At 31.9% G+C, this 57,671-nt stretch carries 56 protein-coding genes, 2 tRNA genes, 3 rRNA genes and 2 pseudogenes (2 of these 63 cut by a window edge); 45 read left to right on the top strand and 18 right to left on the bottom strand.

The genetic code is table 11. The features are described 5' to 3' along the window. From cshA to rrf, 19 genes are all read left to right on the top strand, one after another. Positions 1-192 carry the final stretch of a degradosome RNA helicase CshA gene (gene cshA, locus NST64_RS04095; RefSeq protein ID WP_107632237.1) on the top strand. 1,320 nt of this gene lie to the left of the window's left edge, so 192 of the gene's 1,512 nt are visible here — the last part of the coding sequence; the start codon falls outside the window, past its left edge; its stop codon occupies positions 190-192. Between the two features lie 248 nt (positions 193-440). Then, the gene (locus NST64_RS04100; protein WP_107632236.1) at positions 441-920 is read left to right on the top strand and encodes a PH domain-containing protein; all 480 of its coding nucleotides are present in this window, start codon (positions 441-443) and stop codon (positions 918-920) included. Continuing rightward, complete coding sequence (locus NST64_RS04105) at positions 910-2,412, top strand: PH domain-containing protein (protein ID WP_002488149.1); 1,503 nt, start codon at positions 910-912, stop codon at positions 2,410-2,412. The genes NST64_RS04100 and NST64_RS04105 overlap by 11 nt, the downstream gene beginning before the upstream one ends. Before the next feature lie 94 nt (positions 2,413-2,506). Continuing rightward, the gene (locus NST64_RS04110; RefSeq protein ID WP_231098517.1) at positions 2,507-2,881 is read left to right on the top strand and encodes a PH domain-containing protein; all 375 of its coding nucleotides are present in this window, start codon (positions 2,507-2,509) and stop codon (positions 2,879-2,881) included. Positions 2,882-2,908: 27 nt separating this feature from the next. Further along, complete coding sequence (gene acpS, locus NST64_RS04115) at positions 2,909-3,262, top strand: holo-ACP synthase (protein WP_002448655.1); 354 nt, start codon at positions 2,909-2,911, stop codon at positions 3,260-3,262. A gap of 42 nt (positions 3,263-3,304) precedes the next feature. Next, on the top strand, positions 3,305-4,450 hold the full coding sequence (gene alr / locus NST64_RS04120; RefSeq protein WP_002448692.1) for an alanine racemase: 1,146 nt from the start codon (positions 3,305-3,307) through the stop codon (positions 4,448-4,450). Positions 4,451-4,535: 85 nt separating this feature from the next. Further along, on the top strand, positions 4,536-4,706 hold the full coding sequence (gene mazE / locus NST64_RS04125; protein ID WP_002448681.1) for a type II toxin-antitoxin system antitoxin MazE: 171 nt from the start codon (positions 4,536-4,538) through the stop codon (positions 4,704-4,706). Then, complete coding sequence (locus tag NST64_RS04130) at positions 4,703-5,065, top strand: type II toxin-antitoxin system PemK/MazF family toxin (RefSeq protein ID WP_002448688.1); 363 nt, start codon at positions 4,703-4,705, stop codon at positions 5,063-5,065. Before mazE ends, NST64_RS04130 begins: the two co-directional genes overlap by 4 nt. Before the next feature lie 371 nt (positions 5,066-5,436). Continuing rightward, positions 5,437-6,438, top strand: a complete 1,002-nt coding sequence (locus NST64_RS04135; protein WP_002448679.1) for a SpoIIE family protein phosphatase — start codon at positions 5,437-5,439, stop codon at positions 6,436-6,438. An 85-nt stretch (positions 6,439-6,523) separates the two neighbouring features. Then, positions 6,524-6,850, top strand: a complete 327-nt coding sequence (locus NST64_RS04140) for an anti-sigma factor antagonist (protein ID WP_002448686.1) — start codon at positions 6,524-6,526, stop codon at positions 6,848-6,850. 28 nt (positions 6,851-6,878) lie between these two features. Next, a complete protein-coding gene (rsbW, locus tag NST64_RS04145) occupies positions 6,879-7,331 on the top strand; it encodes an anti-sigma B factor RsbW (protein ID WP_241961019.1) in 453 nt (150 codons plus the stop codon). Next, complete coding sequence (gene sigB / locus NST64_RS04150) at positions 7,306-8,076, top strand: RNA polymerase sigma factor SigB (RefSeq protein ID WP_002455074.1); 771 nt, start codon at positions 7,306-7,308, stop codon at positions 8,074-8,076. The genes rsbW and sigB overlap by 26 nt, the downstream gene beginning before the upstream one ends. Before the next feature lie 126 nt (positions 8,077-8,202). After that, a complete protein-coding gene (locus NST64_RS04155) occupies positions 8,203-10,350 on the top strand; it encodes a Tex family protein (protein ID WP_107632476.1) in 2,148 nt (715 codons plus the stop codon). Further along, complete coding sequence (locus tag NST64_RS04160; RefSeq protein WP_019835624.1) at positions 10,343-10,795, top strand: SprT family protein; 453 nt, start codon at positions 10,343-10,345, stop codon at positions 10,793-10,795. Before NST64_RS04155 ends, NST64_RS04160 begins: the two co-directional genes overlap by 8 nt. Before the next feature lie 271 nt (positions 10,796-11,066). Beyond that, positions 11,067-11,152, top strand: a tRNA-Leu gene (locus NST64_RS04165). Between the two features lie 24 nt (positions 11,153-11,176). Beyond that, positions 11,177-11,250: transfer RNA gene (locus NST64_RS04170), tRNA-Gly, on the top strand. A gap of 120 nt (positions 11,251-11,370) precedes the next feature. Continuing rightward, positions 11,371-12,921, top strand: a 16S ribosomal RNA gene (locus NST64_RS04175). Between the two features lie 300 nt (positions 12,922-13,221). Beyond that, a 23S ribosomal RNA gene (locus NST64_RS04180) occupies positions 13,222-16,143 on the top strand. Between the two features lie 67 nt (positions 16,144-16,210). Then, positions 16,211-16,325 (top strand): 5S ribosomal RNA (gene rrf, locus NST64_RS04185). The 16S, 23S and 5S rRNA genes sit together here with 2 tRNA genes alongside, the layout of an rRNA operon. Before the next feature lie 170 nt (positions 16,326-16,495). Here the strand turns inward: rrf and ilvA are convergent. The 9 genes from ilvA to ilvD form a co-directional block, all read right to left on the bottom strand. After that, the gene (ilvA, locus tag NST64_RS04190) at positions 16,496-17,764 is read right to left on the bottom strand and encodes a threonine ammonia-lyase IlvA (protein ID WP_002448279.1); all 1,269 of its coding nucleotides are present in this window, start codon (positions 17,762-17,764) and stop codon (positions 16,496-16,498) included. A gap of 12 nt (positions 17,765-17,776) precedes the next feature. Next, entirely contained in the window at positions 17,777-18,346 is a 570-nt protein-coding gene (gene leuD / locus NST64_RS04195) for a 3-isopropylmalate dehydratase small subunit (protein ID WP_002448274.1), read from the bottom strand. Between the two features lie 3 nt (positions 18,347-18,349). Beyond that, positions 18,350-19,720: a 3-isopropylmalate dehydratase large subunit gene (gene leuC / locus NST64_RS04200; protein WP_002448264.1), complete on the bottom strand. Its 1,371-nt coding sequence runs from the start codon at positions 19,718-19,720 to the stop codon at positions 18,350-18,352. Between the two features lie 17 nt (positions 19,721-19,737). Then, entirely contained in the window at positions 19,738-20,781 is a 1,044-nt protein-coding gene (leuB, locus tag NST64_RS04205; protein WP_002448270.1) for a 3-isopropylmalate dehydrogenase, read from the bottom strand. Next, entirely contained in the window at positions 20,781-22,313 is a 1,533-nt protein-coding gene (locus NST64_RS04210) for a 2-isopropylmalate synthase (RefSeq protein WP_002455078.1), read from the bottom strand. The genes leuB and NST64_RS04210 overlap by 1 nt, the downstream gene beginning before the upstream one ends. Before the next feature lie 20 nt (positions 22,314-22,333). After that, positions 22,334-23,338 carry a ketol-acid reductoisomerase gene (ilvC, locus tag NST64_RS04215; RefSeq protein WP_002448272.1) on the bottom strand — a complete coding sequence of 335 codons (1,005 nt, stop codon included), beginning with the start codon at positions 23,336-23,338 and terminating at the stop codon, positions 22,334-22,336. A 116-nt stretch (positions 23,339-23,454) separates the two neighbouring features. Continuing rightward, positions 23,455-23,694: an ACT domain-containing protein gene (locus NST64_RS04220; protein WP_002448278.1), complete on the bottom strand. Its 240-nt coding sequence runs from the start codon at positions 23,692-23,694 to the stop codon at positions 23,455-23,457. Further along, positions 23,691-25,409: a biosynthetic-type acetolactate synthase large subunit gene (ilvB, locus tag NST64_RS04225; protein WP_049417677.1), complete on the bottom strand. Its 1,719-nt coding sequence runs from the start codon at positions 25,407-25,409 to the stop codon at positions 23,691-23,693. The genes NST64_RS04220 and ilvB overlap by 4 nt, the downstream gene beginning before the upstream one ends. 18 nt (positions 25,410-25,427) lie before the next feature. Beyond that, positions 25,428-27,116, bottom strand: coding sequence for a dihydroxy-acid dehydratase (gene ilvD, locus NST64_RS04230; protein ID WP_002448260.1), 1,689 nt, complete (start codon positions 27,114-27,116; stop codon positions 25,428-25,430). Between the two features lie 442 nt (positions 27,117-27,558). Here ilvD and tsaE point away from each other — a divergent pair, with 442 nt between their 5' ends. Genes tsaE through tsaD form a run of 4 tightly spaced genes read left to right on the top strand, consistent with a single transcriptional unit; the run spans position 27,559 to position 30,121 of the window. Continuing rightward, positions 27,559-28,020 carry a tRNA (adenosine(37)-N6)-threonylcarbamoyltransferase complex ATPase subunit type 1 TsaE gene (tsaE, locus tag NST64_RS04235; protein ID WP_002448263.1) on the top strand — a complete coding sequence of 154 codons (462 nt, stop codon included), beginning with the start codon at positions 27,559-27,561 and terminating at the stop codon, positions 28,018-28,020. Continuing rightward, positions 28,001-28,666 carry a tRNA (adenosine(37)-N6)-threonylcarbamoyltransferase complex dimerization subunit type 1 TsaB gene (gene tsaB, locus NST64_RS04240; RefSeq protein ID WP_002448261.1) on the top strand — a complete coding sequence of 222 codons (666 nt, stop codon included), beginning with the start codon at positions 28,001-28,003 and terminating at the stop codon, positions 28,664-28,666. Before tsaE ends, tsaB begins: the two co-directional genes overlap by 20 nt. Before the next feature lie 11 nt (positions 28,667-28,677). Then, complete coding sequence (rimI, locus tag NST64_RS04245) at positions 28,678-29,103, top strand: ribosomal protein S18-alanine N-acetyltransferase (protein ID WP_370597081.1); 426 nt, start codon at positions 28,678-28,680, stop codon at positions 29,101-29,103. Next, on the top strand, positions 29,096-30,121 hold the full coding sequence (tsaD, locus tag NST64_RS04250) for a tRNA (adenosine(37)-N6)-threonylcarbamoyltransferase complex transferase subunit TsaD (protein ID WP_107632473.1): 1,026 nt from the start codon (positions 29,096-29,098) through the stop codon (positions 30,119-30,121). Before rimI ends, tsaD begins: the two co-directional genes overlap by 8 nt. A 335-nt stretch (positions 30,122-30,456) precedes the next feature. Here tsaD and NST64_RS04255 read toward each other — a convergent pair whose 3' ends face one another. Continuing rightward, positions 30,457-32,394 carry an ABC-F family ATP-binding cassette domain-containing protein gene (locus NST64_RS04255; protein WP_002448285.1) on the bottom strand — a complete coding sequence of 646 codons (1,938 nt, stop codon included), beginning with the start codon at positions 32,392-32,394 and terminating at the stop codon, positions 30,457-30,459. Positions 32,395-32,640: 246 nt separating this feature from the next. Here NST64_RS04255 and NST64_RS04260 point away from each other — a divergent pair, with 246 nt between their 5' ends. From NST64_RS04260 to NST64_RS04285, 7 genes and pseudogenes are all read left to right on the top strand, one after another. Further along, positions 32,641-33,279, top strand: coding sequence for a redox-sensing transcriptional repressor Rex (locus tag NST64_RS04260; RefSeq protein ID WP_002455084.1), 639 nt, complete (start codon positions 32,641-32,643; stop codon positions 33,277-33,279). 143 nt (positions 33,280-33,422) lie between these two features. Next, the gene (locus NST64_RS04265) at positions 33,423-34,511 is read left to right on the top strand and encodes a YeeE/YedE family protein (RefSeq protein ID WP_172457926.1); all 1,089 of its coding nucleotides are present in this window, start codon (positions 33,423-33,425) and stop codon (positions 34,509-34,511) included. Between the two features lie 17 nt (positions 34,512-34,528). Beyond that, entirely contained in the window at positions 34,529-34,753 is a 225-nt protein-coding gene (locus NST64_RS04270) for a sulfurtransferase TusA family protein (protein ID WP_002448268.1), read from the top strand. Positions 34,754-34,863: 110 nt separating this feature from the next. Beyond that, positions 34,864-36,108: an ammonium transporter gene (locus tag NST64_RS04275; RefSeq protein WP_002448259.1), complete on the top strand. Its 1,245-nt coding sequence runs from the start codon at positions 34,864-34,866 to the stop codon at positions 36,106-36,108. 105 nt (positions 36,109-36,213) lie between these two features. Next, positions 36,214-36,281, top strand: a pseudogene (locus NST64_RS11605) (LacI family DNA-binding transcriptional regulator); the annotation flags it as partial. Between the two features lie 81 nt (positions 36,282-36,362). Further along, complete coding sequence (locus NST64_RS04280; RefSeq protein WP_340731094.1) at positions 36,363-37,850, top strand: sucrose-6-phosphate hydrolase; 1,488 nt, start codon at positions 36,363-36,365, stop codon at positions 37,848-37,850. Beyond that, positions 37,851-38,822 (top strand): carbohydrate kinase family protein, encoded by a 972-nt coding sequence (locus tag NST64_RS04285; RefSeq protein ID WP_077700785.1) that lies wholly within the window; start codon positions 37,851-37,853, stop codon positions 38,820-38,822. 38 nt (positions 38,823-38,860) lie between these two features. Here the strand turns inward: NST64_RS04285 and agrA are convergent, their stop codons facing one another. The 6 genes from agrA to NST64_RS04315 form a co-directional block, all read right to left on the bottom strand. Beyond that, positions 38,861-39,577, bottom strand: coding sequence for a quorum-sensing response regulator AgrA (gene agrA / locus NST64_RS04290; protein WP_002455088.1), 717 nt, complete (start codon positions 39,575-39,577; stop codon positions 38,861-38,863). Positions 39,578-39,589: 12 nt separating this feature from the next. After that, positions 39,590-40,879 (bottom strand): quorum-sensing sensor histidine kinase AgrC, encoded by a 1,290-nt coding sequence (agrC, locus tag NST64_RS04295; protein ID WP_049382327.1) that lies wholly within the window; start codon positions 40,877-40,879, stop codon positions 39,590-39,592. 21 nt (positions 40,880-40,900) lie between these two features. Further along, entirely contained in the window at positions 40,901-41,041 is a 141-nt protein-coding gene (gene agrD, locus NST64_RS04300) for a cyclic lactone autoinducer peptide AgrD (RefSeq protein WP_002488089.1), read from the bottom strand. Positions 41,042-41,043: 2 nt separating this feature from the next. Further along, positions 41,044-41,610 carry an accessory gene regulator AgrB gene (locus NST64_RS04305; RefSeq protein ID WP_002455090.1) on the bottom strand — a complete coding sequence of 189 codons (567 nt, stop codon included), beginning with the start codon at positions 41,608-41,610 and terminating at the stop codon, positions 41,044-41,046. A 701-nt stretch (positions 41,611-42,311) separates the two neighbouring features. Beyond that, the gene (locus NST64_RS04310) at positions 42,312-43,097 is read right to left on the bottom strand and encodes a carbon-nitrogen family hydrolase (protein ID WP_002455091.1); all 786 of its coding nucleotides are present in this window, start codon (positions 43,095-43,097) and stop codon (positions 42,312-42,314) included. A gap of 130 nt (positions 43,098-43,227) precedes the next feature. Continuing rightward, positions 43,228-43,851 (bottom strand): nitroreductase family protein, encoded by a 624-nt coding sequence (locus NST64_RS04315; protein ID WP_002455092.1) that lies wholly within the window; start codon positions 43,849-43,851, stop codon positions 43,228-43,230. A 177-nt stretch (positions 43,852-44,028) separates the two neighbouring features. Between NST64_RS04315 and NST64_RS04320 the strand changes: the two genes are divergently transcribed. Next, positions 44,029-45,696 (top strand): SdrH family protein, encoded by a 1,668-nt coding sequence (locus tag NST64_RS04320; RefSeq protein ID WP_340731095.1) that lies wholly within the window; start codon positions 44,029-44,031, stop codon positions 45,694-45,696. 55 nt (positions 45,697-45,751) lie between these two features. Here NST64_RS04320 and mroQ read toward each other — a convergent pair whose 3' ends face one another. Next, entirely contained in the window at positions 45,752-46,492 is a 741-nt protein-coding gene (gene mroQ / locus NST64_RS04325) for an intramembrane glutamic endopeptidase MroQ (RefSeq protein WP_002450067.1), read from the bottom strand. Between the two features lie 174 nt (positions 46,493-46,666). On the opposite strand from mroQ, the gene groES reads away from it, so the two are divergent. The 4 genes and pseudogenes from groES (at position 46,667) to NST64_RS04345 (ending at position 50,191) form a co-directional block, all read left to right on the top strand. Beyond that, on the top strand, positions 46,667-46,954 hold the full coding sequence (gene groES / locus NST64_RS04330; RefSeq protein WP_002450026.1) for a co-chaperone GroES: 288 nt from the start codon (positions 46,667-46,669) through the stop codon (positions 46,952-46,954). A gap of 56 nt (positions 46,955-47,010) precedes the next feature. Continuing rightward, entirely contained in the window at positions 47,011-48,630 is a 1,620-nt protein-coding gene (gene groL, locus NST64_RS04335) for a chaperonin GroEL (protein ID WP_002450059.1), read from the top strand. Between the two features lie 567 nt (positions 48,631-49,197). Then, positions 49,198-49,347, top strand: coding sequence for a hypothetical protein (locus NST64_RS04340; protein WP_002455097.1), 150 nt, complete (start codon positions 49,198-49,200; stop codon positions 49,345-49,347). Between the two features lie 182 nt (positions 49,348-49,529). Further along, a pseudogene (locus NST64_RS04345) lies at positions 49,530-50,191 on the top strand (type 1 glutamine amidotransferase). Between the two features lie 50 nt (positions 50,192-50,241). On the opposite strand, the gene NST64_RS04350 reads toward NST64_RS04345, so the two are convergent. Further along, a complete protein-coding gene (locus NST64_RS04350; RefSeq protein WP_002450049.1) occupies positions 50,242-51,528 on the bottom strand; it encodes an aminotransferase class I/II-fold pyridoxal phosphate-dependent enzyme in 1,287 nt (428 codons plus the stop codon). 193 nt (positions 51,529-51,721) lie between these two features. Between NST64_RS04350 and NST64_RS04355 the strand changes: the two genes are divergently transcribed. The 10 genes from NST64_RS04355 to NST64_RS04400 all read left to right on the top strand — a co-directional run. Beyond that, positions 51,722-51,817, top strand: a complete 96-nt coding sequence (locus NST64_RS04355) for a Trp-rich small protein (RefSeq protein ID WP_087437185.1) — start codon at positions 51,722-51,724, stop codon at positions 51,815-51,817. A 179-nt stretch (positions 51,818-51,996) separates the two neighbouring features. Continuing rightward, entirely contained in the window at positions 51,997-52,173 is a 177-nt protein-coding gene (locus tag NST64_RS04360) for an SE1626 family protein (RefSeq protein WP_002455099.1), read from the top strand. Positions 52,174-52,360: 187 nt separating this feature from the next. Next, a complete protein-coding gene (gene pmtR / locus NST64_RS04365) occupies positions 52,361-52,741 on the top strand; it encodes a PSM export ABC transporter transcriptional regulator PmtR (RefSeq protein WP_002450053.1) in 381 nt (126 codons plus the stop codon). Then, positions 52,738-53,637, top strand: a complete 900-nt coding sequence (gene pmtA, locus NST64_RS04370; protein WP_002455100.1) for a phenol-soluble modulin export ABC transporter ATP-binding protein PmtA — start codon at positions 52,738-52,740, stop codon at positions 53,635-53,637. The genes pmtR and pmtA overlap by 4 nt, the downstream gene beginning before the upstream one ends. Continuing rightward, positions 53,634-54,296, top strand: a complete 663-nt coding sequence (pmtB, locus tag NST64_RS04375; protein WP_002450044.1) for a phenol-soluble modulin export ABC transporter permease subunit PmtB — start codon at positions 53,634-53,636, stop codon at positions 54,294-54,296. The genes pmtA and pmtB overlap by 4 nt, the downstream gene beginning before the upstream one ends. Positions 54,297-54,313: 17 nt before the next feature. After that, positions 54,314-55,186: a phenol-soluble modulin export ABC transporter ATP-binding protein PmtC gene (gene pmtC / locus NST64_RS04380; RefSeq protein WP_002450019.1), complete on the top strand. Its 873-nt coding sequence runs from the start codon at positions 54,314-54,316 to the stop codon at positions 55,184-55,186. After that, positions 55,187-55,915 (top strand): phenol-soluble modulin export ABC transporter permease subunit PmtD, encoded by a 729-nt coding sequence (gene pmtD / locus NST64_RS04385; RefSeq protein ID WP_049417660.1) that lies wholly within the window; start codon positions 55,187-55,189, stop codon positions 55,913-55,915. Positions 55,916-56,060: 145 nt separating this feature from the next. Beyond that, positions 56,061-56,546 (top strand): hypothetical protein, encoded by a 486-nt coding sequence (locus NST64_RS04390; RefSeq protein ID WP_002450066.1) that lies wholly within the window; start codon positions 56,061-56,063, stop codon positions 56,544-56,546. Positions 56,547-56,593: 47 nt separating this feature from the next. Further along, positions 56,594-57,148 carry an HAAS signaling domain-containing protein gene (locus NST64_RS04395; protein ID WP_002455102.1) on the top strand — a complete coding sequence of 185 codons (555 nt, stop codon included), beginning with the start codon at positions 56,594-56,596 and terminating at the stop codon, positions 57,146-57,148. After that, positions 57,148-57,671, top strand: partial view of a DUF4097 family beta strand repeat-containing protein gene (locus NST64_RS04400; protein WP_002455103.1) — the 5' portion only. 319 nt of this gene lie beyond the right edge of the window; only the first 524 of its 843 coding nucleotides appear in the window; it begins with the start codon at positions 57,148-57,150; its stop codon lies off the right edge, out of view. The genes NST64_RS04395 and NST64_RS04400 overlap by 1 nt, the downstream gene beginning before the upstream one ends.

A 57,671-nucleotide genomic window follows, 5' to 3' on the forward strand; every position in this document is an offset into this window, starting at 1 on the left:
AGAAAGAGTCGTAATAATAAAGGTAATCAATCAAGACGTGGTGGTAAACGAAACAATAAATTTAACAACAAAAATAAACGATCAAAAGGTAACTTCAATAAGAAAAAAGGTAAAAAACAAGATCGTCGAGATAGACAAGATAAAAGAAAAACATCTATCAAAGGTCGTACGTTTGCTGATTTACAAAAATAGTTGTTATAGATAAGATTAAATTTGCTTGATTGAGCTTGAGACATATGTTTATGTCTCAAGCTCTTTTTGATTATAAGTTTTACCTATTAAATTTATAAATGATTGTACTAATAATGTTTTAAAGAAAAAGAGGATAGTTGATCGTAATTAAATAGATAGTATTCAGTTTTGTTTTTTCATTAACATCTATCATATTATTTTAAAAAAATAGTATGATATAATATAAAAAAATTGTTAAGGAGTTTATTGTGCAATTACATCACTCTTTTCATAAAAGTCCTAAATCCGCATTTTTATATCATTGGTTGGTAAGTGGAGTCACATTACTAATAGAGCTCATTATTTTAGGTGGTGGGTTGTATTGTTGGAAAGCATTTCACTGGCCCCATTTTATTTTTTATATTCTACTTGTATTAACTATTTGTTCTTTTATTCGTTTTATTCTACAACCCATCAATAGATACTCTTATAAATTTTATAATATAGAAAATAAGAACATAGAAATTTTAAATACTTTTATTTTTAAAAGCTATAAAACAACAAAAATTGAAAGGTTACAACTTTTAAAGGTTAAAACAAATCCGTTATTGAAAAAGTTTAATCTTAAGAGAGTCATTGTTGTGACTGCAGGTCATGAACTCACAACACCTTTTGTTTCTAATAAAGAAGCAGAACGATTAATATTACATATCTTATCAAAAATGCGAGGTAGTAATGATGATATTTAAACCTCAAAAATTACATCCGATTTCTTATTTCACAGGTCTAATAGATGTTATAAAGCAAAACATTTTTGTTATTATCGTGTTTATTGGATTTAATATATGGAATTTTGATTTTACAAATATTAGACATTATATTGGACCAGGTATCTTTTTATTGATTATTCTTTTTTCTATGATTAATCAATTTCAAAAAGTACGTCTAACGCGTTATTGGATAGAAAATGATCAATTTATAGTCACATCTGGATGGTTAAATAAAAAACGCAAAGAATTAAATTTGAATCGAATTCAATCCTTAGATACCACACAAGGACTGCTTAATCAATTAGTAGGTGGCGTACGATTACAAATTAAAACGCCGAGTGATGGTATTGAACTTGAAACGATTTCGAAACAACAAAGTGAATTGATTGAACGTACAATTAAAAAAAGACAACTTCAGTTAGACAGTCAAGAAATAGAGCCTGATAATAAGCCTAATAATAGCGAACAAGAATTAATATCTGAAGATAGTAGTAATAATGAAGTAATATTTAAAATGTCTAATAAACTGTTGATTTTCATGGCATTGACAAGTGGCGTGATAGGGGTAGCATTCGCCACTATTTCCCCCATTATAGGTGCGTTTGAAGATGTTATCCCGTGGGAAAAATGGACGTCTCGTCTTTTTCAATGGATACAGTCAGTTACGTTTTTAGTGACTATTATTATATTGACTGTACTTATATTTTGTTATGTTATAGGTACTCTAATTGTTGTTCTACGTTATTATAACTATACAATCACACAACGTGATAATGAGTTAAAAATTACTTATGGATTACTAAATGTAAAAAATATCACAGTGCCTATTGAACGATTACAAGCAGTTGTAGAAAAACAGTCATTTATTAGAAAGTTATTTGGATATACCTCTATATACTTTATTATTACAAGTGATTTAGAAGTTAAATCTAATGAAGATGTAAGTGAAAACGGAAAAATTATGATTCTTCCATTTATTAATAAAAAAGAGGCATATTCTATTATTAGAAAATTAATTCCTGAAATGCAATTTAACGCTATCACTGAAAATGTACCAAAACGAGGATATCATCGACATTTTTTTATACCTAGTATCATATTAATTCTTGGTGCAACTATAGGTGCTTACTATTGGAGTATATGGAGTTATATGATAGCCATAATTATTATTATCTTTATGGCAATTTATGCGTATGTGTATATATCTGCTTCTGGATTATGCAATAGAAAAAATGAAATTGCACTTCGTCAAGTAAGTATGATGCATATTAATTCTTATTATTTTAAAAAGGATAAAATTATTGGTATGAATGTTAATCAAAATCCATTGTTAGAAAAGAGCCATTTAGCACATTTACATTTTATTATAGCTAAGGGTGCGGTAAATGAAGATATTAAGCTGAAATATGCTTCTGAAAAACAGGTTCAATTAAATATTGAGACCTATTTAGGAGGGTCTAAGATTGAGTGAACATAGTTTTATGAATACAAGTGGTCTAAAGGTGATGAGAATCACATCATTGATAGGGCTTATAATTATTACTGTTTTTTTATTTCTACTCAATATGATAGATGTGTATTTTACTCATATATCAAAATTTTCAATTAATATCATTATTTCTGTAGTAATTATATTGCTTTATATCATACTATTTATTATTGTTATTCCGCTTCTGAGATATCATTATTTCAGTTATTACTATGATGAAAACGAGATTCATATTAAAAACGGTATCATAACTGTTGAAACAAATATTATACCGTTTTATAGAATACAAAATATAGAGGTCATAGAAGGATTCATAATGAGAAAATATAAGTTAGCACATCTTCATTTATCTACTGCAGGTGGAGAATGCAATATAGAACTAATTGCAAAAAAAGAAGCGATTTATTTAAAACAAATGATTCAAAATAGAAAACACGAACTATATGAATAATAAAGGATAATTAAGTGAGGTGTAGATATGATACATGGTATTGGTATTGATTTAATTGAAATTGACCGAATAAAAGACGTGTATATTAAACAAAGTGATAAATTAATACATAGAATACTAACAGATCAAGAACAGCAAAAATTTCACTCTTTTAAAAATGATAAAAGAAAATTAGAATTTTTAGCAGGACGATTTGCAACTAAAGAAGCGTTTAGTAAAGCATTAGGAACAGGGTTAGGAAAAACGGTAGCATTTAATGATATTGATTGTTATAACGATGAAAAGGGGAAACCTTGTATCGAATATCCTGGTTTTATTGTTCATGTCTCGATTACGCATACACAACATTACGCAATGAGTGAAGTAATATTAGAAAAATAAACCATATCAATTTTTTATAAGTTTAAATAAGGAGGACTTCATATGTCAGATGTTGCTTATAGACCGACATATTTAAATGTAGATCTTGATGCCATTCTATACAATTATAATATTTTTAAAACACTTCAAAGTGATAAGTTAGTGATTCCTGTAATTAAAGCGAATGGATATGGATTAGGAAGTGTAAAAATAGCAGAGATTTTAGAAAATAATGGGGCTCAATTTTTTGCAGTTGCTACTTTAGATGAAGCCATTGAATTACGCTTACATAATATAAATGCTAAATTATTAGTTTTAGGTGCGATATCACCGAAAGATATAAATAAAGCGATTCAATATGACATTACTTTAACTGTACCTTCACAGTTTTGGTTAGAACGAGCGATTCATTATATAGAAGATAACTCAGATCATGTATATCTTCATGTGAAATTAGATACAGGAATGGGAAGACTAGGGATTAAAACGCTTGAAGAGTATCAGTTAGTCATTAATCTTATTAAAGAACATCCAACTCTTATTTTTGACGGCGTCTTTACTCACTTTGCCAATGCAGATGAACCTGGTGATTCAATGAAACAGCAATATGCATTTTTTGAAGAGTTGGTAACAAAAGCAGAGCGACCAAAATATATACATGCTCAAAACTCAGCAGGCGCTTTATTAGCAAATTGTAAATTATGCAATGCGTTAAGACTTGGAATTTCACTATATGGTTATTATCCTTCTGAGTATGTTAGAAATGAAGTTGATGTTCAATTAAAACCAAGTGCTAAATTAATGACTCAAGTTGTCCAAACTAAATATTTAAATCCCGGAGACTCTGTAAGTTATGGAAGTACATTCACTGCAACTGAAAAAATGAAAATAGCGGTTTTACCAATTGGATATGCAGATGGTTTCTTAAGAGCTATGCAAGGATTCGCCGTAAATGTCAATCAACATCAATGTGAAATCATTGGAAGAGTATGCATGGATCAAATGATTATTAGTGTACCAGATGATGTGAAAGAAGGAGATGAGGTTATTTTAATAGATAACAATTTAAATTCTTCACAAGCAGTAGAGGCATTAGCTATAAAACAAAATACAATTAATTATGAAGTTTTATGTAATTTAGGACGCAGACTTCCAAGAATATATTATTTAAATAAAAAATTTGAAGTTACAAATGAATTATTAAATTAGTATAGTCACTTGTTACAAAATTTGTTATTATAAAACTAAATTAAAGTTTATAATGTCTTGTTTGTATCAATTGGAGGTTCATAGTATGTTAACTTTTAATCAGAATAGAAGCCATAGTCTTGAACAATCACTAAAAGAAGGCTATGTCCAAATGGCCGATTTAAACCTCTCCCTAGCAACTGAAGCATTTCCATTAGAATGTGAAGCTTGTGATTGTAACGAATCATATCTTACATCTAATTATAAAAGTGAATGATTAGAAGAGGCGATGTATATTTAGCTGATTTATCACCAGTTCAAGGGTCTGAACAAGGGGGAGTAAGACCTGTAGTTATCATTCAAAATGATACTGGTAATAAATATAGTCCTACAGTAATCGTTGCTGCGATTACTGGTAGGATTAATAAAGCGAAAATACCAACACATGTAGAAATAGAAAAGAAAAAATATCGTTTAGATAAAGATTCAGTCATTCTTTTAGAACAAATACGAACATTGGATAAAAAAAGATTGAAAGAGAAACTTACATATTTATCAGAAGATAAAATGAAAGAAGTTGACGATGCATTGGATATCAGTTTAGGTTTACACGATGTTTGTCCTCAAAAAAATTAGTATTTTATATGTATAATCCAAAAAATATGAAATAAATTTTTGAAATAAATCAATTGTACTTTTGAAAAGTTTTAATTAGACTAATTTCGGTCGAATTCAATGATACTATTGAGTAAGTTTATGACTATTTAGAGATGTCGCAGTAGTTAACTGAATTGAAAATATTTAACTCAAGTTTTCAATTTCAATTAACCTTGCGGGGGTAAGACAGCATATTCACAAAATGAATACTGTCTTGCTCCCTTTTTAAGTAGAAGAGTTCTTTTAGAATAATATACATTTAGCATTAATGAATAAATTTAAAATGTTGTATTGTGTCAGACAATATTTAAAAATGTTTTAATCAGCTATGAAGTAAGGAGGCAAAATTCGTGGAAGAATTTAAAAAAAACTATAAGCAACTTATAGATGAGAGTTTGGTTACTAAAAATAAAGAACAATTTTTAAAGAAGTGCGATGAATTCACTGAAGAAGTAATCAAAAAGGATATTCTACCAGAGGATGTTGTTGATTTACATAAAACGTATATTGCTTCTTTAAATTTAAAAACATCTCAAATCTTAGATACATTAGATGTATTAGAAGAAGTAGTAAAAGGTTTTGGATATAGCTATAGAGATTATCAAAATTTAGTTGATAAAATGCAATTCCACGATAAAGAAATTGACTTAGCCTCTAGACTTCAACAAACGATGTTAAAAACAGATATTCCACAGTTTGATAGTATACAAATAGGTGTTATTTCAGTAGCTGCTCAAAAAGTAAGCGGGGACTATTTTAATTTAATTGATCATAGAGATGGTACGATGAGTTTTGCTGTAGCAGATGTTATAGGGAAAGGTATTCCAGCAGCATTAGCAATGAGTATGATTAAATTTGGAATGGATTCATATGGTCATTCACAATTACCAAGTGATGGTTTAAAACGACTCAATCGTGTGGTAGAAAAAAATGTTAATCAAAATATGTTCGTCACGATGTTTTATGGACTATATGAAGAAATGAATCATTTATTATATTGTAGTTCAGCAGGTCATGAACCAGGATACATTTATAGAGCTGAAACTGAAACATTTGAAGAAATTGAAGTTCGAGGAAGAGTACTTGGTGTAAGTCAACATACGCGATATAGTCAACAAGAAATTCCAATATATTTAGATGATTTAATTATTATTTTTACTGATGGTGTAACAGAAGCTAGAAATAAAAAAGGGGAGTTTATTGCAAAAGATACTGTTCTTAATTTAATTAGAAAATATAAGCATATGCATCCCCAAGATATTGTTCAAATCTTATATGAAGCCATTTTAAAAATACAAAATACGCAAAAAAGAGATGACATGACAATTTTAATAATAAAAAGAGTGAATTAATTATTTAATTTTTTGATTATATTATAATAATAATGGGTATAGTTGCTATAGTATACATATCGAAAAAGATTAGGAGTGTAAGTAAATGAATCTTAATATAGAAACGATAACCCATGATGATTATTATGAAGTTATTGTTGGTGGAGAGTTAGACGTATATACAGTACCTGAGTTAGAAGAAGTACTTGTGCCTATGCGCCAAGAAGGAAATCATGACATTCACGTGAACTTAGCAAATGTAAGTTATATGGATTCAACGGGTTTAGGCTTATTTGTAGGAACATTAAAGGCTCTAAATCAAAATGATAAAGAATTATATATTTTAGGTGTCACAGATAGAATTAGTAGATTATTTGATATTACGGGTTTAAAAGATTTAATGCACGTTAATGAAGGAACGGAGGTAGAGTAATTTGTCACTCAAAAATGATTATATTGAAATGAAGTTACCTGCCTCAGCAGAATATGTAAGTTTAATTCGCCTTACTTTATCAGGGGTATTTACAAGAGTAGGTGCTTCATACGATGACATTGAAGATTCAAAAATTGCAGTAAGTGAAGCGGTTACTAATGCTGTCAAACATGCATATAAACATAGTGAACAAAATGGTATGATTAATATTTGTTTTGAATTATTTGATGACAAAATTAAGATTATTATTTCAGATCAAGGTGAAAGTTTTGACTACGAATCTACAAAATCAAAATTAGGACCTTACCAAGAAAACGAAAATATCGACTTCTTACGTGAAGGTGGACTAGGTCTATTTTTGATTGAATCATTAATGGATGAAGTAAAAGTTTCAAAAGAGTCTGGTGTAACAATTAGTATGATTAAGTATATAAAAAAAGAGCAGGTGCCAAATAATGACGAAAGAGTCGAAATCAGTTAATGAGATATCACCTGAACAAATTAACCAATGGATTAAAGAACACCAAGACAATATAAATCCTCATGCGCAAGATAAATTAGTTAAACATTATCGCAAACTAATTGAATCATTAGCATATAAGTATTCAAAAGGACAATCACATCATGAAGATTTAGTTCAAGTGGGTATGGTTGGTTTAATAGGTGCTATTAACAGATTTGATATATCTTTCGATCGCAAATTTGAAGCATTCTTAGTGCCAACTGTTATTGGTGAGATTAAAAGATATTTACGAGATAAGACATGGAGCGTTCATGTTCCTAGAAGAATTAAAGAAATTGGTCCAAGAATAAAAAAAGTGGGCGATGAACTTACGAATGAACTCGGACGTTCTCCTTCAATTTTAGAAATTGCGAACCGTTTAGAAGTAAATGAAGAAGAAGTGTTAGAAGCCATGGAAATGGGTCAAAGCTATAACGCACTTAGCGTAGATCATTCAATTGAAGCAGATAAGGATGGTTCTACAGTTACATTGTTAGATATTATGGGTCAACAAGATGATAATTACGACCTTACTGAAAAACGAATGATTCTTGAACGTATTTTACCAATCTTATCTGATAGAGAAAGAGAAATTATTCAATGTACTTTCATTGAAGGATTAAGTCAAAAGGAAACTGGTGAACGTATTGGACTTAGTCAAATGCATGTATCTAGATTACAACGAACTGCAATACGAAAATTACAACAAGCTGCTAGGCAATGAAATTGAGGAGCGACCAATGAGTTCATATTGAATTCTATGTCGCTCCTTTTATTGTTAGAAAATGTATTGTAAAAATAAAGATATGTTAAAATTAAATAGAATTTATATACAAAGAGTGGTTATAACATGGAAAAGACATTAATTAATGATATTGTAAAAAAATATCAATTTTTAGAAAAACAAGTCATAGCTGTATTAAATCTATTAGAGGAAAATAACACAGTACCTTTTATTGCAAGATATCGAAAAGAAGCAACTGGTGGTTTAGATGAAGTTCAAATTAAACAAATATCTGATGAATATCAATATGTAGCGCATCTTCAAAAACGTAAAGAAGAAGTTATACATAATATTGAACAACAAGGTTTACTTACTAATGAATTAAAGCAAGACATTCTTCAGCAAACAAAATTACAACGTGTAGAAGATTTATATCGTCCTTTTAAACAAAAAAAGAAAACTAGAGCAACTGAAGCAAAACGAAAAGGATTAGCACCATTAGCTCACTTTTTAATAGAAGGACAAAGTATGAATGTACATGAAGAAGCTAGAAAATATTTAAGTGAAGAAGTTAAAACAGTTGATGAGGCAATTCAAGGTGCTCAAGATATTATTGCTGAACGTATTTCGGATAATCCTAAGTATCGACAACGTTTACTTAAAGACGTTTATTATCAAGGAAAGATTGTGACAACAAAGAAAAAACAAGCAAATGATGAAAAAGAGATATTTAGTATGTATTATGATTATTCTGAGCCTATAAAAAGAATAGCTAATCACCGAATTTTAGCAATGAATCGTGGAGAAAAAGAAAAAGTATTGTCAATTAAAATTGAATTTGATACTACTTCAATAGAAACATTTATACAATCGCAAGAAGTAAAAAAAGCTCATCAACTAGTTGAATATATTGAGTCTGCAGTTAAAGACAGTTTAAAACGTTTAATCATGCCTTCAATTGAAAGAGAAATTCGAAATGATTTAACTGAAAAAGCAGAGCATCACGCTATAGAAGTGTTTAGTGAAAATTTAAAACATTTATTATTACAGCCTCCTATGAAAGGTAAACAAATTTTAGGTATCGATCCAGCATTTAGAACTGGATGCAAATTAGCTGTTATCAATCCTTTTGGAACATTTATTGCTAAAAGTGTTATATATCCTCATCCTCCAAAATCTAAAATAGAATTGGCAGAAAAAGAATTAGTTAGAATGATAACTGAAAATAATGTTGAATTAATTGCAATTGGTAATGGTACAGCAAGTCGTGAAACAGAACAATTTGTAGCAAATGTAATAAAAAAATATCAACTAAATGCTCAATTTATTATTGTAAATGAAGCAGGGGCTTCTGTATATTCTGCCTCTGAAATAGCAAGAAATGAATTTCCAGAGTTTCAAGTTGAAGAACGAAGTGCAGTGTCTATTGGTAGACGTGTGCAAGATCCACTTAGTGAATTAGTAAAAATTGATCCTAAATCTATTGGAGTAGGACAGTATCAACATGATGTAAACCAAAAAGAACTTGAACAAGCGCTCACATTTGTCGTAGAAACTGCAGTTAACCAAGTAGGTGTAGATGTAAATACCGCTTCAAAATCTTTACTGCAATATGTTTCGGGATTATCAAGTACCATTGCTCAAAATATAATTGATTATCGTGAAGAAAATGGATCCATAAAGCATCATTCTGAAATAAGCAAAGTAAAACGTTTAGGTAGTAAAACGTTTGAACAAAGTATCGGATTTTTAAGAATTGTTAATGGTAAAGAACCATTAGATAATACATCTATCCATCCAGAAAGTTATCAAGCAACATATCAGTTTTTAGAAAGTTTACAGCTATCAATTGATGATTTAGGTTCAGATAAACTTAAACAAACACTTAGTGATATTAATATTGAAGAAAAATCAAATGAAATTGGAATAGGCAAACCAACACTAGAAGATATTGTAAAATCTCTTAAAACGCCAAATCGTGATCCTCGTGATAGCTACGAAACTCCACAGTTAAAATCTGATATATTATCAATCGAAGACTTGTCTAAAGGTATGAAGTTAAGTGGAACAGTTAGAAATGTAGTAGATTTTGGAGCATTTGTAGATATAGGTGTTAAACAAGATGGTTTAGTTCACATTTCAAAATTATCAAAGAAATATGTTAAAAATCCTATGGATATTATTAGTGTAGGAGATATAGTTGATGTTTGGATTTTAAATATTGATAAAAATAAAGAAAAAGTATCATTGACTATGATTAATCCTAATGAATAATAAAATGCTTCAAAAGTTAGTGGAAACAACTTCGCTTGATCATTTTAACCAACCTTTTAAACATAAAGCTTATTTTAATTCTCGATTACGAACAACAGGCGGACGATATGTATTATCTACACATCATATTGAGATTAATCCGAAGCAATTTTCTTGTTTTGGAAAAGATGCTTTAATAAATATCATAAAGCATGAACTATGTCATTATCATTTACATTTATCCGGAAAAGGTTATCAACACAAGGACCATGACTTTAAAATGTTAAGCAATAAAGTTCAAGCTCCAAGATTTTGTCAGCCGATTCAAAGCTATGAAGAAAGAGCAAATTATATATATCAATGTTGTAAATGTAAGACTACGTATCTAAGGATTAGAAAAGTTAATATTGATAAAATGAGATGTGGTAAATGTGGAAGTAAATTGAAATTAAAGATGTATTTATAAATAAATTTAAATATGAACAAATAAGATATTACTAATATAACAATGTCCTTTAAAAACCTACAATATTGTAGGTTTTTAAATTTTTTAATAAAAACTATTGACTTATGTTAAAAAAGTATGTATTATAGTTATCGTTGTATTAATGAATGAGGTAAATATTAAAAAATAGTAAATTTATTTAAAATAATATTAAAAACTTATTGACTTTTTATTACAAATCATTTACAATAAATAATGTTCTCGATAATTAATAAATTATTGCGTTTTGCCAGCGGTCGTGGCGGAATGGCAGACGCGCTAGGTTGAGGGCCTAGTGGGAGAAATCCCGTGGAGGTTCAAGTCCTCTCGGCCGCACCAAATCAATTTCAATTATTATATACTGCGGGTGTAGTTTAATGGCAAAACCTCAGCCTTCCAAGCTGATGTTGTGGGTTCGATTCCCATCACCCGCTCCATTACAAATTTCAAATGAACATTGAAAACTGAATGACAATATGTCAACGTTAATTCCAATAAAGTAACTTAAATGTTACAAACACTATTTAGTATTATGAGCTAATCAAACATCATAAATTTTTATGGAGAGTTTGATCCTGGCTCAGGATGAACGCTGGCGGCGTGCCTAATACATGCAAGTCGAGCGAACAGACGAGGAGCTTGCTCCTTTGACGTTAGCGGCGGACGGGTGAGTAACACGTGGGTAACCTACCTATAAGACTGGGATAACTTCGGGAAACCGGAGCTAATACCGGATAATATTTCGAACCGCATGGTTCGATAGTGAAAGATGGCTCTGCTATCACTTATAGATGGACCTGCGCCGTATTAGCTAGTTGGTAAGGTAACGGCTTACCAAGGCAACGATACGTAGCCGACCTGAGAGGGTGATCGGCCACACTGGAACTGAGACACGGTCCAGACTCCTACGGGAGGCAGCAGTAGGGAATCTTCCGCAATGGGCGAAAGCCTGACGGAGCAACGCCGCGTGAGTGATGAAGGTCTTCGGATCGTAAAACTCTGTTATTAGGGAAGAACAAACGTGTAAGTAACTGTGCACGTCTTGACGGTACCTAATCAGAAAGCCACGGCTAACTACGTGCCAGCAGCCGCGGTAATACGTAGGTGGCAAGCGTTATCCGGAATTATTGGGCGTAAAGCGCGCGTAGGCGGTTTTTTAAGTCTGATGTGAAAGCCCACGGCTCAACCGTGGAGGGTCATTGGAAACTGGAAAACTTGAGTGCAGAAGAGGAAAGTGGAATTCCATGTGTAGCGGTGAAATGCGCAGAGATATGGAGGAACACCAGTGGCGAAGGCGACTTTCTGGTCTGTAACTGACGCTGATGTGCGAAAGCGTGGGGATCAAACAGGATTAGATACCCTGGTAGTCCACGCCGTAAACGATGAGTGCTAAGTGTTAGGGGGTTTCCGCCCCTTAGTGCTGCAGCTAACGCATTAAGCACTCCGCCTGGGGAGTACGACCGCAAGGTTGAAACTCAAAGGAATTGACGGGGACCCGCACAAGCGGTGGAGCATGTGGTTTAATTCGAAGCAACGCGAAGAACCTTACCAAATCTTGACATCCTTTGACCCTTCTAGAGATAGAAGTTTCCCCTTCGGGGGACAAAGTGACAGGTGGTGCATGGTTGTCGTCAGCTCGTGTCGTGAGATGTTGGGTTAAGTCCCGCAACGAGCGCAACCCTTAAGCTTAGTTGCCATCATTAAGTTGGGCACTCTAAGTTGACTGCCGGTGACAAACCGGAGGAAGGTGGGGATGACGTCAAATCATCATGCCCCTTATGATTTGGGCTACACACGTGCTACAATGGACAATACAAAGGGCAGCGAAACCGCGAGGTCAAGCAAATCCCATAAAGTTGTTCTCAGTTCGGATTGTAGTCTGCAACTCGACTACATGAAGCTGGAATCGCTAGTAATCGTAGATCAGCATGCTACGGTGAATACGTTCCCGGGTCTTGTACACACCGCCCGTCACACCACGAGAGTTTGTAACACCCGAAGCCGGTGGAGTAACCATTTGGAGCTAGCCGTCGAAGGTGGGACAAATGATTGGGGTGAAGTCGTAACAAGGTAGCCGTATCGGAAGGTGCGGCTGGATCACCTCCTTTCTAAGGATATATTCGGAACATCTCGTAGAGATGATACGGAATAACGTGACATATTGTATTCAGTTTTGAATGTTTATGTTAAAACATTCATATTTAATTAAATATTGCATTTACTATTATATTTTGTTATAATACTTAGATGTGATTATTAATTAATGACATTGTACATTGAAAACTAGATAAGTAAGTAAATAGATTTTACCAAGCAAAACCGAGTGAATAGAGTTTTAAATAAGCTTGAATTCATAAAAAATAATCGCTAGTGTTCGAAAGAACACTCACAGATTAATAACTATATTAGATTAAGTTATTAAGGGCGCACGGTGGATGCCTTGGCACTAGAAGCCGATGAAGGACGTTACTAACGACGATATGCTTTGGGTAGCTGTAAGTAAGCGTTGATCCAGAGATTTCCGAATGGGGAAACCCAGCACAAGTTATGTTGTGTTATCGACAAGTGAATTCATAGCTTGTCAGAAGGCAGACCCGGAGAACTGAAACATCTTAGTACCCGGAGGAAGAGAAAGAAAATTCGATTCCCTGAGTAGCGGCGAGCGAAACGGGAAGAGCCCAAACCAATAAGCTTGCTTATTGGGGTTGTAGGACACTCTATACGGAGTTACAAAGGAATATATTAAACGAATCATCTGGAAAGTTGAATCAAAGAAGGTAATAATCCTGTAGTTGAAAATATATTCTCTCTTGAGTGGATCCTGAGTACGACGGAGCACGTGAAATTCCGTCGGAATCTGGGAGGACCATCTCCTAAGGCTAAATACTCTCTAGTGACCGATAGTGAACCAGTACCGTGAGGGAAAGGTGAAAAGTACCCCGGAAGGGGAGTGAAAGAGAACTTGAAACCGTGTGCTTACAAGTAGTCAGAGCCCGTTAATGGGTGATGGCGTGCCTTTTGTAGAATGAACCGGCGAGTTACGATCTGATGCAAGGTTAAGCAGAAAATGTGGAGCCGTAGCGAAAGCGAGTCTGAATAGGGCGTGTAGTATTTGGTCGTAGACCCGAAACCAGGTGATCTACCCATGGTCAGGTTGAAGTTCAGGTAACACTGAATGGAGGACCGAACCGACTTACGTTGAAAAGTGAGCGGATGAACTGTGGGTAGCGGAGAAATTCCAATCGAACTTGGAGATAGCTGGTTCTCTCCGAAATAGCTTTAGGGCTAGCCTCAAGTGATGATTATTGGAGGTAGAGCACTGTTTGGACGAGGGGCCCCTCTCGGGTTACCGAATTCAGACAAACTCCGAATGCCAATTAATTTAACTTGGGAGTCAGAACATGGGTGATAAGGTCCGTGTTCGAAAGGGAAACAGCCCAGACCACCAGCTAAGGTCCCAAAATATATGTTAAGTGGAAAAGGATGTGGCGTTGCCCAGACAACTAGGATGTTGGCTTAGAAGCAGCCATCATTTAAAGAGTGCGTAATAGCTCACTAGTCGAGTGACACTGCGCCGAAAATGTACCGGGGCTAAACATATTACCGAAGCTGTGGATTGTCCTTTGGACAATGGTAGGAGAGCGTTCTAAGGGCGTTGAAGCATGATCGCAAGGACATGTGGAGCGCTTAGAAGTGAGAATGCCGGTGTGAGTAGCGAAAGACGGGTGAGAATCCCGTCCACCGATTGACTAAGGTTTCCAGAGGAAGGCTCGTCCGCTCTGGGTTAGTCGGGTCCTAAGCTGAGGCCGACAGGCGTAGGCGATGGATAACAGGTTGATATTCCTGTACCACCTATAATCGTTTTAATCGATGGGGGGACGCAGTAGGATAGGCGAAGCGTACGATTGGATTGTACGTCTAAGCAGTGAGATTGAGTGTTAGGCAAATCCGGCACTCTTAAGATTGAGCTGTGATGGGGAGAGGAAATTGTTTCCTCGAGTCGTTGATTTCACACTGCCGAGAAAAGCCTCTAGATAGAGATTAGGTGCCCGTACCGCAAACCGACACAGGTAGTCAAGATGAGAATTCTAAGGTGAGCGAGCGAACTCTCGTTAAGGAACTCGGCAAAATGACCCCGTAACTTCGGGAGAAGGGGTGCTCTTTAGGGTGCAAGCCCAGAAGAGCCGCAGTGAATAGGCCCAAGCGACTGTTTATCAAAAACACAGGTCTCTGCTAAACCGTAAGGTGATGTATAGGGGCTGACGCCTGCCCGGTGCTGGAAGGTTAAGAGGAGTGGTTAGCTTCTGCGAAGCTACGAATCGAAGCCCCAGTAAACGGCGGCCGTAACTATAACGGTCCTAAGGTAGCGAAATTCCTTGTCGGGTAAGTTCCGACCCGCACGAAAGGCGTAACGATTTGGGCACTGTCTCAACGAGAGACTCGGTGAAATCATAGTACCTGTGAAGATGCAGGTTACCCGCGACAGGACGGAAAGACCCCGTGGAGCTTTACTGTAGCCTGATATTGAAATTCGGCACAGCTTGTACAGGATAGGTAGGAGCCTTTGAAACGTGAGCGCTAGCTTACGTGGAGGCGTTGGTGGGATACTACCCTAGCTGTGTTGGCTTTCTAACCCGCACCACTTATCGTGGTGGGAGACAGTGTCAGGCGGGCAGTTTGACTGGGGCGGTCGCCTCCTAAAAGGTAACGGAGGCGCTCAAAGGTTCCCTCAGAATGGTTGGAAATCATTCATAGAGTGTAAAGGCATAAGGGAGCTTGACTGCGAGACCTACAAGTCGAGCAGGGTCGAAAGACGGACTTAGTGATCCGGTGGTTCCGCATGGAAGGGCCATCGCTCAACGGATAAAAGCTACCCCGGGGATAACAGGCTTATCTCCCCCAAGAGTTCACATCGACGGGGAGGTTTGGCACCTCGATGTCGGCTCATCGCATCCTGGGGCTGTAGTCGGTCCCAAGGGTTGGGCTGTTCGCCCATTAAAGCGGTACGCGAGCTGGGTTCAGAACGTCGTGAGACAGTTCGGTCCCTATCCGTCGTGGGCGTAGGAAATTTGAGAGGAGCTGTCCTTAGTACGAGAGGACCGGGATGGACATACCTCTGGTGTACCAGTTGTCGTGCCAACGGCATAGCTGGGTAGCTATGTATGGACGGGATAAGTGCTGAAAGCATCTAAGCATGAAGCCCCCCTCAAGATGAGATTTCCCAACTTCGGTTATAAGATCCCTCAGAGATGATGAGGTTAATAGGTTCGAGGTGGAAGCGTGGTGACACGTGGAGCTGACGAATACTAATCGATCGAAGACTTAATCAATTTTTTCAAGTTTTGCGACGCAAATCTTTACTTACTATCTAGTTTTGAATGTATAATCATTCACTTGTCTGGTGACAATGGCAAGGAGGTCACACCTGTTCCCATGCCGAACACAGAAGTTAAGCTCCTTAGCGCCGATGGTAGTTGGACTGACGTTCCGCTAGAGTAGGACGTTGCCAGGCAAATCATTGTATGGATGCGATGACCCGATATTGAGACTGTGAGGTCTCTTTTTTTTATGTCGAAATTTATAGAAAGTGTTTGGAGCTAATGAATTGAGAAGTGGAAGTATTAAACTAAAAAAATAATAAAACTTCTTCAATAATATACTGAAGAAGTTTTTAATATTATCTCAAATTAATAATGAATACAACATTTTATTTTCATTAATATAAATATTTGATGGATCAAATTCATCGACATTATGTTTTAATTGTTCTAAATCTTGATGATTATTTAACTGAATGCCAATAATAACAGTACCAGTATTTTGAGAAGCTTTTTTTAGATATTCAAATTTAGTAATATCATCTTGAGGACCTAAAACATCATTAACAAATTCTTTTAAAGCTCCTGGACGTTGAGGGAAGTTTAAAATGAAATAATGTTTCATTTCTTCATATAAAAGTGAACGTTCTTCAATTTCTTTCATACGATTAATATCATTATTTCCACCACTGACTACGCATACTACAGTTTTTCCTATAATATTGTCTTTATAAAATTCAAGAGCTGATACACTTAATGCACCTGCTGGTTCTGCTACTATTGCTTGTTTAGAGTACATATCTAAAATTGTAGAACATACTGCACCTTCATCAATTTGTAAGTAGTCGTTGACGTATTGTTTGACAATATTAAAGGTAATATCACCAACACGGGCTACTGAAGCGCCATCAACAAATTTATCTATATGTTCTAAAGTTACAACTTTATTTTGAACTACTACAGATTCATACATACTACTTGCTCCGGCAGGTTCGACGCCAATGATTTGTGTATGTGGACTATGTTCATGCATATATGTACTTACACCGGATATTAGACCTCCGCCTCCAATAGCTGCAAAGAGATAATCAAATTGAATCATTTCTTTTTTTGCTTCTAATAAAATTTCTTTTGCTAATGTCCCTTGACCAGCGATAGTATAAATATTGTTGAATGGATCAATAAATGTCATATGATGCTCATCTGTATAAACTAAAGCTTCTTTTAAACAATCGTCAAATGTATCACCAGTTAGAACGATTTCTACATTTTCTGCACCAAAGAATTTAACTTGATTTACTTTTTGAAGAGGGGTTGTCACTGGCATAAAGATAACAGCTTTTAAATTTAATGCTTTAGCAGTATAAGCTACTCCTTGGGCATGATTACCAGCGCTTGCGCAAGTAATACCTTTTGATTTAGCTTGTGTGTCTAATACTGAAATAGCGTTATAAGCACCACGCAATTTAAATGAGCGTACCCATTGCAAGTCTTCTCTTTTTAAATAAACATTACAATTATATTTTTGTGAAAGATAATGATCATATTGTAATGGTGTTTCTTTCACCACATCTTTTATACGTAAATAAGCTTCGTCTACATCAGTAGCTGTTACCGTTGTCTTTAAAACCATTTGTTATCATCCTTACATTGTTTTCTCATATTTCTCTATTAATTCTTCATATTTTAATGTAATAGCAATATCATCTAATCCATTTATAAGTTTATCTTTCCAAGTTTCATCTATATCAAAGTGGAAAGATTGATTATTTGCTGACACAGTTTGATTTGGTAAATCAACCGTTATATTATTTTGATTGGCTAGATATTTTCTAGATTGTTCATTTAAAACAATAGGTAACATTCCATTTTTTGTACAATTCATATAGAAGATATCGCTAAAACCACCAGCAATAATAATATTAAAGCCAAAATCTTTTAAAGCCCAAGCAGCATGTTCACGACTTGAACCACAACCAAAGTTGTCTCCAGTAATAAGAATTGAAGCACCTTTATATTTTGGTTTGTTTAGATTAAAATCTGGGTTATCTGATCCATCAGGTAAATAACGCCATTCATCAAAAGCAAAGGGTCCAAAACCAGTTTTAGTAATTCGTTTAAGATGAACTTTTGGAATAATTTGATCTGTATCAATATTATCGTTAAACAAAGGGACTACTTTACCTGTGTATTGGGTGATAGGCTGAATATCCATTACTTATACAACCACCTTTCTTACGTCAACAAATTTACCATTTATTGCTGCGGCTGCTGCCATGGCTGGAGAAACAAGATGTGTACGTGCACCTTTACCTTGCCGACCCTCAAAATTTCGATTACTTGTTGAGGCACAATGGACACCTTCTGGTACTTGGTCAGGATTCATTCCTAAGCACATGGAACATCCAGGTTCTCTCCATTCAAAGCCTGCTTCTTTAAATACTTTGTCTAATCCAAGAGATTCTGCTTCTTTTTTTACTGTACGTGAGCCAGGAACAACAATAGCAGTAATTTTAGGATGTACTTTTTTTCCTTTTACGATATGGCTTGCTTCTATCAAATCTGATAGGCGAGCATTAGTACATGAACCTAAAAAGACATAACCTAAATCGATATCTTCTGCTTTTTGACCAGGTTTCAGTCCCATATAGTTGTATGCCCGTTCATCATTAATATTTTGAATTTCTGGAAATGGAGAACTAAAATTTACACCCATCTCTGGATTTGTGCCCCATGTTACTTGAGGTTCTAAATTTGTTACATCAAGTGTAATCACTTTGTCAAAATGAGCGTTTTCATCTGAATATAGTTTCTGCCATTCTCCAATAGATTGATTAAAATTTTGTGCATATGGACGACCTTTGATATATTCAAATGTAGTTTCATCCGGTTGAATAATACCGTATTTAGCTCCACCTTCAATGGCCATGTTACAAATTGTCATTCGACCCTCCATGGATAGTGATTGAATTGTTTCTCCAGTAAACTCAAGTGCATAGCCTGTTCCGAAATCTACACCATATTGATTGATTAAATGTAAAATAATATCTTTAGCATACACACCAGGTTGTAATTTACCAGAAACTTCAATTTTAAGATTTTTAGGTTTTGTTTGCCATAATGTTTGAGTTGCAAAAACATGTTCTACTTCACTTGTTCCAATGCCAAAAGCAATAGCACCAAATGCCCCGTGAGTTGCTGTATGTGAGTCACCACATACGATTGTCTTACCTGGTTGTGTTAATCCAGTTTCAGGGCCTACCATATGAACGATACCCTGCTCATCGGAACCCATATCAAAAATATGTACCCCAAAATCTTTGGCATTTTTCTGTAAGGTCGTAATCTGTTTATTAGCAATTTCATCTCTAATATTAAATATATCGATTGTAGGAACATTATGATCAAGAGTTGCAAAGGTTAAATCTGGACGTCTAAGTTGTCTTTTTTGAAGTCTTAATCCTTCAAAAGCTTGAGGAGAGGTCACTTCATGTATAAGATGCAAATCTATGTATAAGAGTTGAGGTTCGCCTTCTTTACCAGTTAAAACATGTTTATTCCAAACTTTATCAAATAATGTTTGAGCCATTATTTATGTACCTCCCTTTATTGATAACTTTTTTTAAGTAACTCAAAGATTTCTGAAGTTTTATAGTGTCCTCCAAGGTCTTTTGTTGTTTTACCAATTTTAATTAAATGATATACAGCATCTTCTAATTCTTCTGCTGCTACACTTTGATTTAAACTTTCTCTTAAACACATTGCTAGTGACAATACCATTCCAAATGGATTAGCAAGATTTTGATTAGCAATGTCAGGCGCTGAGCCATGAATAGGTTCATAAAGTCTAGTACCATGTTCACTAAAACTTGCCGAAGGGGATAAACCAAGTGAACCAGGTATTACTGAAGCTTCATCACTTAAAATATCACCAAAGAGATTTTCAGTAACAATGACGTCGAATTGTGAAGGATGAGTAATCAAATGCATACTACACGCATCAACGAGTAAATGATTTAATTCGATGTCCGGATAAGACTTGCTTACTTCAGTAACAGTTTTTCTCCAAAGTTTACTTGAAGCAAGGACATTCTCTTTATCTACAGAAGTTACTTTTTTATTACGAGTACGTGCTAATTCAAATGCAACTTTAGCAATACGTTCTATTTCAGCTTTAGTATAAATAAGAGAATCTAATGCTTCAGAATGATTAATATGTCTAGGTTCACCAAAATAAATGCCACTCGTTAATTCACGAACTATAACTAGGTCTGTATGTTTAACACGCGCTTCTTTTAAAGGTGAAAATTGACTGGTACCTTCAGTCACTTTAGTAGGACGAATATTAGCAAATAAGCCTAACTTTTTACGTAACGCTAATAATCCTTGTTCTGGACGATTATTAGGATCTGTCCATTTTGGTCCTCCAACTGCTCCTAATAAAATCGCATCTGCTTCTTGACAGGCAGAGAGTGTTTCATTAGGAAGGGGAGTGCCATGTGTATCAATGGCGGCTCCTCCAAAATCATAACTTTTTAAATTATAGGTGAAATTGTATTTCTTACTTATTATTTCTAATAGTTCCAAACTTCCATTTAAAATTTCAGGACCGATGCCATCTCCGGGTAAAGCAACAATTTTATATGTCATTATTTATTACCTACTTTCTCTAAATCTTGGGCAATATATTTAGCATGAGCTTCCACATATGCTTTACAAGAAGCTTGAAGTATATCATGATCGATACCTATGCCATTAACATGTTGATTTTCAATAACAAGCTCAACATGAACCTCAGCTTGTGCATCTGTACCTTCAGTAACTGAATCAATTCTATAATCGATTAGTTCACTATCCTTTTTAAAAATACGATCAACAGCATTGTAAATTGCAACAATTGATCCTGTACCAATGCTTGAGTCTTGATAAATATGACCTTTTTTATCTTTAATGACAACAACAGCACTTTGTAGACCATTTGAAACGTATTGTAATTGTAAAGTTTCTACTTGATAAATTGCATTTTGTTCATGTTCAGAACCTTGAATCATCGCATGAATATCTCGATCAGATACTGATTTTTTCTTATCTGCTACTGCTTTAAATTGTTTGAATAACTCGATTTGTTGTTTAGGTTCAATGTCATAACCTAACGTTTTAAGTTTTTCAGCAAAAGCATGTTTACCAGAAAGTTTGCCTAAAGGTAATTCATTTTTACTTATTCCAACAAGTTGAGGCGTCATGATTTCGTACGTTTCAGGATTTTTAAGAACACCATCTTGATGAATACCTGATTCATGACTGAAAGCATTTTGACCAACAATTGCTTTATTTCTTGGAACTCGAATGCCTGCATATCTAGAAATTAATTCTGAAGTCAATTTAGTTTGCTCTAATTTTAATTTTGTTTCAATACCATAATGATCTTTGCGAACGTATAGTGCTAATGCAATTTCTTCTAATGCAGTATTACCTGCACGTTCACCAATACCATTTACAGTACCTTCAATGCGTTTCGCACCATTTTCAATTGCAGCTAAGCTATTTGCTACTGCCATACCCAAATCATCATGACAATGTGCACTATAAATAATTTCTTTTTCTGATTTAACATTTGTAATAAGAGATTTAAAAATGGCACCATATTCACTTGGATAGCTATATCCAACAGTATCTGGAATATTGATTATTGTAGCTCCAGCATCAACAGCTGTTTGAACAGATTTTATAAGGAATGCTTGATCTGTTCTTGATGCATCTTCTGGTGAGAATTGTACTACATCGAATAATGATTTAGCATAACTGACATGTTCTTTAATTGATTCTAAGACTTCTTCTTGAGTCATTTTTAGCTTATGCTCTAAATGGATAGGGGAAGTAGCAATAAATACATGAACACGTGGTTTAGTAGCACATTTTGTTGCTTCATATACTGCATCAATATCAGATTTTTTACATCTTGCTAATCCACACACTGCAGTGGTAGTTAATGCTTTAGAGATTGCTTCTACTGATTTAAAGCTTCCAGTACTTGAAGCGGGGAAGCCTGCTTCAATAACATCGACTCCCCATTTTTCAAGTTGCTTAGCAATACTTAAACGTTCATCAAATGAAAAATTCACACCAGGTGTTTGCTCTCCATCTCTTAACGTTGTATCAAATATTTGAATATGGCTTTCCATTTTTAACATCTCCTTACATTTTATTTTTGAATGCTTTTAGATTTAATAAATGGCATCATTTTTCTTAGTTCACGACCCACTGCTTCAATTTCATGACCGTGTTGTTGTTCACGCAATTCATAAAATTCTTTAAATCCATTTTCGTTATCTTTAACAAAGCGATTAGCGAAATTACCATTTTGAATATCTTTAAGTACTTCTTTCATATTGTCTTTAACATCTGGAGTAATGACACGTGGACCAGATACGTAGTCACCAAATTCAGCAGTATTTGAAATTGAATAACGTACATTTTCCATACCGCCTTCATACATTAAATCAACGATAAGTTTCATTTCATGTAGTACTTCAAAATATGCTAATTCTTTTTGATATCCAGCTTCCACTAATGTCTCGAAACCACTTTGAATCAGTTTATGAATTCCCCCACAAAGTACAGCTTGTTCACCGAATAAGTCAGTTTCAGTTTCCTCTTTAAATGTTGTTTCAATAACACCAGCACGTGTAGCACCAATACCTTTTGCATAACTTAAAGCAATGTCACGTGCATGACCTGTAGCATCTTGTTGAACACCAAATAATGCTGGCACAGCTGAACCTTCAACAAATGTACGTCTTACTAGATGACCAGGACCTTTAGGTGCTACTAAGAAGACATCTACATCTTTAGGTGGTTCGATGACGTTAAAATGAATATTAAATCCATGTGCAAAAGCTAATGCATTACCAGCTTCTAAATTTGGAGCAATTTCATTTTTATATACATTACCTTGAATTTCATCAGGAAGTAATACCATAATAACGTCTGCTTGTTTAACTGCTTCAGCCACTGGATAAACATCTAATCCATCTTCTTTAGCTTTATTAAATGAATCACCTGGACGAATACCAACTCTTACGTCGTAACCGTTATCTTTAAGGTTTTGAGCATGTGCATGGCCTTGAGAACCGTAACCGATAATAGCGATTTTTTTACCTTGTAGTGCATCTTTTTCTACTGATTGATCATAATAAACTTTTGTCATAATACTTTCCTCCATTAGTTAAAAAATTCCGAATATTGAAAAGGTAATAATTAACTTCATGATGTTAGACATTAAATATGATAATTGATGTAAAATGCTAGCGCATCATCTAAGAATTAATCATTCACATCTTCAATATTAATAACACTGACTTGTTTTTTTAATTTAGTAATTAAAATTCGATATACATCTTCATCCTCAATATGAACTTTGATTGTCATATCAGATATGCCATCTTCACTAGCAGGTTTTACATATAATTCATTGATATTGTACTGTAATCTTACAAAAGCACTTGTGATTCGATTTAACGTACTGACTTGGTCAGCTACTTTTAATTTTAAAGTTCGGTTCATTCTAGACCCTCCATTTCATGATTAGCTTTACCACTAGGAATCATAGGGTTTACAGGTTCCGCTGGAGAAATTCTTACTTCAATTAAAGCAGGACCTTCATAATTAAAAGCTTCATCTAATTGCGCTTTTAATTTATTAGGATGATCGATTAAGAAGCTTTTAACACCGTAAGCTTCAGCCATTTTAATAAAATCTGGTTGATCATTAAAAACAGAATGTGAAAAACGTTGATTAAAGAATTTATCTTGCCATTGTTTTACCATTCCTAATGTACCATTGTTAATTAAAACAATTTTTACATTTAGGTGATATTCAGGTAATAACGCCATTTCTTGATTGGTCATTTGGAATCCACCATCACCTACAAAACAAACAACTGTTTTATCTGGAGCTGCGAGTTGTGCACCAATTGCTGAAGGAATACCGAATCCCATTGTTCCTAATCCACCACTTGTAACCCATTGACTATGATGTTTAAAAGGATAAAATTGTGCTGACCACATTTGATGTTGACCTACATCTGTAGTGACGATGGCTTCACCATTTGTGATTTTACCAATATATTCAATGGCTTCTTGTGGACGACAAAATGTATCATTAGCTTCTTTGTATTTAAATGGATGTTTTGATTTATTATCTAAACAATGGTCTACCCATTCTTTGTATGTAGCATGACTTTGATGTTCAGTAACTAATGCTTCTAATACTTTTTTACAATCTGCAACAATTCCGAGTGTTGTAGGAATCACTTTATTAATTTCTGATTCATCAATATCAATGTGTACTACTTTAGCGTTGGGTGCGAATTCGTTAGGATTACTAGCCAAACGATCATCAAATCGACTACCTAAATTAATGAGTAAGTCACATTCAGTGAGTGCCATGTTACTTGCATAAGAGCCATGCATACCGCCCATACCAAGGAAAAGGGGATTTTCATATGAAATAGCACCTAGACCTAATAAAGTTGTAACAACAGGAATTTGATGTTGAGTAACAAATTCAGTTAATAAAGCATTTGATTTTGAGTGATTGATACCTGCTCCAGCTAAAACGACAGGTTTTTTTGCATGATTTAAATATTGAGAAAGTTGTTGAATATCTTCTTTATTTGGATTTTCAGTTACTTGATATGAAGGTAAATGAACCTCTTCTTCAAGTGGAGCAGAAGAAGTTAAAACACCCATATCTTTTGGGAAATCAATGACTACAGGTCCTTTACGTCCAGTATTTGCTAAATAAAATGCTTCGTGAACAATTCTAGGGATATCATCTACATGTTTAACTTGGTAATTAGCTTTTGTAATTGGCGTTGTCATTGATAATAAATCAGCTTCTTGGAATGCATCTTTACCAATACCAGGGGTTGCCACTTGTCCGGTAAATACGACTAAGGGTAGAGAATCACAATAAGCATCAGTAATACCAGTGATAGCATTTGTAGCTCCAGGACCACTTGTTACGACGACGACACCTGGTTTGCCTGAAACACGTGCATATCCTTCAGCGGCATGGGTAGCACCTTGTTCATGACGTGCAAGAATATGTTTAATTTTTTCATCATAAAATGTATCGTATAATGGTAAAACTGCGCCACCTGGATATCCAAAAATGAAATCAACATCTTCGTGTACAAGTGCTTCTACTAATAAGTCAGAACCGCTTCGAGTTGTAAGTGTTTCAGTTTGTTTATTACTTTCCTTTGTTTTTGACATATTTATCGCTCCTTAAATTTAAATAAGATTTTCTGGGACTTGCATAATACCACCCGTATTTGCACTGGTTACTAAAGCAGTGTATCTTGCAAGATAACCTGTTTTTACTTTAGCTTTAAAAGGCTCAAGTTCTTCTTTACGTTTATACAATTCTTCTTGAGGCTGATTAACGTCTAAAGTTCGATTTACTAAGTCAATAGTAATTTCATCACCATCTCTAATCAGACCAATAGGACCTCCTGAGGCTGCTTCTGGTGAAATATGACCTACAGCGATACCACGAGTGGCTCCAGAAAAACGACCATCCGTAATTAAAGCAACATCTTTTCCTAAACCTCTTCCGACGATAGATGATGTAGGAGCTAACATTTCTGGCATACCCGGACCTCCTTTAGGTCCTTCATATCGAATGACAACTACGTGACCTTCACGAACTGTTTTATTATCAATTGCTTCTACAGCTGCATCGTGTGAATCAAAGCAAATTGCTTTTCCTTTAAATACTTTAATTGAAGGATCAACACCACCAACTTTAATTACTGCACCTTTAGGAGCAATATTACCGAATAAGACGGACAATCCGCCTTCTTTATCATATGGAGCATCTAAAGAATGAATAACATCGAAATTTTTAATCTCTTTACCTTGGTTATTTTCTCTTAATGTTTTACCAGTAACTGTTAGTCGATCTGGATGTAGGGTTCCTTCTTTTTTCATTAATTCATTAATGATTGCTGGACATCCGCCAGCTTCATGAACATCGTGCATAGAATAAGAAGAACTTGGTGCAATCTTAGATAAATAAGGCGTTTTTTTAGCAATTTCATTAATTCTTTCTAAGTCATATTCAATTCCAGCTTCATTAGCAATTGCTAATGTATGAAGTACAGTATTTGTTGAACCACCCATTGCCATATCTAAAGCAAATGCATCATCAATTGCTTCTTTCGTAACAATATCACGAGGTTTAATGTCATTTTTTATATTTTCTACCAATTGAAATGCTGCTTGTCTAATCATTTCACGACGTTGATCGCTTACTGCTAAAGCTGTACCGTTGTAGGGAAGTGCTAATCCTAAGACTTCCATTAAACAATTCATAGAATTTGCTGTGAACATTCCTGCACATGATCCACATGTTGGACAAGCATTTTGTTCCATATCTAAAAATTCTTCTTTAGTAATTGAACCTTCTTTAAAAGCTCCGACTGCTTCGAACATAGACGATAAAGTTAAAGCTTTTCCTTGAGCAGATAAACCAGCTTTCATTGGACCACCTGAACAAAAGATAGCAGGGACATTCGTTCTAACAGCTGCTAATAACATTCCAGGTGTAATTTTGTCACAGTTAGGAATATAAAATACACCATCAAACCAATGAGCATTGATAACAGTTTCAGCCGCATCTGCAATAATTTCACGTGACGGTAAGGAATATCTCATACCAATATGTCCCATTGCTATTCCATCATCGACACCAATTGTATTAAATTCAAAAGGAATTGCACCTGCTTCACGAATCGCTTCTTTTGCAATATCTGCTAATTCTCTTAAATGAACATGTCCAGGAACGATATCGATATATGAATTACAAATTGCTACAAAAGGCTTATTCATGTCAGTAGGACTTTTAAGTGCTCCTGTCGCGTGTAATAGGCTTCTTGCTGGTGCTTGATGATCACCTTTTTTTATCATGTCACTTCTCATTTATTCATTCCCCCATAAATTACTAATTATTAAAATAAAAAAACGCCCCAATAAAGTTGGGACGTTTTTAAGTCCCATTCAATGAGAAATAGGACTTAAACATTTAGTAAATTAAGCTACTAAAGTTCCAGCCCTGAAGAGTATAATAAAATAATTAAATTTTCTAGTGGTGACAGTGAATATGTAAATGATTGCATGGTATTATACTCCTTTCTTGAATGGGTGATTATTTGAATAGTTAGAATTGTATAAAAATTTGATAAATTTAATTTACACTAAACAGATATTAAAGTCAATACTCTTTTTAGAATTTTCTAACAATTTAGAGGAATGATTTATATTTTATTAATGAGAAATTTTTAGTAAAGTTTGTTACAATTATTAAGTTAAATTTAGATGAAATAACGAAGTGTAAAATAAACATGAGGAGAGAGAACAATACATGATACCTATCAAAAATTTAGATGAGATGGAACATTTTGCTAAAATTTTAATGAAGCATGTTGGTTCAAAAGATGTCATTTTATTGAATGGAGATTTAGGTGCTGGTAAAACAACGTTGACTCAATTTATAGGTAAATATCTAGGAGTAAAGCGTAATATTAATTCTCCTACGTTTAATATCATAAAATCATACAAAGGTAAGGAGTTAAAACTTCATCATATGGATTGTTATCGCTTAGAAGATTCAGATGAAGATTTAGGATTTAATGAATACTTTGAAGATGACGCTGTTACAATAATTGAATGGAGTCAATTTATACAGGAGTTCCTTCCGGAAGAGTATTTAGTGATTAATATTACGACTATAAATGAAAATCAACGACAAATTAATATAGCAGCAAAAGGCTATCATTATACTAAAATAAAGGAAGAGATAGACAATGAACTTACTGTTAATTGATACTTCAAATCAACCCATGTCAATTGCTTTGATGAACGATGATGAGGTTTTAGCAATAAAAACAACAAATAGTAAAAAAGATCATTCGAGCCAACTTATGCCTAGTATTCAATCCTTATTTAATGAATCGAATTTAAAAAAACAAGAATTAGATGGGATTGTTATTGCAAAAGGGCCTGGCTCTTATACAGGAGTGAGAATAGGCGTTACTGTAGCGAAAACATTAGCCTATGCTTTGAATACTAAATTATATGGTGTATCATCGTTAAAAGCATTAGCGGCTACTATAGATACGAATGATAAAAGAATTATCGTACCAATATTTGATGCTCGTCGCGAAGCGGTATATACAGGATTATATCAATATGAAAACAATCAATTAAATACAATTGAAAAAGACCAATATATTTCTTTAGAAGCGTTGCATAAAAAACTCAATGATTTAAATCAACCTTATGTGTTTGTAGGAGAGGACACGGAAAAATTATCTGAATTACTACATGGAGATATTGAGGCTAAACTGCCTAATGCAACTGTCATGAAACACTTGATTCATCAACCTGAGAACATTCATACGTTTGTACCAAATTATATAAAATTGTCAGAGGCGGAACGTAATTGGTTAAACCAACAGAAGAACAGTTAACCATTAGAGCGATGCAAGTCGATGATGTACCAAGTGTTTTCGATATGGAGAGAGAAAGCTTCAACGATAGTTCATGGACCATTGATGCATTTTACCATGAACTAAATGAAAATAACTTCGCAAAATACTTTGTTGTTATTTTTCAAGAAGAAATTATTGGATATTTAGGATTATGGATAGTAATAGATCAAGCTCAAATTACAACAATAGCAATCAAAGAATCATTCAGAGACTATGGATTAGGTCAGCTATTACTTAATTATGTGATGGACTATGCTAGGCATACTTGTGATGTGATGAGTTTAGAAGTGAGAATTACGAATGTGATAGCTCAACATGTATATAAAAAATTAGGGTTTCAATATGGCGGTAAAAGAAAAAATTACTATGGAGAAGGCGAGGATGCATTAGTGATGTGGGTGAATTTAAATGAATAGAGACATATTAATATTAGCGGTTGAAACAAGCTGTGACGAAACAAGTGTAAGTGTTATAAAAAATGGAAATACGATTTTATCTAATATTGTACTTAGTCAAATAGAAAGTCATAAACGTTTTGGGGGAGTAGTCCCTGAAGTTGCAAGTAGACATCATGTAGAGGGAATTACGACTACAATTGATGAAGCGTTATCTTCAGCTAATGTTACTATGGAAGATATCGATGCCATAGCTGTTACACAAGGACCTGGATTAATAGGGGCACTTCTAATAGGAATTAATGCAGCAAAAGCTTTAGCATTTGCTTATAATAAGCCAGTCATTCCTGTTCATCATATTGCAGGACATATTTATGCTAATCATCTTGAAGAACCGTTAGTCTTTCCTTTAATAGCATTAATTGTTTCGGGTGGACATACAGAACTCGTTTATATGAAATCACATTTAAATTTTGAAGTAATTGGTGAAACACGAGATGATGCTATAGGAGAGGCTTATGATAAGGTAGCAAGAACAATTGGTTTATCATATCCAGGAGGCCCAGCTATAGATGCACTTGCTTTGGAAGGAAAGGACACATACCATTTTCCTAGAGTATGGCTTGAAAAAGATAGTTATGATTTTAGTTTTAGTGGATTAAAAAGTGCAGTGATTAATAAGTTACACAATCAACGACAAAAAAATGAAGACATAAAAAAAGAAGATGTTGCTACCAGTTTCCAAAATAGTGTTGTCGATGTATTAAGTACAAAGGCTATTAATGCTTGTAAAGCTTATCATGTTGAACACCTTATTGTAGCTGGCGGAGTAGCTAGTAACAAAGGATTAAGAGAACGATTAAATCATTTGTGTAAAGAAAATAACATTAAACTTTCAATACCTAATTCAAAGTTATGTACAGATAATGCTGCTATGATTGGTGCTGCTGGATATTATTACTATAAAGCTGGTGTAACTTCATCTCTAGATTTAAATGGAAAAAATAATATAGATATTGAAGATGTAACAGTTGAATAATAAAGTAAAAAGTAATTGAACTTAAAATCAAATAAGTTTCAATTACTTTTTTATTTAATTAGGTTAATATATTGACTTATGATATATGTCAATAGAGAACGTGTGTACTTATCAACAAATAGTTAATATCTTGTGGATAAAAAGGGGGCAAAGATGTGAATATAGTTTAAATGTTGTGTAAAAGTTATGTGAATTATTATCGTTCGCGTTGTGGATAACTAGGATAAGTTCGTTGATAACTGAGATATCAGTATTTTAGTTGTTTATAAATTTGTGAATGAAATAAATAAAAAACTAGTAAAAATTTGATACTTTTACTAGTTTTCTTAGATGTATTAAATTTTTTCTTGTAATTCTTCCCATTCAGCCATAACATTCTCTAATTGTTGTTCGATACTTAATTTCTGCTCAGCAAGTTCATTTGCCTTAATAGGATCATTAAAAATATCAGGCTGAGTCAATTGTTGATCAATTTGAGTAATGTGTTCTTCATATTTTTCGATTTGTTCTTCACATTGCTCAATTTGACGCTCAATTTTTCGTAATTCTCTCTTATATTGTTTTTGAGAAGCATATGTATTAGTCGTTGACGAATCGGTGTCTTCTAAATCAAGCGTTTCATCTTTATTGTTTTCCGCTTCAAATTCCTTTAACGCAGAAGCTTCTTCTGTTTTCTCAATAAAATATTGATAGTCACCTAAATACAGTTGACCGCCATCTTTATTTAAATCAAATACTTTATTTGCTAGTTGATTAATAAAATATCGATCATGGGAAACAAATAAAATTGTACCTTCAAAATCTTTTAACGCTTGTTCTAACATTTCTTTAGAATCTATATCAAGATGGTTAGTAGGTTCATCGAGTATCAAAACGTTATCGCGTTGTAACATAAGTAAAGCTAATTGCAAACGTGCTTTTTCGCCCCCTGATAAATCATTAATAACTTTTTTGACGTCATCTTGAACGAATAAAAATCGTCCTAAAACAGCGCGGACATCTTTTTCATTCATCATAGGATATTGATCCCAAACATAATCTAATATTGTTTTATTAGATTTGAATTCTGCTTGTTTTTGATCGTAATATCCTATGTTTAAATTAGCACCATAAGTAATTTCTCCACCTAATGCTTTTTGACGATTTGCAATTGTTTTGATAAGGGTAGTCTTTCCAACTCCATTAGGCCCAATAATAGCAATATGGTCTCCTTTTGTAACTTCAATATTAATAGGAGCAGTGATAGGGGATTGATAACCTACTTCTAGATTACGGATATGCATCACATCATTGCCAGTATTTCTATCAAACCCAAACTGGATATTAGCACTTTTAGCATCCATCATTGGCTTATCGATACGTTCCATTTTTTCTAATGTTTTTCGACGACTTTTAGCCATACCGCTTGTTGAAGCCCGAGTAATATTTTTTTCCACGAAAGTTTCAAGACGTTTAATTTCTTCTTGTTGTTTTTCATATTCTTGCATTCTTAATTCATAGTATTTATCACGTTGAGTAATAAATTGCTCATAATTACCTACATAACGCTTCACATTTCCTAAAGCAACGTCATATATTTGAGTTACAATTTTATCTAAGAAGTATCTGTCATGACTAATAATAATGATGGCACCTTTAAAATATTTCAAATAATCTTCTAACCACTTAGTTGTTTCCAAGTCGAGGTGGTTTGTAGGTTCATCTAATAGTAATAAATCTGGCTCACTTAAAAGCATCTGTGCTAAAGATAAACGTGTTTTTTGTCCGCCACTAAAATCATTAATGGGTTTATCAAATTCTTCTTCAGTAAAGTTTAAACCATGCAATACTGTTTTAATTTTACTTTCATATTGATAACCTTCAAGTTGTTCAAATTGATTAGATAATGATTCATAACGCTCCATATGTTGTTTATAATCTTCTGAATCATAACTATCAACGTGAGCGGCTAACCAATCAGTTTCATCATTAATAAGCGTTTCCATATGCTTAATATGTTCAAATGGTTTTGACATTTCTTCAATTACAGTAAGAGAAGAATCAAGTGTCATTTGTTGAGTTAAATAACCAATACGTAAATTCTTGATTTTTGAAATATGACCACTATCATAATCTTCAACACCTGCAATAATCTTCATTAACGTTGATTTTCCAGCGCCATTTCTTCCTACTACGCCAATACGTTCTCCAGTTTTAACTTCAAAATTAACATGATTAAATATATCTTCACCATCAAACGATTTTGAAATATCATTTAATTGTAAAAGTATCATTCAAGTTTCACCTTTCTATCTATGTAACAATCACATTTATTTAACTTTAAATTTGACATTATTATATCATTTTACAATATAAGGTATGCTTAGGAAACTAAGATATTTATTTTTGAAATAGGTTACGGTATAATATTGCAGTATCCATAATAGGCATTATATATATTTCACTAAAATAACTAATTGCACTCTAGTTAGTTTGAATATATAGATCAAAAAGTTCAAACAAAAAGGGGGACATTGCATATGCCTCAAAATCAATCAAAAATACCTCGCGCTACATTAAAACGTTTACCTTTATATTATCGATTTGTTAATTCATTAAAAATTAAAGGTATTGATCGCGTGAGTTCTAAAACAATTAGTGAGGCTTTAGATATTGAATCAGCTACGATAAGAAGAGATTTTTCTTATTTTGGTGAGTTAGGTAAGAAAGGATATGGCTATAACGTTGAGAGTCTTTTAGAATTCTTTAAAACGGAGATTAGCGATAGTAATAATATTCACATTGCTATTGTTGGCGTAGGGAATTTAGGACGTGCATTACTTACTTACAATTTTTCAATACATGATGAAATGACAATTACAGCTGCATTTGATATTGATAAAGATATTGTTGGTACAACAGTTGGAAAAGTGACAGTAAAGCATATTGATGATATTTCATCTGAACTTCAAAAACAGAATATTAATGTAGTGATTCTTACTACACCAGGAAGTGTGGCACAATCTGTTTCAGATCGACTTATTAAGGCAGATGTAAAAGGTATCTTAAACTTTACTCCTGCTAGAATTGATGTGCCAAATGATGTTCAAGTTCATCATATCGATTTAGGTATCGAATTACAATCACTATTATTCTTTATGAAAAACTCTTCAAATTAATATTAAATTATTTTTTAAAGCTACAATGCATTTGCATTATAGCTTTTTTTATAAATATATTAATTCAATGGAAAATATTGAAATAGGTTAGTTAATCCATTATAATACCTTAGTAAATCAATCGGGAAAGGGTGTTTTATTTGATTTGGATGATTATTAGTGGATTAATCGTTGGCCTATTATTAGGTTTTGTTATGCAACGTACACGTTTTTGTCTTACTGGCGGATTTAGAGATATGTATGTTCAAAAAAATAATAAAATGTTTTATGCTTTGTTAGTGGCAATTACAGTACAAAGTATAGGCTTACTAGTTTTAACTGGTTTTGATGTATTAACAGTTTCTTATCAAACATTTCCAGTAATAGGTACGATTATTGGTTCATTTGTGTTTGGTATTGGTATAGTATTAGCTGGCGGATGTGCAACTGGCACATGGTATCGAGCTGGGGAAGGATTAATTGGTAGTTGGGTTGCTTTAATTATGTATGCTTTATCAGCAACAATTACCAAAGCTGGAATTCTATTACCTTTAATGAATAAAATTAATAAACCAACGAATGTAAATGCTAGTATGTCACAAACGACAGGCATACCAAGTTGGATATTAGTTATTATATTAACAGGTGTAACATTATTCTTAGTTATCCGTACATTACGTAAACCAAAACCCAAAATTGCTGTACCCAAATTAAAGCAAAGATATTCAGGAATACGACATTATTTATTTGAAAAGCGCTATCATCCATTTGTAGCTGGAATTATTGTAGGATTGATTGCTTTATTAGCATGGCCTATGAGTTATTCTACTGGACGTGAAGATGGATTAGGTATCACTACTCCATCAGCACATATTGTTCAATTCTTAATGAGTGGAGATTTAAAATTTATCGATTGGGGCGTTTTTTTAGTATTAGGTATATTTATTGGATCATATATTGCTGCTAGAGGAGCAAAAGAATTTAAATGGCGTTTACCAGATAAAATTACTATTAGAAATAGTGCTATTGGTGGTATATGCATGGGATTTGGTGCTTCAGTTGCTGGCGGTTGTTCCATTGGTAATGGATTAGTGGCGACTGCAACACTAAGTTGGCAAGGTTGGATTGCTTTAGCATCGATGATATTAGGTACATGGTTTATGAGTTACTTTATTTTCGTAAGACCAATGAAACAAATTCAAAAACAAACAGCTCAATCTACTCAAATATCTAAACAAACTCAAACAACTTAATTATTGGAGGACTGAATATGTTATACGAATTAGGAACTGTTGGAATGGTATGTCCATTTCCACTTATTGAAGCACAAAAGAAAATGGAAACATTAAAAAATGGTGACGAATTAAAAATAGACTTTGATTGCACTCAAGCAACTGAAGCAATTCCAAACTGGGCAGCAGAACAGGGGTATCCTGTAACAAACTATGAACAACTTGATGATGCTTCATGGACAATCACAGTTCAAAAAGCTTAAGTTTTTCTTTATAAATGTAATGTAATATGACAAATTGTGTCATTTAATCTTACGTGTTTTTGCTATTCTTAAAAACTATTAATATGATGTTTTTTAAGGAAGTGGTAAAAATGAAGATGGATGACACAATTTTTTTATTTCTGTGTATTTTATTAGTTTGGTTAATGACACCGGGATTGAGTTTATTTTATGGAGGCTTAGTTCAACCTAAAAATGTTTTAAATACAGTGATGCAAAGTATGGCCGCTATCATTATTGTTACGTTTACATGGGTGGTCATTGGGTTTTCTCTTAGTTTTGGTCATGGAAATGATTGGATAGGTAATTTTGATTTTATTGGTTTGCAACATGTAGGATTTAATACGAATGTTCAATTTAGTCCACATATTCCGTTTGCCTTATTTATGTTATTTCAGATGATGTTTTGTACCATTGCGGTTTCCATTTTATCAGGTTCAATTGCTGAGCGAATGAGATTTATTCCTTTTACCATTTTTATATTTATATGGGTAATTATGATTTACAGTCCTGTAGCCCATTGGGTATGGGGCGGTGGTTGGATTCAACAACTTGAGGCTTTAGATTATGCTGGAGGTACTGTGGTACATATTACATCAGGAGTATCAGGATTAGTATTAGCAATAATGATAGGTCACGGAAAAAAAGTAGAAAAACTACAGCCGAATAATTTACTTATTACACTTATAGGTGGTATTTTTGTTTGGATAGGATGGTACGGTTTTAATACAGGAAGTGCGTTTACTTTAAATGATATAGCAGTGATATCATTTGTAAATACTATCATCGCTGCAAGCGGAGGAGCATTTAGCTGGTTGATTCTTGAATACTTTTCTAATAAAAAGTTAAGCTTACTTGGTTTATTATCAGGTGTACTGTCAGGACTCGTAACCATTACACCAGCAGCTGGATTTGTAAACTACTTAAGTGCATACATTATTTCTATGATTGGTGGTATAGCATGTTATTTTGTGGTCAATTCTATAAAAGAAAAATTAAGATATAATGATACACTTGATGCCTTTGGTATTCATGGTGTTGGGGGTGTGATTGGTGCAATATTGACTGGTGTATTTCAATCACATAAAGTTAATAAAGATATATTAGATGGATTAATCTATACTGGTCATTTACATACTATATGGATACAATGTATTGCAGTTGTAGTAGTAGTCGTTTACTCGATTATTATAACTTTTATTATTGGAAAGACATTATCAATTTTTATGTCCCTTGCTACGACCGTTGAAGAAGATATGACAGGTTTAGATCAACTTGTGCATGGTGAAAAGGCATATTTTTATGGGGAATTAAATAAATTACATAAAAGGTATTGATATATATTTAAAATGTTAAAGTTTCATTAGTAAAACAGTATTTGAAGATAATCACGATATGATAAAATTAATATTATATTGATATTAATTTAGATGATTAGTCTATTGAAAAACATATCAGATATTGCAAAGTTTGCGGGAGTATCAAAAGTACAATTTCCCGCTTTTTAAATTATAGATTGTAAAGTCTTAAGACTAATTACCGTTACGATATTAAGTGATAAAATTAATACTAATGATTTAGGAGGACTAATATGACTGAGTGGTCAAGAGAACAACGCTATCGTCGTATTGAAGATGTGAACAAAGATGAATTAGAAGCGTTAAAGCATCGAATAGAACAATCAAGTTATCGTCAACACTTTCATATTCAACCTGAAACAGGTTTATTAAATGATCCTAATGGATTGATGTTTTATAACGGAACATACTATGTATCTCACCAGTGGTTTCCATTGGGTGCTGTGCATGGACTGAAATATTGGTTTAATTATACTAGTAAAGATTTAGTGACATTTGAACCAAATGGTCCTATATTAAAGCCTGATACGATTTATGATAGTCATGGGGTATATAGTGGAAGTGCTTTTGAATTTGAAGGAAACTTATATTACATGTATACAGGTAATCATCGAGATAAAGAATGGAAAAGATATTCGAGTCAAATGATTGCAAAAGTAAAACAAGATGGTTCAATCGAAAAATTAAATAAGCCTGTGATTGCTCATCAACCTGAAGGATATACAAGTCATTTTAGAGTTCCAAAAGTATTTAAACATCATGAAGAATATTATGCAATATTAGGTGTCCAAACTCAACAAGAATTAGGACGTTTACTTTTGTACAAAATGATACATCGACAGATTGACCAATGGGAATATATTGGAGAAATTACAACCGAACTAGAAGATTTTGGCTATATGTGGGAATGTCCAGACTATTTTAGTTTAAATGGACAAGATGTCATTATTTTTAGTCCTCAAGGTATTGATGCAAAAGATGAAAAATATAGAAATATTTATCAATCTGGATATCTAATCGGTCATTTAAATTTCGATACATTAGAATTCAAACATGATACATTTATAGAACTTGATAATGGTTTTGATTTTTATGCGCCACAAACGTTTATAGATGAATATGGTAAGCGTATTTTAATTGGGTGGATGGGATTACCAGATACTCACTATCCTACAGATGAAGAAGATTGGGCACATTGTTTAACGATACCTAGAGAGTTAACAATCGAAGAAGGACGGTTACGCCAACGTCCTTTGAAAGCGTTAGAGACGTTACGTCAAAATAAAGAAACGGCATTAGGTTATGCTAACAAATATAATACAACACTTCATCCTTACGAGGGTACGCAATATGAGCTTATTATTGATATTTTAGAAAATGAAGCAACAGAAATATATTTTGAATTAAGAGCATCTAAGTTAAATTCAACATTAATTTCTTATAATACTAGGGAGCAAAAGATTACATTAGATCGATCAGAAAGTGGTGCATTACCTAGTAATGTTGAAGGTGTGACAAGATCTACATATTTAGATTCGCCATTAAAGCAATTACACATTTTTGTGGATACGTCAAGTATTGAAATTTTTTGTAATGATGGAGAGTGTGTCTTAACGTCAAGAATTTTTCCTGATGAAAATGCTACAGCAATTCGCACATCTACAGAAACAGGTCAAGTTTATTTAAAATTTACTAAATATGACTTAGGGAGAGAAAAATAAATGAGGAAGTTATATGCTATTGGTGAAGCATTAATCGATTTTATTCCAAATAGAACAAATATTGAACTTAAAGATGTAACGCAGTTCAGTCGACAAGTTGGCGGGGCACCTGCTAATGTGGCAAGTGTGGCTAAAAAATTAGGTAGTAGGACAGAAATGGTTACACAATTAGGTAATGACGCTTTTGGAGATATTATCGTAGAGACGTTAGAGAAAATAGGCGTTGGTACAACATATATTAAACGAACACATGCAGCTAATACTGCACTCGCATTCGTTAGTTTAAAAGAAAATGGAGAACGAGATTTTTCTTTTTATCGTAAACCATCAGCTGACATGCTTTATCATGCTTCGAATTTAGATGAAATTAATATTTCTAATCAAGATGTTCTACATTTTTGTTCTGTTGACTTAATTGAATGTGATATGAAAAATGCACATCTTGCTATGATTGAAAAATTTGAAGCGGCTCATGGGATGATAGTGTTTGATCCAAATGTTAGATTACCATTATGGGATAGCGCAGAAGCGTGTAAAGCGACTATTCAGTCATTTCTTCCAAAAGCAAATATCATTAAAATTTCAGATGAAGAAATTGAATTTGTTACTGAAATAAGTGATGAACATAAAGCGATTCAATCTTTATTTAAAGGGAATGTTGAAGTAGTTATCTATACACAAGGAGACAAAGGAGCAACAGCCTATTTAAAAGATGGGACAATTATTCATCATCAAGGGTATAAAGTTGAAGCTGTTGACACTACTGGTGCCGGAGACGCGTTTATTGGTGCAGTCATTAATAGAATTTTAAATACAGAATTAACAGACATTACTTCTCTATTTAAAGAAAAAGGAGAAGAAATTTTAAAATTTAGTAATTTAGTAGCTGCAAAAGTAACTACTAAATATGGCGCTATTGAAAGTATTCCAAGTTTAGAAGAAGTTATTGAAGAACTTAAAAAAAGAAATTAAGAAACCCCTTCAGATATTAAAATGAAGGGGTTTTAATATTATATCTTTTTAACATTACGTACAGAGGCATAGCAATGCTCACCATTTCTGAAAGTTACAATTCGTTCTTTAGAATCGACTGAATCGATATTATGACGATTTACAACAAAACTATTGTGACATCTGAAAAAACGATCATCGAGTTGTGCTAATTCTTTAAGATTTCCGTAGAATTCAATCTGACGGTTATCAAGATGTGCAATTAAACGATGGGATTTTGTAGACGATTCAAAGAACATGACATCATCATATTGTACATATATTGAATTGCTACCACGCTTTAATTCAATTGTTTCAACATTGCTTTCTTTTGAAAGTAATTTTAAACGTGTATGAGCAGTTTCAATGCAATCTATTATTCGCGTTTTTAGTTGATTAGGATCATCTTTAAAAATAAAATCCATTGCAGATACCTTATAGACAAATGTTAGGTAAGTGAGTTCACTATGACTTGTAACAAAGATGATATTCCCAATAGGATCATACTTTCGAATTTCACTTCCAAGTTTAATACCGTTAATATCAGCTTCCAATTGTATATCTAAAAAATAACATCCAACATCATTCATTTCTTTTGACTGTTCAATAATTTCATAAGGATCATCTGTCGCTAACGCTATTTCCATCGGTTTTTCTTCAATCATTATATAGTTGTTAATAATTGAAACCATATTTTCACGTTGTTTCACATCGTCTTCACAAATGAATATTTTCATTTTCTCACATCCTTATGGCATATTATTTATAATTTCTACTTTTTGAACGAAGTAGCCATTTTCTATAGTCGTATCAAGTAACACGTTTTCAGTAGTATCAGTAATTTCTTTTAAAGTCGTTAGACCAAGTCCTCTGTTATCTCCTTTAGTTGAAAAGGAGTCTTGAAATAATTCATGGATTTTCGGCATATCTTCTTTACATTTATTCATAACAATAAACATGACTGACGTTTCGACATTGATAAATGCAATTCTAATTAAGGCATCTTCTAATTCTTCTGAAGCCTCAATAGCGTTATCAATGATAATCCCAATGATACGACTTAAATCAACCGTATTCATCTCAATATGATCAATTAACTCTGGCACCTCAATACTAATAGGTATATTTTTTTCTTGAGCTTGTAAAATTTTAGTTGTTATCAATCCTTTAATAGCACGCACTTTTAAATTATCCGTACCATTAATTTTGATTGAGTTCATTTGAAGGTTATCTTTCATAGGAACAATATTATCATTAAAATATGTCTTTAAACCATCCATATCATTTTCTCTTATGTATTCTGACATTGTAGTAAGAATATTGACATAATCATGTCTAAACTTACGCATTTCATTATTAATCGATTCTATTTGTAGTGTGTATTCATAATACGTTTCAATTTCTTCCATATTACGTCTGTATCGAAGTTCACGTAATGTATATCTAGAAATTATAATGATTAAGGTGATAAAAAATATAATTATTCCAATAAAAATTAGCCCATAAATTTTTAAAGAAGCATTATTAACTTTAGGTACTTGAGAATAAATATATAAAATTATAAATGAAAGAATTAAAACAATTGAAATAATAGTTAAGTAAGTCTTATTAATAGATAAATAAGACATTTTTAATTTTTTAAGTAGAGATTTAAATGTAAAAGATATAAGTATAGAAACTAAAGTAAATATACTTATATACGATAAATCTAAATAGGTATTATTATTAATAAATTTTTGAAAAATTATTACAAGTATAAAAGCAATGAAATTACTTAAAAACATTAAAATAGCACTACTTAAAACTGTAATAATCGAGTACCACTTAACTTTACAATATAGGAAAATTCCACAACCAATTAATAAATATAAAACAGAAATACTTCCTAAATAATAATAAAAAAAAGCAGAAGGGATTATAATCGTTAAAATGATTAAATAATCCCTTAAAGTATATTTAATATCTAAAATTATTTTTGAAATTAAAAATAATAAAAATCCTTGAAAAAGTGCTAAAGGTACATTTGATAATAAATCCATACGTCACACACTTTCTAAATTTTATCTATTAAGATCAGTTAATTCTTTAGGAACTTCAGGTTCATCGAAATAACCACCACATACATTATATGAAGCAAGTGTACCAACAGTTTCTAAGATTAATGAGAATAGTTTAATGAATAAATCTGTAATAAATGTCATAATTAATAATCCTCCTTAGGAAAAAAGAATGGTAATAGTGTTGTACTTTCAAGTATCATACCTAATAAAATTAATTGTTTATATGGCTCTGGTACTATAATAGAAATAATGATTAAAACCACTACTAAAATAATAGACTTTATTTTTTTGCGAGGTTTTAGTCGTTCGGGTATGGGTTGTTTCTTAGTGGCAGCTGGTGCATAAATAATAATCAGTAATAATGCAAGGCCACTAACACTATACATGATACCCATATTAATATGATAGTAAGCAATGAGCCATGGTAAACCAACAAATAAGATTAAATTTTGAATATGGCATAGCAAAGTAGACTTTGCATGCGCCCCGTGTGCATTGTGTCGAATTAAAAAATAACTAATGTGTGTGATTAAAGTATACAAAAATGTATGGAATATGAGCGCAGCACCATATGTCACAATTGTTTTAGCAATATTACTAACAACCACTTGCATGCCTAATCGTACTTTTAAGAATTGGATATGATCAAGGTTGTTTTTCTTCTGTAAATAAGATGCAAAGTGCTCAATTTTATCATCAATTGCTTTCAATATTGTGCCACTCTCCTTGACTATATTATACAATTTTGCGCAATTAGTCTGTAAAATAATGCTTAACTGTTAAAATTTAATACTTAACTGTTAAAGTAATTCGATAACTCATATTTTACCATATAAAAATAAACAGTTTAGTAGAAAAAGTTGCAAGTTAAGAAATTTTTAATTACTTAAATGAATGTTATGTTTTAATATACTCATATCACATTAAAGTGATATCAACTTAATAATCTTAGTCTTTAAATTGTTAGTCTTTGTTTTATTCGAATAAATCTTTTTTTGATTTTGTTAGTAGTTGCGAAATTAAAAGTTGATTTATCGATGAGTTGTAAGGAATGTTTGTGTAATTTGACTATGTATTTGTGATGATCGAGACCAATGGGTTATTCGATAATATCGATTTTCATAGTAAAATATTTCATTTATTTATTTCTTCGTGTAGTTCCATTCATTAATAAGCTATCCCAACTTATTGATGAGAAATGCATAAGACTCGCTGAAGTGTTAACTCAGTAGAAAATAATTAACTTAGCTATTCTGAATAGAAGGTAATTATTTTCAATATGCAAGCTATCATAACATTGTTATGCAATGTAATTTTTCATAATTAATAACATCCCCAAAAGATTGAAAAATAACTGTAAAACATTCCCTTAATTAAAAGTCGTGAGTCTCTCCCAAGCTCACGACTTTTTTTATTTATATAAATGAGGTTTTAAATTTCTAAAGATTGGAATAGCATCTCTTTGACGTGATACTTCTTGAATGTTGATATCAACTGAAATAGTATCTTCTTCTCTGTTTAACTCAACAAGAATATCTCCATTAGGATTGATAACCATTGAATGTCCAGCGTATTCAGTATTTCCATCATGACCTGTGCCATTACATGCGACGATAAAAATATCATTTTCTATAGCTCTAGCTTGAAGTAAGTTTCTCCAATGATTAAGTCGAGATGTTGGCCATTCAGCGACATAAAATGCGATTTGAGCACCTTCTCTAGATGGATATCTTAGCAATTCAGGGAATCTTAAGTCATAGCATATAATTTGAGTGGCGAGAGCACCTGATGATAAAGCAAATGGTTCTGGAACTGTTTTTCCATCCTCTAAAAATTCTGGTTCATTTAGCATTGGAACTAAATGAACTTTATCATATTTGTTAATACGACGACCTTTTTTAGAGACAGTAAAAGCAGTATTATAAACTTTATTATTTTGTTTATTTGAAACAGATCCTGCGACGATGTCAACTTGATATGTTTGAGCAAGATTCGAAATAAAAGGAAAACTACGTGATAATGCTTGATCTGCTTTTTCATTTAATTCTTCTAAAGCATAGCCATTGTTCCACATTTCTGGTAACACAACAACTTCAGTATCATCATCTAATTGAGTATTAAACCATTCTGAAATTTTTTGTTCATTTTTCTCAACATTTCCATATTCGACATGAAATTGGAATATTTGTATTTTCACTTTAACCACTCCTCAACCTGCTTAATAATTTCAATTTACTAAATTTGGCTAGGAAAAGCAAAATGAAGCACATTACAATTAAAGTAAAATAACTTAATTGTAATGTACTTCATTGATAAGTTTAAATTTATTATTTTTTAATAATAAATCGTTGATCAGTAGGGTGAATTTCTTTTTCACCAGCTTGTTCTTCAATATCACCAAATGGCATTTGTGCTACAAGTTTCCATGATGCTGGAATATCAAATGTTTGTGTTGTAACTTGATCAACTAGTGGATTATAGTGTTGTAACGATGCACCGATACCTTTTGAACTTAGTGCAGTCCAAATTGCGTATTGATGCATAGCATTTGTTTGAACAGCCCAGTTAGCAAAATTATCAGCATATGATGGCATTTGTTCTTGTAATGATTTTATCACATCTTCATCTTCAAAATATAAAATAGTTCCGTAGGCATGCTCGAAACCATTAATTCTTTGATTTGTAGGTTCAAAGTCACGATCTGGTCCCATTACATCTTTAAGTACAGTTTTAGCATTTTCCCAGAATTTAATATGTTGATCATTAAGTAACAAAACAATACGTGTTGATTGTGAATTAAAAGCTGAAGGCATGTATTTTACAATATGTTCAATCATTTCCTCTAATTCTTCATCACTAATAGAAATAGATGTTTTAGTTTTATAAATTGTACGTCTATTTTCAATTTCAGTTAGAAATGGTTTTGTGTTTTCTTTATCAAATAATTCCATCTTATAATCTCCTTTTTTTAATATATTTCTTGTATAAAATTTATACTAGAATAAGTAAATTATTATATAACAAAAATTTCATAAATATTAATGTTTTTTATCAATTTGTTTATATACATGCATGATATTTTTTATTTCTTTATACTAAAATTGTTAAAAATAAGAGGAGGTCTCAGAATGATAAAACAAAAAGTTATTCGAACAAGTCTTATTTTTGCTATAAGTGCAACTATATTCAGTCACTATAGTTATGCTGAAACCTCTTCTAATATAGAGAGTGAAGGCGTAGATCAGAAAGTAAACTCACAAATAAATTCTGATACTCAGCAATCTAAAATTAAACTAAGTAAGGAAAACATAAAAAAATTTAATTATACTAGTGATGAAACTAGCAACACAGAAGAACCAAAAATAGAAAATATACATCAAGAAAGCGACGAGACTAACAGTAAAGAAAAATCAGCAGTAGAAGAGTCACAACAAGAAAGTGACGAGACTAACAGTAAAGAAAAATCAGCAGCAGAAGAGTCCCAACAAGAAAGTGACGAGACTAACAGTAAAGAAAAATCAACAGTAGAAGAGTCACAACAAGAAAGCAACGAGACTAACAGTAAAGAAAAATCAGCAGTAGAAGAATCACAACAAGAAAGTGACGAGACTAACAGTAAAGAAAAATCAACAGTAGAAGAGTCACGAAAAGAAAGCGACGAGACTAATGGCACAGAAAAATCAGCAGCAGAAGAGTCCCAACAAGAAAGTGACGAGACTAACAGTAAAGAAAAATCAACAGTAGAAGAGTCCCAACAAGAAAGCGACGAGACTAATAGCACAGAAAAATCAACAGCAGAAGAATCACGAAAAGAAAGCGACGAAACTAATAGCCTTGAAGAACTAAAAAAAGAAAAAGTTAATGATAAGAATCAACAAAAGAGTGGAATAGAACATATTCATAAAAATAATACGTCATCTTCTAAAGAAAAAAATCATACTAAATATAAAACAGCACAAAAAAGTAAAAATTATAAAAATGATGATTCAACTATTTTTAAGCAAGAAGAACATCAAAATGTAAGGTCTAAATCAATGAAGTCGAAACAAAATCAAATCATACAACCATATAATAATAATACTTCATCCAATGTTTACTCAAAAACTACTTATCAAAAGGATAAGTCTCAAAATAGTATTTCCAAAACAATGTTTAACCAATTGGTTTCACGACAACTAGTTGAAAACAATCATAATAATTTTGAACCAACACATTTAAAGCAAAATAATCTATATTTCCAAAGTGATAGAGGAAAAGAATCCACTTATCGAAATGCATATCAAATAGAGTCAAGATTTTCAGAAAATATCTTAAATAGGTTTAATCAATATGCAAAAGGTGCTTATAAGTACAACCCTTATATTATTAATAAGATTAATCATTTAGATGATAATGGTGAAAAGATAACAAATAAAGATTTTAATCGTTTAATTAAGAAACAAAAATTTGATAATCAAAATCTAAATATATTACAAGAGGATTCTCAATACTTTAGATTTCAATATTTTAATCCACTTAATGCTAAAGAATATTATAAAAATTTAGATGAGCAAGTTTTATCATTAATTACAAGTGACATTGGCTCTATGCCTGATTTAAAAAAGCCAAAAACAATTCATAAGGATGAAGAAGAAGAAGAACAACATAAAAAAGTCATTACTTCTTCTCATAAAAAAACAGAATCAAAATCATATATAAAAACTTTGAATATGATACTGATTCCTACTTTAATTTTAATATCTTCCACTGTAATGATAATTTATGGATATCAAAATTTAAAAACGAAAAAAAAGTAAAAGCATCAAATGTCTAGAGCATTCGATGCTTTTATTTATTAAGATAAATTATGTGCTAATTACACAAGTGAATAATAAATTGAGTTTGTTGTTTCAAATGATTTAATGAATCGCCAAGGAAAAATTGCATTACTACAACGAAGCCATTTTGAAATATATGAATAAGTATCGGCACAGAAATTCGTTTTGTTAAAGTATAAGCTAACGAAAGTATCATCCCCATACCAAAATAAATAAGAATAAATTTAATATCATTATGCGCTAATGCAAAAAGTAAAGAACTTACGGTAGAAGCAATTAAGAAGGCAATGATTCTATTTCCTTTAATTCGATCATATAGTTCACCAAAGAACACTTTTCTAAATACATATTCTTCTAAAATAGGGCCTACAACAGAAATTAATATAATAAAAATAGGAAGTTGTTTTGCTACAGCCATTATTCGTTGAGTATTTGGACTTTGTTGTGGTTGACCGAAAATCCATATGTTAATCACACCTACAATAACTTGATATAACATAACTATGAAAAAGCCAAGTATAGCCCATGGGATAATATAACGTTTTGATTCTTTATGTTCTTGCTCTAAGTTTGTAGGATTCTTAATTTTGAAATGAAAAAAGATGATTAAAATTGCTGCAAGTATAAATAAGATAACTTGAGTATACACCCCAGCCCTAGCTAAAGCCATACCTGATAAACGACTAAATATAGGCGTTTGTGCTAGAACTAAGGGTAAAAATTGTGCTAAAGCATATATAATTAATGTTAGTATTGCCACCCAAATTCTTGCCATTTGAAACCTCCAGATTAAATATCAATTATTCTTATTTTATCGTAAAAAACTCAGATGTACAAAAGTAAGAGAGAGTTTTTACTTGAAATATTGACCAAATTTGATTATTATAAAAATTAGATTAGCACTCATTATATTAAAGTGCTAAATAGACCCTGCTAAGGAGGAACAATCATGCTTAAACCATTAGGAAATCGTGTGATTATCGAAAGAAAAGAACAAGAACAAACAACTAAAAGTGGAATCGTTTTAACTGATAGCGCAAAAGAAAAATCTAACGAAGGTGTTGTAGTTGCAGTAGGCAGCGGACGTCTTCTTGATAATGGTGAGACAGTTGCTCCCGAAGTAAAAGAAGGTGATTCAGTAGTATTTCAAGAATATGCTGGATCAGAGATTAAACGTGGAGAAGAAAGCTATTTAATTTTAAATGTAGAAGATATATTAGCAATTATAGAAAAGTAAAAATAACTATATAAAATTGTCGAAAAACAGGATTAATATTAATGGAGGTTGTATAAATGGCTAAAGATCTTAAATTTTCAGAAGATGCACGACAAGCAATGTTACGTGGTGTGGATAAATTAGCAAACGCTGTTAAAGTAACAATTGGTCCTAAAGGTCGAAATGTTGTATTAGATAAAGAATATGTTGCACCTTTAATTACAAACGATGGTGTAACAATTGCCAAAGAAATTGAATTAGAAGATCCATATGAAAATATGGGTGCTAAGTTAGTTCAAGAAGTAGCAAATAAAACAAATGAAATTGCTGGTGATGGTACTACAACTGCTACAGTATTAGCACAAGCAATGATTCAAGAAGGTTTGAAAAACGTAACAAGTGGTGCAAATCCAGTTGGTTTACGTGAAGGCATTGATAAAGCAGTCAGAGTAGCAGTTGAAGCATTACATGACATTTCTCAAAAAGTTGAAAATAAAAATGAAATCGCACAAGTAGGTGCAATTTCTGCTGCTGATGAAGAAATTGGTAAATATATTTCTGAAGCAATGGATAAAGTAGGTAATGACGGTGTTATTACAATTGAAGAATCTAATGGACTTGATACGGAATTAGAAGTTGTAGAAGGTATGCAATTTGATAGAGGTTATCAATCTCCATATATGGTAACAGATTCTGATAAAATGATTGCGGAATTAGAAAGACCATATATTTTAGTTACAGATAAGAAAATTTCATCATTCCAAGATATATTACCTTTATTAGAACAAGTTGTTCAATCAAGCCGACCAATCTTAATCGTGGCAGATGAAGTTGAAGGTGATGCATTAACAAATATTGTATTAAACCGCATGAGAGGTACTTTCACTGCTGTAGCTGTTAAAGCACCTGGCTTTGGTGATCGTCGTAAAGCAATGTTAGAAGATTTAGCAATATTGACTGGTGCAACAGTGATTACAGATGATTTAGGATTAGAATTAAAAGATGCTTCGATTGATATGTTAGGTACTGCAAATAAAGTAGAAGTAACAAAAGATAATACAACTGTTGTTGATGGTGATGGAGACGATAACAGTATTGATGCACGAGTAAGTCAAATCAAAGCACAAATTGAAGAAACTGATTCAGACTTTGATAGAGAAAAATTACAAGAACGTCTTGCTAAATTAGCTGGTGGTGTAGCAGTGATAAAAGTAGGTGCTGCTTCTGAAACAGAATTAAAAGAACGTAAATTACGTATTGAAGATGCATTAAATTCTACACGCGCTGCAGTTGAAGAAGGTATTGTTGCAGGTGGTGGTACAGCTTTAGTTAATATCTATAATAAAGTTGAAGAAATAGAAGCGGAAGGCGATGTTGCGACAGGTGTTAATATTGTACTTAAAGCTTTATCAGCACCAGTACGCCAAATTGCTGAAAATGCTGGATTAGAAGGTTCAGTTATTGTTGAAAGACTTAAACATGCTGATGCAGGTGTCGGATTCAATGCTGCTACAAACGAGTGGGTGAATATGCTTGAAGAAGGTATTGTAGATCCTACTAAGGTAACACGTTCAGCTTTACAACACGCTGCAAGTGTTGCTGCAATGTTCTTAACTACTGAAGCGGTAGTTGCAAATATTCCAGAACCTGAAAGTAATGACAATGCTGCAATGGGTGGTATGCCAGGTATGATGTAAAAACACCTATAAATGTTGATATATCAATGTTTTGTGTTTTTACTGGTCATGGTTATAGAAATTTAGAAAATATAATAAAAAGACTGATAAGTTCATTTTGAAGTGCGCTCAGTCAAATAGACAAGTAAATAATTAAAAGATATGGTTGGTTTTGTTTTATGCAAAATCAGCCATTTTTAATGTTAGTTTTTTGTATTAAAAAAGTAGATATATTCTTTAATTACTTATTTAATTTCACTGATATCTTTAAATATAATTTGAACAATTTTTACATAAAACTTGTCGAAATTTTACATCTTTTGATTTTTAACAATTTTATTTAATATACAAATTGAAAAAAAGATAATAAATAAAAATGCTAAATTTAATAATCAAAATAATAATATAGATTAATATAGTGATAAAAGAATTCTTGCTTTTTATATTTATGTTGTTATTTAATTTTCTGACGGTTTTGATTATAAAGTGAATCTGTACTGAAATATTGATTAGTTAATTCAAAATGATCTAGTCAAAGGTGATGTATGGGTTAAATGGTATGCAAAATTATTAAATGTTAATCCTAATATGAATATTGAACTAGCGTCTTCATTTGAACGTGGTGCTAGTAATGAAAAACTCAAAAAACATGGTGGAACACTGATTTATATTAGATGGAAAGATAGAATGAACCCTATTAAATACTATAGTGACTTAATAGAAAATAGAAAAGTATGAGTTTTATATTGGAGTCTATGGCAAAAAATGATTGTCTTAGATTCCTTTTATATATTGGAGTGCTTATAAAAGTTTTTTAAATATAAAAATTATATAATTTTTATAGTATTTATTTTAAGTGTTTCGAAGTATAATGATAGCAAAGATATAAATAAACATTGACTTTTAAAGGAGAATCAACAATGAGGATTAATATTTTACAACATACCCCTAATGAAGGTCCTGGAGTTATCAGAGATTGGGCTACCGAGCATCACCATGAATTATATATTTATCATCCTTATTTTAATAGTGGTATCCTTCCCAATGTTAAAGAAACAGATTTACTTATTATTTTAGGAGGACCCATGAGTCCTAATAATGAGGATAAATGGATTTTTGAAGAACGAGAATTAATTCGCAATTTAATACAGCAAAATAAGCCAATATTTGGTATATGTTTTGGCGCTCAACAAATTACTAAAGCCCTAGGATATACTGTAGGAAAATCTCCAGTAAAAGAAGTCGGTTGGAATAAAGTTTATCGTGAGTCATCCATCATTCCTAATATTCCAAAAGAATTGATGGCATTACATTGGCATGAAGAAACATTTTATATACCTAAAAATGCACAATTATTATTTTCAAGTCAATATTTAAAAAATCAAGGATTTATTTTGAATAATAATATTATCGGACTACAATTTCATTTTGTCATGATATAAAAGAGATTGTCATGAATGATGCTCCATACGTGTTTGATTCCGTATTAAATCAAACGCCAGACCAGATTCTTAACCAAGAAGTACCAAGAGAGAATAAAGAAGTAATGTTTAAATTGTTAGATTTTATTACAAGTCATTAAAAAATAGCGAGAACCTTCCTGGTTAGGTCTCTCGCTATTATACTTTTATGTTATTTTAAGTCATCAATTGCTTTAGCAATAGAATCAAAAACATGTGGAATATCGTTTTTTTCAACACAACTAAAAGCAATACGAATATCTGTATCATTAAGTGCAATAATACCAATTGAATAGTTATCGATTAAATGAACACGAAGTTTTTCTGGGTTAACACCGATTACTTTAAGTGCCATAAAGTATCCAGAGTTAAAATCATATGCTTGCCAATGTTGTTTATATTTTTCATCATAAACCACTTCTTTTGTTACTTCATAACGTTCTTGTAATGTTTTTACATTAGCTTGAATTTCTTTATCAAATTGTTCATGATTCTCTAGTATATATTTAATTGCACTTTGAGAAGGCATTGCTCCACTTGAAATATTACTTCTAATTAATCCTTTAACTTTAGCCTCTAATACGTCTTTAGCTTTTTGATTACTTAATCCAAATGTAAGAAAGCCAACACGTAAACCCCAAGCAAAAAATTCTTTAGTTGCACCGTCAAGGCGTATCGGTAAAATATTTTTTGAATCTAATTGAGTAATTGCAGTAAAAATAGATTGTGTATAGACATCTTCATAAAATAAACCATAGTATGCATCATCTACGACTGTAATCACCTTAGTTCCTTTTTCTGCTAAGCGTTCAATTGCTGAGACAATTGTACGAACTTCTTCTTTAGTAGGTGTATAGCCAGTTGGATTATTAGGATAGTTTAAGATAATAATAGCTTTATCTTGTTTAAAATTATCTAAAGTAGATACAAGTGAGTTTGTTGTATAATGTCCATCTTGATCGAAAATAGCATAAGTTTCAATATTTGCCTTATGTCTTGTATTAAAAATAAGTTTATAGTTTCCCCAGTTATGTGTTGGTAATAAAATTGTATCTTCATCATTTACAAATAAGTCAGCAACTAAAGATAAACCATGGGTTAATGCATTCGTCACGATCGGACGGCTTATAGATGAAGCTTTTAAACTAGGATTTTCTTTTAACATTTTTTGTTGCCATAAATCTCTTAAAGTTTCAATTCCTTGTGGCGGAGCATATGGGAAAATCTCATCAGGCGAAAGATGATTGTAGACATCAAATAATGTGTCTGCATACATTTTTCCTTTATCATTAGTTGCCATACCAATTGTTGCATTGTATTTTGTTGATTTAGCTTCTGCAGACTGAGACAGAATACCTTTGGGATAAAACATAGATTGACCTAATGTCGATAACATGCTTAATATTTCAGGACGGTCATCGCCTAGTTGATCGTTTAAATGTTGTGCTAAAGGATTCATTTTCATAACCTCGCTTTAAATTGTTATTCACATTATATATTATCTTGAATTAAACAAAATATAAAGTTTTCTAATAAAAAATAAAGCAGAGAAGTGTTTTTATCCGTAAACGGAACGTATGTTCTGTTTGTGTGTTAAAATATATATAGGTCATCATGAGATATGACACTTTACTTTGTGGAGGTGTAGTGTAATGTCGTGGTTATTAGAAAGTTTAGTCACGCTTATAACAGGGAGTATGCTGATTATATTTCGAGTTTGGTTAGAAACTAAGTGGAAAAATAAATAAGATGACCTTACACAAAAACCCCTTAACTTGATGTGGCAAGTTAGGGGGTGTAATGCAATTTGTGGATATAACACTATCTTAACATAGAACATATACAATTCAATTTTAATTAAATAAATGATTAATGCATATAAAATAAAAAATTTGATATAATTATTATAATGAGGTGACTAAAAATGATGAAACACCTAACAAAAATTTTTGTAGGTTTAGCTATTGTTTTGTTTGTCATTGGATATTATCTACAAGCCACTGGACATGAAAGTCAAGGTATAAAGTTATTATTGGCTGCCATTATGTTTATGATATGTGCATTTATTAATCGTAGCAATGACAGACGTAAAAATAAAAAGTAACATATGAAAACTATGATGCAATTACCACTGTAATACTGTATCATAGTTTTTTTGTTTAACTATGTTTATAGTGTATATACAATTTATGTCTTAAGAATACTGATTTTATCTTATTTTTATTAATTCACTTTACAAATCTGTATATACTGTATATATTATTTATATACAGTTGTAAAGGGGGACATAAATGAAAGTTATTCTAAAAAACACCAGTGAACAGCCCATTTATGAACAAATTAAACAACAAATTAAAGAAAATATATTAAAAGGTTACGTTGAAGCTGGAAGTCACTTACCATCTATGAGGGAACTGGCGAAAGATTTGCAAGTCAGTTTAATTACAACAAAGCGTGCCTATGAAGATTTGGAAAAAGAAGGGTTTGTCACAACAATAAGAGGTAAAGGAACATTCGTAAAAGAACAAGACAGTTCAATTTTAAAAGAAAAACAATTTTTTGTAATTGAACATCTTGCACGTTCCATGGTAAAAGAAGCAAAAACAATTGGTATGCCTCTAAAAGAATTAAATGAAGTTTTAGCTTTAATTTACGAGGAGGAAGATGAATGAAAGCGATTGAAGTTAAACACGTAAGTTATAACACTAAAACTTTCCAAATCAAAGATCTTTCATTCAGTATTCCTCAAGGATTTGTTACGGGCTTTATTGGGAGTAATGGTGCTGGCAAGACAACAATGATTCGATTAATGATGGATTTACTTGAACCTAATACTGGAGAAATTAAAATCTTAGGACGACAAATGAAAGAATCAGCAAAATGGATTAAAAATAAAATTGGTTTTGTTTACTCAGAAATTTATTTCAACCAACAATGGAATATAAAAAAACTAGAAAATATGATTTCTCCTTTTTATTCTAAGTGGGATAGTCATATATTCCATCAGTATTTAGAGCAATTCAATATACCAAGTCATCTTAAAATTAAGCATTTCTCTAGTGGAATGAAAATGAAGTTATCTTTAGCCATTGCTTTAAGTCACCACGCTGAGTTATTTATATTAGATGAACCAACAGCAGGTTTAGATCCAATTGTAAGAAATGAAGTTCTAGAAATATTGCAGCAAGAATTAATAGATGAAAATAAAACGGTTTTTATTTCGACTCATATTATTTCAGACTTAGAAAAAATAGCAGATTATCTTGTATATATAAAAACAGGCAATCTTGTACTTGAAGGCTATTGTGATGATATAAAAGAGGAATATTTTATCGTAAAAGGTGATAACAAAGATTTAGATGATGAATTAAATCAACTCCTTTTATATAAAGAAGAAAAGCATACAGGTTATGTCGGTTTTACAAAACATGGTCAAGCATTTAAGGAATTATTTGGAAAACAAGTTGAAATAAAACATCCAACGATTGAAGAATTAATGATTTACCTTGAGAAAATGAAAGAAACTAATGATGTTGAAACTCCAAATAGAAATGGGTTGATGGCATGAAGCAACTAATAATAAGAAATTTTAAGTTAAGACGTTGGACACTTATCATTTATTTAGTGCTTATTGTTATTAATCCTATTTATACACTATTTTTTTCAAAAACAAGTTATGGTTTCGTTGTATATATTCCACTTGCCATTACATTAATGATTATAAGCATTTTAGATTCAGGACAATTATTTAGAGTACATAGACGGTTAGGTGGAAAAGAGTCGTATCTTTTTTATGAAAGTTTACCAATAACTAAGAAAGAATTGCTTAATGCAAATTATCTGACATGTATTATATTAACGATTTTAGGAACATTGATTATTGGATTATATAATTTTCAATCAACAAATATTCAGGTAAATGAGTTGCGTTATTCGACAGCACTTTCATTTTTAAGTGTAAATTTATTTAGCATTCCTATTGCCTTTAGTAAAAGTACAGAAAGAAAAAGAGAATATATTTCTTACACTGTTTATATTATTTTAATGGTACTTGCTATACCGATGGCAATTGCATTTATCTTTTTGACTATTAATTTATTTATCTTTCATAATGCACTTGATCCAAATGTATTTAATAAATATTTAAGTATTGGATTAGTTATTATAAGTGTGATTTGGCTAGTTATAAATTATTTTATTCAAATAGCACGTGTTAATCGTCGCTAGAAAAAAGGAGGACTTTTATGAAATTAGAAAATATTACTAAAACATACGGTAATAATAATGTTTTAGACAATATAGATTTTGATTTTGGAGATAGCAAAATTGTAGGACTCATTGGTAAAAACGGTGTGGGTAAAACTACACTGATGAAAGTGATGAATGGAAATATTATTAATTACAAAGGTAAAGTTAATTTAAAAGATGATGAAAATATTGGCTATCTCATTGAACATCCAAAACTTTATGATAATAAAACAGGACTTTATAATTTAAGACTCTTTGCTCAGGTGCTTGGTCAAGGATTTGATAAAGCATATTCAGATAAAATTATAGATGCTTTTGGTATGCGTCCCTATATTAAGAAAAAAGTTAAAAAATATTCAATGGGTATGAAACAAAAATTAGCGATTGCTGTATCATTAATGAATAAACCAAAATATCTTATTTTGGATGAACCGACCAATGGCATGGATCCAGATGGCTCAATCGATGTTCTAGAAACGATACAATCTTTAGTAAATGAATTAAATATGAAAATTCTTATTTCAAGTCATAAATTAGAAGACATCGAATTAATTTGTGATAGAGCTGTCTTTTTAAGAGATGGACATTTCGTTCAAGATGTCAATATGAAAGATGGTAGTGCAGAAGAAAGTACCTCTATTACGTTGGACAATGATGATTTTGATCAAGCGCTAAATTATTTACAAGAACATTTTAATGTTATTCATTCTTATAAACAAAATGGAGAAATTCTTATTAAAGCAGAACGAGATTATCGAACATTGCTTAAAGCGCTCGCACATATTAATGTGTATCCTAAATATATTGAAACACGTAAAAATTCGCTTCGAGATACGTACTTTAATATTAATCAAAGAGGTGACCATTAAATGAAGAGTTTACAATTAGTTAAATATGATATATTAAGTTTTTTAAAAAGTTATTTAACATATATCGCGCTTATATGTATTTGGGGTATCATCACAGCAATGACTGTACTATTAGCAAAAAATACTGATAAAGTCGATTATTCAATGATATTACCAATGGCAAATTGGATGTTTCTATTCTTTGGTTTACTTGTTGTTATTAAAACAATTACACGTGACTATTCTCAAGGAACGATTCAACTTTATATGAATAAAGTGAAAAATAGAGTAGGTTATGTGATAGCAAAAACGATTTCGATTATTATTTTTTCGTTCATATTTACACTTATCACGTATGTTACACTTTTAGTTATTCAAACTTTTACAGATGGTAAAAATTTAAATGGAGATAAATTCCTAACAAATATTTGGTTCTATCTTATCTTTTTACTATTTTTTGGACTATTATTATTCTTAATTACTTTAATTGTACAAAAACCAGCAGTCATTTTTACATTAGGTATCTTTTTAGTGTTTATCGTACCATTTTTACAACCATTTTTAGGTTTAATCCCTGAATGGGGCGATAATATTCAAAAATCACTCAAATATATACCTTTTAGTTACTTAACAGAAAAATCATCATCAGGTAGTATTAAATTTACGGATTGGCAATGGTTCATTTCTATTGCATCTATTGTTATTTTATTTATCGCTGATGTACTTTATGCTGCTAAACGAGACATTTAAATTAATAACTTTTTAATAAAACTGGCGACGATACGTTCAATTTTTGTCGCCAGTTTTATTTGCATTGAAAGGTACTTTAATATTTTTTGAATATAATCATAGTTATGATATATTAAAAAAAATAAGTATATAAGTGGTGGTCCTATTGCATATTCAAAATAGATGGGTTATCTCAATTTTATTTATTGTCATTTCTTTATTAGTTGTACTAGGATTGACAATTTATAAAAATGAAAAAACGGTTGATTTAAGTGATGTAGAAATTAATCATTTAAAGCTTAATGAAACGTTTGATAACTCAGAATATAGTTTAAATAAGCATGTGAAATTAGATAGGTATGTTTTTTATAATCATAATAAATATAAAAATTTAACAATAAAAGTCAAGAAAAAACATCACAAAATTAAAGGAATTATCTTAGTTAAAGATACTTTTGTTAACACAAATTTTGATGTTCATATAGGTGACCAAATCGATGCTGTTATAGATAATCTAGGTTATAACTATGACAAAGATAAGGTAGGTAAAGGTTATGATGCTTTAGTGTATCTTGATAAAGATCATCACATGAAATTATCAATTTTATATAAAGATAATATTGTTAAGCGAATTGAATTCTTTAGTCGTTGATAGTTAATAAAAATAAATTTATATTTTAAGAAAGTATGTGAAAGAAAATGGATAAAATTACTTTTTTGAATGAACTGGAAACGGAGCTTGATGATTTACCACGTAAAGAAAAAGATAAAGTAATGAATGAATATGAAGATATCTTTTATAATCAAGAAACAAAAGGCAAAACAGATGCTCAAATATTAGATGATTTGAAAAATCCTTATACTATTGGAAAAGAAATAAAAGCTAAAGAAGCAATTTCACATGCAAAAGTTACACCTAACTTTCGTAATATTGTAAAAGCTATTATGGCATCATTAAGTTTGGGTGTTATTTCTTTTTTCTTAATTGTTATCCCAATTATAATATTCTTAATATTTCTAGCCTTTGTTTTCGTCATTTCAATTGTGCTTATTTGTTTACCTATCTTATTAATTATTATTAGTATCCTTAAAGGCACTCCTGACTCTTTTAGTAATTTTCTTTATAGTATTTCTTATGCTGGAATAGGTATATTAGTGTTCGTTGCAATAATAAAAATTGTTCAGAATTTATATAAACTTGTTTTAAAATATTTATCATGGTATATAAAAATAATTAAAGGAAGAATCCAGTGATGAAAAAGTTAACAATAAGTGGATTAGTTATATTTGTTGTTTTTTTTCTAGCAGCAACGTTGGTATGGTTTGTTCATGATAAAGATATTTATAAACGATTGAAATATAATGAAACGTTTCATCAATCATCTATCTCCAAATTGAATATAGATAGTTATAGTTCTGATATCACTATTACTCAAGGTTCTTCATTTAGAGTGAAATATTACGGGGACAATAGTATAAAAGTGAACACTCAAAAAGACAGCTTAAATGTAAAAGAATCACGTTCTTCTAAAAGAGGATATAGCTTTAATTTAAACCCTTTTAAAAGAAGCAAGTTCAACATACATATAACCATTCCACCTGATAAATTAAAACAATTAAATATTGATGCTAAATTAGGAAAATTAAATATTAATAATATAGATATCAAAAAAGCTAGAATTAGAAAAGACGGAGAAAATTTAAATATCAAAGAAGCTAAACTTGATCATATTGATTATTATAGCGATCATGGAACAATTAATATTAAAAATAGTGA

The organism is Staphylococcus sp. FSL W8-1268, from assembly GCF_038003965.1.
Classification (GTDB): domain Bacteria; phylum Bacillota; class Bacilli; order Staphylococcales; family Staphylococcaceae; genus Staphylococcus; species Staphylococcus hominis.

What these genes read in the sequence shown, in the direction of transcription:
- pmtA (WP_002455100.1), top strand. Translation starts at nt 52,738, where the DNA reads ATGAAAGCGATTGAAGTTAAACACGTAAGTTATAACACTAAAACTTTC.
- NST64_RS04280 (WP_340731094.1), top strand. Translation starts at nt 36,363, where the DNA reads ATGACTGAGTGGTCAAGAGAACAACGCTATCGTCGTATTGAAGATGTG.
- NST64_RS04160 (WP_019835624.1), top strand. Translation starts at nt 10,343, where the DNA reads ATGAATAATAAAATGCTTCAAAAGTTAGTGGAAACAACTTCGCTTGAT.
- leuD (WP_002448274.1), bottom strand. Translation starts at nt 18,346, where the DNA reads ATGGATATTCAGCCTATCACCCAATACACAGGTAAAGTAGTCCCTTTG.
- mroQ (WP_002450067.1), bottom strand. Translation starts at nt 46,492, where the DNA reads ATGGCAAGAATTTGGGTGGCAATACTAACATTAATTATATATGCTTTA.
- tsaE (WP_002448263.1), top strand. Translation starts at nt 27,559, where the DNA reads ATGATACCTATCAAAAATTTAGATGAGATGGAACATTTTGCTAAAATT.
- NST64_RS04355 (WP_087437185.1), top strand. Translation starts at nt 51,722, where the DNA reads ATGTCGTGGTTATTAGAAAGTTTAGTCACGCTTATAACAGGGAGTATG.
- pmtR (WP_002450053.1), top strand. Translation starts at nt 52,361, where the DNA reads ATGAAAGTTATTCTAAAAAACACCAGTGAACAGCCCATTTATGAACAA.
- pmtB (WP_002450044.1), top strand. Translation starts at nt 53,634, where the DNA reads ATGAAGCAACTAATAATAAGAAATTTTAAGTTAAGACGTTGGACACTT.
- acpS (WP_002448655.1), top strand. Translation starts at nt 2,909, where the DNA reads ATGATACATGGTATTGGTATTGATTTAATTGAAATTGACCGAATAAAA.
- rimI (WP_370597081.1), top strand. Translation starts at nt 28,678, where the DNA reads ATGCAAGTCGATGATGTACCAAGTGTTTTCGATATGGAGAGAGAAAGC.
- NST64_RS04395 (WP_002455102.1), top strand. Translation starts at nt 56,594, where the DNA reads ATGGATAAAATTACTTTTTTGAATGAACTGGAAACGGAGCTTGATGAT.
- ilvA (WP_002448279.1), bottom strand. Translation starts at nt 17,764, where the DNA reads ATGGTTTTAAAGACAACGGTAACAGCTACTGATGTAGACGAAGCTTAT.
- rsbW (WP_241961019.1), top strand. Translation starts at nt 6,879, where the DNA reads ATGAAGTTACCTGCCTCAGCAGAATATGTAAGTTTAATTCGCCTTACT.
- tsaD (WP_107632473.1), top strand. Translation starts at nt 29,096, where the DNA reads ATGAATAGAGACATATTAATATTAGCGGTTGAAACAAGCTGTGACGAA.
- NST64_RS04275 (WP_002448259.1), top strand. Translation starts at nt 34,864, where the DNA reads ATGAAGATGGATGACACAATTTTTTTATTTCTGTGTATTTTATTAGTT.
- NST64_RS04315 (WP_002455092.1), bottom strand. Translation starts at nt 43,851, where the DNA reads ATGGAATTATTTGATAAAGAAAACACAAAACCATTTCTAACTGAAATT.
- groL (WP_002450059.1), top strand. Translation starts at nt 47,011, where the DNA reads ATGGCTAAAGATCTTAAATTTTCAGAAGATGCACGACAAGCAATGTTA.
- agrD (WP_002488089.1), bottom strand. Translation starts at nt 41,041, where the DNA reads ATGACATTTATTACAGATTTATTCATTAAACTATTCTCATTAATCTTA.
- NST64_RS04340 (WP_002455097.1), top strand. Translation starts at nt 49,198, where the DNA reads ATGAATATTGAACTAGCGTCTTCATTTGAACGTGGTGCTAGTAATGAA.
- leuC (WP_002448264.1), bottom strand. Translation starts at nt 19,720, where the DNA reads ATGGCTCAAACATTATTTGATAAAGTTTGGAATAAACATGTTTTAACT.
- leuB (WP_002448270.1), bottom strand. Translation starts at nt 20,781, where the DNA reads ATGACATATAAAATTGTTGCTTTACCCGGAGATGGCATCGGTCCTGAA.
- NST64_RS04360 (WP_002455099.1), top strand. Translation starts at nt 51,997, where the DNA reads ATGAAACACCTAACAAAAATTTTTGTAGGTTTAGCTATTGTTTTGTTT.
- NST64_RS04130 (WP_002448688.1), top strand. Translation starts at nt 4,703, where the DNA reads ATGATTAGAAGAGGCGATGTATATTTAGCTGATTTATCACCAGTTCAA.
- agrC (WP_049382327.1), bottom strand. Translation starts at nt 40,879, where the DNA reads ATGGATTTATTATCAAATGTACCTTTAGCACTTTTTCAAGGATTTTTA.
- NST64_RS04270 (WP_002448268.1), top strand. Translation starts at nt 34,529, where the DNA reads ATGTTATACGAATTAGGAACTGTTGGAATGGTATGTCCATTTCCACTT.
- NST64_RS04260 (WP_002455084.1), top strand. Translation starts at nt 32,641, where the DNA reads ATGCCTCAAAATCAATCAAAAATACCTCGCGCTACATTAAAACGTTTA.
- groES (WP_002450026.1), top strand. Translation starts at nt 46,667, where the DNA reads ATGCTTAAACCATTAGGAAATCGTGTGATTATCGAAAGAAAAGAACAA.
- NST64_RS04350 (WP_002450049.1), bottom strand. Translation starts at nt 51,528, where the DNA reads ATGAATCCTTTAGCACAACATTTAAACGATCAACTAGGCGATGACCGT.
- alr (WP_002448692.1), top strand. Translation starts at nt 3,305, where the DNA reads ATGTCAGATGTTGCTTATAGACCGACATATTTAAATGTAGATCTTGAT.
- ilvC (WP_002448272.1), bottom strand. Translation starts at nt 23,338, where the DNA reads ATGACAAAAGTTTATTATGATCAATCAGTAGAAAAAGATGCACTACAA.
- pmtD (WP_049417660.1), top strand. Translation starts at nt 55,187, where the DNA reads ATGAAGAGTTTACAATTAGTTAAATATGATATATTAAGTTTTTTAAAA.
- ilvD (WP_002448260.1), bottom strand. Translation starts at nt 27,116, where the DNA reads ATGAGAAGTGACATGATAAAAAAAGGTGATCATCAAGCACCAGCAAGA.
- NST64_RS04255 (WP_002448285.1), bottom strand. Translation starts at nt 32,394, where the DNA reads ATGATACTTTTACAATTAAATGATATTTCAAAATCGTTTGATGGTGAA.
- NST64_RS04155 (WP_107632476.1), top strand. Translation starts at nt 8,203, where the DNA reads ATGGAAAAGACATTAATTAATGATATTGTAAAAAAATATCAATTTTTA.
- NST64_RS04285 (WP_077700785.1), top strand. Translation starts at nt 37,851, where the DNA reads ATGAGGAAGTTATATGCTATTGGTGAAGCATTAATCGATTTTATTCCA.
- NST64_RS04210 (WP_002455078.1), bottom strand. Translation starts at nt 22,313, where the DNA reads ATGGAAAGCCATATTCAAATATTTGATACAACGTTAAGAGATGGAGAG.
- NST64_RS04105 (WP_002488149.1), top strand. Translation starts at nt 910, where the DNA reads ATGATATTTAAACCTCAAAAATTACATCCGATTTCTTATTTCACAGGT.
- mazE (WP_002448681.1), top strand. Translation starts at nt 4,536, where the DNA reads ATGTTAACTTTTAATCAGAATAGAAGCCATAGTCTTGAACAATCACTA.
- pmtC (WP_002450019.1), top strand. Translation starts at nt 54,314, where the DNA reads ATGAAATTAGAAAATATTACTAAAACATACGGTAATAATAATGTTTTA.
- NST64_RS04140 (WP_002448686.1), top strand. Translation starts at nt 6,524, where the DNA reads ATGAATCTTAATATAGAAACGATAACCCATGATGATTATTATGAAGTT.
- agrA (WP_002455088.1), bottom strand. Translation starts at nt 39,577, where the DNA reads ATGAAAATATTCATTTGTGAAGACGATGTGAAACAACGTGAAAATATG.
- sigB (WP_002455074.1), top strand. Translation starts at nt 7,306, where the DNA reads ATGACGAAAGAGTCGAAATCAGTTAATGAGATATCACCTGAACAAATT.
- tsaB (WP_002448261.1), top strand. Translation starts at nt 28,001, where the DNA reads ATGAACTTACTGTTAATTGATACTTCAAATCAACCCATGTCAATTGCT.
- ilvB (WP_049417677.1), bottom strand. Translation starts at nt 25,409, where the DNA reads ATGTCAAAAACAAAGGAAAGTAATAAACAAACTGAAACACTTACAACT.
- NST64_RS04320 (WP_340731095.1), top strand. Translation starts at nt 44,029, where the DNA reads ATGATAAAACAAAAAGTTATTCGAACAAGTCTTATTTTTGCTATAAGT.
- NST64_RS04220 (WP_002448278.1), bottom strand. Translation starts at nt 23,694, where the DNA reads ATGAACCGAACTTTAAAATTAAAAGTAGCTGACCAAGTCAGTACGTTA.
- NST64_RS04110 (WP_231098517.1), top strand. Translation starts at nt 2,507, where the DNA reads ATGATAGATGTGTATTTTACTCATATATCAAAATTTTCAATTAATATC.